This window comes from Aminobacter ciceronei (assembly GCF_014138625.1).
GTDB classification, from domain to species: domain Bacteria; phylum Pseudomonadota; class Alphaproteobacteria; order Rhizobiales; family Rhizobiaceae; genus Aminobacter; species Aminobacter ciceronei.
This window is the reverse complement of the sequence record NZ_JACJHY010000008.1, coordinates 1-52,837: the sequence shown is the minus strand read 5'-3', so window position 1 is coordinate 52,837 and position 52,837 is coordinate 1. Positions and strand designations below refer to the sequence as shown.

Here is a 52,837-nt window from a genome sequence, read left to right as displayed (position 1 = left end):
GCTGCAATCGGCGGGGCTGGTCGAGCCGATGCAGGTGCGCGACTTCTCGCTGCTGTGGCGGGCGATCATTGCACTCACGATCGCCTATTCGTCCTTCATCGCCGAAATTTTCCGCGCCGGCATCCAGGCCGTCGATGTCGGCCAGATCGAGGCGGCAAAGGCGCTGGGATTGTCGCGCACCCAGCGCTTTCGGCTGATTGTCTGGCCGCAGGCATTCAGGACCATCCTGCCGCCCTATGGCAACGACTTTATCGCCATGGTGAAGGATTCCTCGCTGGTGTCGGTGCTTGGCGTCGCCGACATCACCCAGATGGCCAAGGTCTATGCCTCGGGCTCATTCCGCTTCTTCGAGACCTACTCTATCGTAGCCTATGTCTACCTGCTCCTGACCGTCGGGCTGTCGCTCAGCCTGCGGGCGCTGGAGCGGCGGATGCGCCGGGATTTCACGCCATGACCGGAGGTGCCGACAAGACTGCGCTCGACATGGTCTATGCGGCAGAGACAGAAATGCAGCTGGCGGCGGCCTATGCGGCCTGGGCGAACGGCTACGACACCGAGACAGCGGCGCTGGGATACTGCCTGCCCTTCCTGATCGCGGCGTGGGTGGCGCGGCACGTGCCCAAGGGCGAAGGACCGCTGCTCGATGCCGGTTGCGGCACCGGACTGTCGGGGCCGTATCTCCAGGCGCTTGGATATGACGACATCGAAGGGCTCGATTTCTCCGAGGAAATGCTCGAACTGGCGCGGGCACGCGGCGGCCACAGCGCGCTGACGCAGGCGGCACTCGGCGGTCCGTTGCCTTGGGCGGACCGGCATTTCGCCGCCGTCTTCTCGACCGGCGTGTTCACGGCGGGCCATGCGCCGGCATCGAGCCTGGACGAATTGGTCCGGATCACGCGGCCGGGTGGCTTCGTCATCTTCACCGTCCGCGACGTGGTCCTGGAAGCGGGCGGTTTCCAGGATAAGTTCACTGAACTTGTGGCGACCGGAAGATGGCAGGCGGTCGAGGAGAGCCCTGCTTTCCGGGCCTTTGCCGTGGCCGAACCGGATGTGCTGGTCAAGGCGTATATATTCAGGGTTGTCTGAAATGTCGCGCGTCATTCGGCCTCTGCGACCGGATGGACGATTGCGAGCGGCACGGCCGCGGACAAATCTCGCGGCATGGAAACCGTTCGCAAGATCCTCTCCAATCCACTCTCCCGCCTGCGCTTCGCGGGCCTGTTCGAGGGAAGCACGCTGCTTTTCCTCGTGCTGTTTGCTGTCCCGATGAAACATCTGGCCGGCTATCCCGCAATCGTCAGCACGGCCGGGCCGGTCCACGGCCTCGCCTTCGTCTTCTACGTCGTGTGCCTGGTCGACAATTTCTCCGGCGGTGGTTGGTCGCTCAGGGAGATGCTGCGCACCGGCCTCGCCTGCCTCGTGCCCTTCGGCACCTTCATCAATGATCGCTTCCTCGCCGCCAGGGCGGCCAACCAGACGGCAGGGCAATGAGCTATCTCGTCATCAAGTCTCTGCATGTCGTGGCGATGGTGGTCTGGCTGTCAGGCATGATATCAGTGCCGCTGGCATTGTCGCACATGGCCCGGAATGGCGGCATCGATTCGCGGCAGGCGGCGCAGTTGCGCGCCGGCTTCTCGATGCTGTCGACGCCGGCGATGATGATCGTCTGGGCGCTGGGGCTCTATCTCGCTTATGACCTCGGCTCTTTCGGCGACGCCTGGCTGCACGCCAAGCTGGCGCTTGTCGTGGCGATGTCGGGCCTGCATGGCGTGCTGTCGGGCCAGTTGCGGCAGCTCGTAGGCGCCAGGCTGGCGAAGCCTGCCGGCATCGTGCTGAAGCTGCATTGGCTGGTCGGCCTGCTGTTGCTCGGCATTGTCGGGCTGGTGATCATCAAGCCGTTCTGAGCGAAGCGGGCTGTTCCGGGCGAGGAACCACCCTTGCCATGGCGCGTTGGGAGCCGAACCAATCATGAGGCCCCCATGGAACAGCTCGTCGAAGAATTCGGCCATCCGACCTACACCTCGTTTCCCGTCATCGTCGCGCGCATGCTGCTGGCTGCCGTCTTCGGCGCGGCCATCGGCTTCGAGCGCGAATGGCGCAACCGGCCGGCGGGTCTGAGGACACATATCCTCGTCTGTGTGGCGGCGGCGACCTTCGCGCTGCTGACCATCGAGATCGTGCATGCGCCGATGTTCGGACCGGAGGTGCTGAAGGACGGCGCCAAGGTCGATCCGATCCGCGTCGTCGAGGCGGTGACCGCCGGCGTCGCCTTCCTTGCCGCGGGCGTGGTGTTTTTCAGCAGGGGCGAGGTGCAGGGGCTGACGACGGGTGCCGGTATGTGGCTGGCGGGCGCCATCGGCCTCGCCGCAGGCCTTGGGCTCTGGCAGATCGCGGCCTTCGTCACCCTGCTCGCACTGTGCGTTCTCGGCTTGCTGCACCGCTTCGAGGTCAAGTTCGACCTCAGCGAGGACAAACGCGACGAAAAGCCGGGTGCGCATAGCCCGGGCAAGGGCAAGGCCGGCTAGTCAGCCTTCGTCTCATCGCCTGGGCGGGTCGTCACGTCGTCGCGCACCTTTTCGAACAGCAGCCGCAGCGCCTGCCGCAACGCCTCCATCTCTTGCGGGCTGGTCAGTTCGGCCCAGCGCTCGTCAACCTTGCGCCCTGTGGCGGCGGCGATGGGGCGCACGGCCTTGCCGCGTTCCGTGAGGAAGACCAGCCGGCCGCGGCGGTCGTTGGGATCGGGTCGGCGCTCGACATAACCAAGCTTCTCCAGCTCCTCCACCGCCTGGGCCATCGTCTGCTTGCGGACATGGGCGAGCTTGGTCAGTTCGCTGACCTGGATGCCTTGCGATGGGGTGAAGGTGAAGACGTTGGCGTGCGGCGGACGAATGTCGCCGAATCCGGCAGCGTCGAGGGCGGTGTCGACGGCCTGGGTCCAATGCTGGTGGACCAGGCGCAGCAACAGGCCGAGCGGCGGATTTTCCGGGATCGTCTCTTTCAAGATGGACAGGTGCCTGACTAATTGATATTAGACAGGCACCTTACTACTTGAGCGACGGGAAGGAAAGCCAGATGCCTGCAATCAGCGTACTCGACTCGACAATCTCCTATGTGGATGTGGGGCACGGCGTGCCGTTCGTGTTCCTGCACGGCAACCCGACATCGTCCTATCTGTGGCGCAACGTGCTTCCCGGCATGGGCGACGGCGTGCGCCGGCTTGCGCCCGACCTGATCGGCATGGGCGGTTCAGGCAAACCTGACATTGCCTACAGCTTCGACGATCACGCCCGCTATCTCGACGCCTGGTTCGAGGCGATGGGGCTGGAGGAGGTGGTGCTTGTCGGTCACGACTGGGGCGGGGCGCTGGCCTTCGACTGGGCGGCGCGCCATCCCGGGCGGGTGCGCGGCATCGCCGTGATGGAGACGATCGTGCGTCCGATGAGCTGGGCCGACTTCGCCGACAGCGCCCGGCCACGCTATGAGGCACTTCGCGGCGCGGGCACCGGCGAGGCCAAGGTGCTGGACGAGAACTTCTTCATAGAGTTCGCCCTGCGCGCCACCGTGCTCAATGGGCTGAGCGACGGGGATCTCGACGTCTATCGCAAGCCCTATCCGACCCGCGAAAGCCGGCGGCCACTGCTCGCCTGGCCACGCGCCATGCCGATCGACGGCGAGCCAGCCGATGTGATTGCCCGCATCGAGGCCTATGACCGCTGGCTGGCGGCGAGCGGCGGCGTGCCGAAGCTGCTCTTAACCTTCGAAGGTTCGATGGAGACGTTGATGATCGGGGAGGAGATGATCCGGTGGTGCGCCGACAACATTGCCAGCCTCGAGATCGAGAACTGCGGTCCAGCCCGGCATGCGGCGCCGGAAGACCAGCCGGAAGCGATTGCTGCTGCTGTTTCAGGCTGGGCCGACCGGCATGGGCTGCGCCGCGGCGAGGCTGCGCTGGCGCGCATCGTATAGCTGCTTGCGGGCATCCGTGGACGCTCCGCCATCTTGCCGCTTGGGCCAGGCGGAGCTTGCGATTGCCGGAACGTCAAAAGATTGGTATTGAGCCGCTTATGGAAGCACTCTTTGGAGATCCGGCCTACAAGGGTTTCGTGCTGCAGGACCACAAGCGCCTGCCGTCGCGATTCTTTGCCCGGATTTCAGGCGCGTTGACCAGCCGACTTAGCTAGTCGCTTGCGCCGAGCCGACGGGCCTTTGGCGCGCCCTTTAGCCTTCCCAAGTTTCATATCGACGGATCCAAAGCCATGAGCGCACCGCGTACCCTCTACGACAAGATCTTTGACGACCACGTCGTCGACCGCCAGGAAGACGGCACCTGCCTGCTCTACATCGACCGTCACCTCGTGCACGAAGTGACGAGCCCGCAGGCCTTCGAAGGCCTGCGTATGACCGGCCGCAAGGTCCGTCATCCCGAGAAGACGCTCGCCGTGGTCGACCACAACGTGCCGACCTCGCCGGACCGCAAGAACGGCATCAAGAACGAGGAAAGCCGCATCCAGGTCGAGGCGCTGGCCAAGAACTCGGCCGATTTCGGCGTCGAGTATTACTCCGAAAACGACAAGCGCCAGGGCATCGTCCATATCGTCGGCCCCGAGCAGGGCTTCACCCTGCCGGGCATGACCATCGTCTGCGGCGACAGCCACACCTCGACGCATGGTGCTTTTGGTGCATTGGCGCACGGCATCGGCACCTCGGAAGTGGAACACGTCCTGGCGACCCAGACGCTGATCCAGAAGAAGGCCAAGAACATGCTGGTACGTGTCGACGGCCAACTGCCGGAAGGCGTGACCGCCAAGGACATCGTGCTTGCCATCATCGGCGAGATCGGCACCGCCGGCGGCACCGGCTACGTCATCGAATATGCTGGCGAGGCGATCCGTGCCCTGTCGATGGAAGGCCGCATGACGATCTGCAACATGTCGATCGAAGGCGGCGCCCGTGCCGGCCTGATTGCGCCCGACGAGAAGACCTACGCCTACGTCAAGGACAAGCCGCGCGCGCCGAAGGGCAAGGCCTTCGAGATGGCGCTCGACTACTGGAAGACGCTGCATTCGGACGAAGGTGCGCATTTCGACAAGGTCATCGTGCTCGACGCAGCCAAGCTGCCGCCGATCGTTACCTGGGGCTCGTCGCCCGAGGACGTGGTCGCCGTCACCGGCGTGGTGCCGGATGCCGAGGCGATCGAGGACGAGACCAAGCGCAACTCCAAGAAGCGCGCGCTCGACTATATGGGCCTGACCGCCGGCACCAAGATCACCGACATTTCGGTCGACCGCGTCTTCATCGGCTCGTGCACCAATGGCCGCATCGAAGATTTGCGCGCCGTCGCCAAGGTCGTCGAGGGCCGCAAGGTCGCCTCGACTGTCAGCGCGATGATCGTGCCGGGCTCGGGCCTGGTCAAGGAACAGGCGGAAGCCGAAGGCCTCGACAAGATCTTCGTGGCGGCTGGCTTCGACTGGCGCGAGCCGGGCTGCTCGATGTGCCTGGCCATGAATGACGACCGCCTCAAGCCGCATGAGCGCTGCGCCTCGACCTCGAACCGCAACTTCGAGGGCCGCCAGGGCTTCAAGGGCCGCACCCATCTGGTGTCGCCGGCCATGGCTGCGGCCGCTGCCATCGCCGGCCACTTCGTCGACATCCGCGACTGGCACTGACGACGGCGGCCTCAGGGCCGCAGCAGAAACAGACAAGGCGGCGGAGCACATGCTTCGCCGCTTTTTTGTCTCAAGCCTCTGGGATGACCGGTATTTCGGCCCTTGCGTTAACGTCTTTTTCGCCGGGCTGTGGTGTCATCCGCGCGAAGGAGATTGCAGTCGACGATGACCGGCGCCGAGTTCATACTTGCGATCAACGTGTTTGTTGCCGGCCTCCTGGCCGGCGCTTTCATGTCGATCGCCATCTATGACGGGCGTCGCAACTCGGCGCGCTGGTTCGCGCTCTGCTACCTCGCCGGCATCGTCTATATCGGGACCGAGTTCGCGATCCCTATGTTCGAAGACACGCGGTTCATCGTCACCGCCAACTTCGTCGCCTTCCTGGCCACGCTGATGGTCATGAACGTCGGCTTGGCCATCCGCTACGAGGCGCAGCCGGCATGGCGGCTGATGGCAGCGTTTCTCGTTGTGACGACGATAGCCGTCTTTGCCACGCAGGGCTTCGCCCGCGATTCGCTGCTGCGCATGATGACCTACCAGACGCCTTATGCGATCGCCCAAGCCGTCGGTGCCGCTACAATACTGCGCTCGCGCCGGCAGCTCAGCCAGTTCGACTACGTGCTGGCGGGCGTGCTCTTCGCCAGCGCGCTGCAGTTCTTCTCCAAGCCTTATCTAGCGCTCGCCGTCGGCGGCCCGGGAGCCGATCCGCATCACTATCTGCAGAGCACCTATGCGATGATCTCGCAGGCGCTGGGCACGGTGTTCGCGCTGTCGATCGCGCTGATGCTGCTGGTGATTCTGGTGCGCGACATCCTGCTCGACGCGACACAGAAGTCGGAGACCGACGCGTTGTCGGGCCTGCTCAACCGCGGCGGCTTCCAGCGCCGGGCGGCCAGCGCGATGCGCGACGCGGTGCGCCAGGGGCTGCCGATCACGCTTGTCATCTCCGACCTCGATCACTTCAAGTCGATCAACGACAGTTACGGCCACGCCTCGGGCGATCGTGTCATCGAAGCATTTGCCCAGTTCATCCGCGAATCGATGGCCGGTCATCACGTCGCCGGCCGGATCGGCGGCGAGGAATTCGCGATCATCCTGCCGGGCGCGCATCTGGCCTCGGCGCGGCTGTTCGCCGAAGGCGCGCGCTCGGCATTCTCCGGCATGCCGATCGATGGCCTACCGGACGATTGCCGCTTTACCGCAAGCTTCGGTGTCGCCGAACTGGTGGCCGGCGAAAGCATCGACCAGTTGATGGTGCGGGCCGACTCAGCGCTTTACGAAGCCAAGAAGGACGGGCGCGACTGCGTTCGGGTGTGGGGCGCGGTGCAGCTGTTTTCGGACTCGACCGTGGTGCCGTTCGGCCTCAAACCGCCGAGCCGGTAGCCGCGCAGTTTCAGCGGCAGACCAGGCCGGGCTGCGGGATTTCACCTTCGGAGAAACCATACATGTAGCTGCGGCCCTTGAGCAGCATGGGCGGGCGGTAGCAGTGGCGCTGCGCGCTGGGGCCGTCGAGATAGACGACCTTCGGTCCGGTCGAACCGGTGTAGGCTGCGAGCTTGCGGGCCGAAGCGCCCTCGCCGACGATGATGCGCTTGTAGCCAGTGGTGCTCTCGACGATCAGGTTGCCGAACGAATCGGCATAAACGCGGTCGTGGCTGCCTCCTGCGGCGGCCGGAGAGGTCAGCGCGACGCCGGCGGCAAGCATGAAAGACGCAAATGTGGTCAAAGCCAGTGCGGGACGCATCGGGCAAATCTCCCTGTTCGATCGAACCGGAGATTAACCGTTTCTTAATCATTGTTAAGGCTTGGCGTCTGCTTGGACGGAAAAGATTAACAAACATGGTTAATTTTCTGTTGCGCTGATATGCCTGCAGCCTGTCCAAGCCAACGAACGGGTAGCCTGATATCGTCCCGATGGGGGATGCCGTCATTGCCTGTTTCGTCGGCACGTCTGGTGACGACTCACCCACTGGGGTAGTGGCGGCATTTGTTCAATCGATTGAAGCCGTGATGCGACTAAATAGGTGCGCCAGAACGGTTTTCTGACTTTGACGCGGTGCAAAAAGAGCTTTAGAAAGCGCGCAGTCCGACGTCGCAAAACGGTGCGACGGCGCCGTATTCAAACATAGCCACGCTCGGATGCAGACCGGGGGAGCCATGAGCAAATCACAAGCAACCCAAGCCACATCGCGTGCGCGGCCTTTGTCGCCGCACCTGAGCATCTATCGTCCGCCGGTGACGATGACGACCTCGATCCTGCACCGCATCACCGGCTGCGCGCTGTATTTCGGCACGCTGCTGGTCGCCTGGTGGCTGATCGCGGCGGCGACGTCGCAGGAGTATTTCGACTTTGTCAGCTGGGTCTATGGCAGCTGGATCGGCCAGCTGGTGCTGCTCGGCTACACCTGGGCCTTGATGCTGCACATGCTGGGCGGCATTCGTCACCTGGTCTGGGACACCGGTGCTGCGCTCGAAAAGGAAACTGCCTCCAGGTTCGCCTGGGCAACGCTCGTCGGTTCGGTGGTGCTGACGGCGGCGGTCTGGATCGTCGGCTACATGGTGCGGGGAGCGTAGGATGAGCGGCTCGAACAACGACATGCGCACCGCGCTTGGCAAGGTCCGCGGCCTGGGTTCGGCCCGCGAGGGTACCGAACATTTCTGGCGCCAGCGCCTGACGGCGGTCGCCAACATCCCGTTGATGCTGTTCTTCGTCGGCCTCTTGATCGCGCTCAACGGTGCCGATTTCGCCACCGTGCGCGCCTCGTTCGCCAATCCTCTGGTGTCGCTTGTGCTGGCGCTGGTGCTGGTCTCGGGCCTCTACCACATGCGCCTCGGCATGCAGGTGGTGATCGAGGACTACGTGCATGGCGAGCTGCTCAAGGTGACGCTCATCATGCTCAACACTTTCTTTACCGTAGCTGTCGGCGTCGCTTCGCTCTTCGCCCTGCTCAAACTTGCATTTGGAGGCTGAAACGGTGGCCAAGGACGGCAAGACCAGCGGAGCTTCCGCCTATACCTATGTCGATCACAAGTTCGACGTCGTCGTCGTCGGTGCCGGCGGTGCCGGCCTGCGTGCCACGCTCGGCATGGCTGAGCAGGGGCTGAAGACCGCCTGCATCACCAAGGTGTTCCCGACCCGCTCGCACACGGTTGCGGCTCAGGGCGGTATCGCCGCCTCGCTGCAGAACATGGGCCCCGACTCCTGGCAGTGGCACATGTACGACACCGTCAAGGGTTCCGACTGGCTCGGCGATGTCGACGCGATGGAGTATCTGGTGCGCGAAGCGCCGGCTGCGGTCTATGAGCTCGAGCACTATGGCGTGCCGTTCTCGCGTACTGAAGAGGGCAAGATCTACCAGCGGCCGTTCGGCGGCCACATGATGAATTATGGCGACGGCCCGCCCGTGCAGCGCACCTGCGCTGCCGCCGACCGCACCGGCCACGCCATACTGCACACGCTCTACGGCCAGTCGCTGAAGAACAACGCGCAGTTCTTCATCGAGTATTTCGCCCTTGACCTGATCATGGAGCCGGATGGCACCTGCACCGGTGTCGTGGCCTGGAACCTCGACGACGGCACAATCCACCGCTTCTCGGCCAAGATGGTGGTGCTGGCGACCGGAGGCTACGGCCGCGCCTATTTCTCGGCGACCTCGGCCCATACCTGCACCGGCGACGGCGGCGGCATGGCCGCGCGTGCCGGCCTGCCTTTGCAGGACATGGAGTTCGTGCAGTTCCACCCGACCGGCATCTATGGTTCGGGCTGCCTGATCACCGAAGGCGCGCGTGGCGAGGGCGGTTATCTCGTCAACTCCGAAGGCGAGCGCTTCATGGAGCGCTACGCACCATCGGCCAAGGACCTGGCATCGCGCGACGTGGTTTCGCGCTGCATGACGCTGGAGATCCGCGACGGTCGCGGCGTCGGCAAGAACAAGGACCACATCTTCCTGCATCTCGACCACCTCGATCCGGCGGTCCTGCATGAACGCCTGCCCGGCATTTCCGAGTCGGCGAAGATCTTCGCCGGTGTCGACGTGACCCGCGAGCCGATCCCGGTGCTGCCGACGGTGCACTACAACATGGGCGGCATCCCGACCAACTATTGGGGCGAGGTGCTGAACCCGACCAAGGCGAACCCGGACCGCGTGTCGCCCGGCCTGATGGCCGTCGGCGAGGCCGGTTGTGCTTCGGTGCATGGCGCCAACCGTCTCGGCTCCAACTCGCTGATCGACCTCGTGGTGTTCGGTCGCGCCGCCGCCATCCGCGCCGGCCAGGTCGTCGACCGCAACGCGCCGATCCCGTCGCCCAACGCCGCTTCGGTCGAGAAGATCATGGATCGTTTCGACCGCCTGCGCCACGCCAATGGCGGCACGCCGACGGCAGTGCTGCGCGAGAAGATGCAGAAGGCGATGCAGGAGGATGCTGCCGTGTTCCGCACCCAGGAATCGCTGGAGCAGGGCTGCAAGCGCATCTCCGAGATCTGGGGCGAGATGAAGGACATCAAGGTCTTCGACCGCTCGATGATCTGGAACTCGGACCTGGTGGAGACGCTGGAGCTCGAAAACCTGATGTCGAACGCCATCGCAACCGTCTATGGCGCGGAAGCACGCAAGGAAAGCCGTGGCGCGCATGCCCGCGAGGACTTCTCGGCCCGTGACGACGAGAATTGGCGCCAGCACACGCTGGCCCACGTCGCCGAGGACGGCAAGGTGACGCTGACCTACCGGCCGGTGCACACCGAGCCGCTGCTCAAGGAAGAAGACGGCGGCATCTCCCTGGCCAAGATCGCACCCAAGGCGCGGGTGTACTGAGCCATGGTCGAGACGCGGCGCTGCGCAAGACAAGCTGGAGGGCCTGAAACGGCCGTCCTCGCTTGCGCGCGCGCCGACAAGCGCTTGGAGAATTGGCGCTTGGAGAATTGGCGCTGGGAGAACTGGCGCCGGGAGTGCCGGCGATGAGCGAACTCGCTTTCTTCGCCATCAATCTCGACCGATCGCCGCATCGCTGGGCGGAAATCCAGCGGCTGTTCGGCTCGATGCCTTGGCCGCTCGAACGTGTCGCCGCAGTCGATGTGCGCAACCCCGACGAGGTGCTGGCGGTGCGCGGCCAGAAGCTTGATATGCCGCCCAACGGCATCGGCTGGAATCCGCTGCGCAACCGCATGTTTGCGCTGGTCGAGGAAGCATGTTTTGCCAGCCACATGCTGGCGCTGAAGGCGTTCCTGGCATCCGGCCACGACCACGCGGTGATCCTGGAAGACGACGCGGTACCGCTCGACGGTTTCGCCGAGACGATGCGCCGGCTCCTTGCCAGCGGCATCGCCTTCGACATCGTCAAGATGGAAGGCATCGTCCGCAGCGGCGGCAGGCTGTCCGTGCCGGTGGCCGACCTGGGGGCTGCGAAGCTGGTGCGTTCGCTGCGCCCGTCTTCGGGTGGCGCCGGTTATCTGGTGACGCGCAAGGCTGCCGGGCAACTGCTTGCCAGGGCCGGCAAGCTGGCCGTGCCGGTCGACGATTTCATTTCCAATGCCGGGCTGCATGGCTGCGACGTGATGCACACTTCGCCCTGGCTGATCGCACAGGCCGGTGCCGACACGACGATGGGCGAGCTCAGGACGCCGCACCGCCACGTCAAACGGCGTGACCCATTCCATTTCCTTCAGCAGGGGCTGGTGCGCGGCAGGCTCAGGATCCAGCTCTGGCTCAACGCCATGCATGGTTCGCCGCTGTCGCTGTTCGGGCTCTACATGGCGCCATGGTCGCCCGTCGATGTCGGCCAGCAGATGCGTCGGCTGGCGGTGCAGGCATGATGGCCGCGACCTTGCCCGATGCAGGTTATTCGGCTGTGCCGCTTGCGGCCAAGCTCGGCCTCAAGGACGGCCAGAGCGTGGTCTTCGTGAACCTGCCTGGCGATCTCCGGGGGCTGGCAACTGCCTGCGACTTCGCGGCTGTGGCGCAGACCGACTGGGCAGCCCTTGGCGCAACGGGCGAGCGGCATGACATCGTTCATGCCTTCACCGGCAAGCGCGCCGATCTCGAAGGTCATGTCGAGACATTCAAGAAGATGATCGCGCCCGACGGCGCTGTCTGGATCTCCTGGCCCAAGAAGGCAGCGAAGATCGCCACCGACATCACCGAGGATGTCATTCGCGACGTCGTGCTGCCGACTGGGCTGGTGGACGTAAAGGTCTGTGCCGTGGATGCCGTGTGGAGCGGGCTCAAGCTCGTCATCCGCAAGGAACTGCGTGCCAAGCTGTGAGGAACCGATCGTGGTCGAACTAACACTCCCCAAGAACTCGCAGATCAAGCAGGGCAAGACCTGGCCGAAGCCGGAGGGTGCGACCAATCTGCGCGAGTACCGGATCTACCGCTGGTCGCCCGACGACGGCGAGAACCCGAGCATCGATACCTATTTCGTCGATGTCGACGATTGCGGCCCGATGGTGCTGGACGCGCTGCTTTACATCAAGAACAAGATCGACCCGACGCTGACTTTGCGCCGCTCCTGCCGCGAAGGCATCTGCGGCTCCTGCGCGATGAACATCGACGGCTCGAACACGCTGGCCTGCACCAAGGGCTGCGACGACATTTCGGGCGCGGTGAAGATCTACCCGCTGCCGCACATGCCGGTCGTCAAGGATCTGGTGCCCGACCTCACCAACTTCTACGCCCAGCACCGCTCGATCGAGCCGTGGCTGAAGACGGTATCGCCCGAGCCGGCGAAGGAATGGCTGCAAAGCCATGAGGACCGCCAGAAGCTCGACGGCCTCTATGAATGCATCCTGTGCGCCTGCTGCTCGACCTCGTGCCCGAGCTACTGGTGGAACGGCGATCGCTATCTCGGCCCGGCCGTGCTGCTGCAGGCCTATCGCTGGCTGATCGACTCCAGAGACGAAGCCAAGGGCGAGCGCCTCGACAATCTCGAGGATCCGTTCCGGCTCTATCGCTGCCACACGATCATGAACTGTGCCCAGACCTGCCCCAAGGGTCTGAACCCGGCGAAGGCGATCGCCGAGATCAAGAAGATGATGGTGGAGAGGCGCGTTTAGTTTCGTCGATCGGTTTTGGTTGCGCGCCTGTACCGGCGCGGCAGCCGAAATAAGGAAGATGATGGTTGAACGCCGGGTTTGAGGCGATAGCTGATATGACGGACACGGATCTTCCCCATCTCACCCCGGCCGAAGCGCGCGTGCTCGGCTGTCTGATCGAGAAGAAGGAACTGACGCCTGACGTCTATCCGATGACGTCGAATGCGCTGGTTGCTGCGGCCAATCAGAAGACCTCGCGCGAGCCAGTCATGGCCCTTGAGATGGTCGACATCGTCAGGACGCTTGGCACGTTGCAGTCGAAGGGACTGGCGAAGCAGCAGTTCGCTTCGCGCGTTGAGCGCTACGAACACCAGATGGCGCAGAAATTCTCGCTGACGCGCAACCAGAGCGCGCTGATCGGCATGCTTTTGCTGCGCGGTCCCCAGACCGTCTACGAGTTGCTCGCTCGCACCGAGCGCATGGCGAATTTCGCCGATGCCGACGCCGTGCGCAGCGAGCTCGACATGCTGATCGGCCGCAGGCCTGCGCTGGTCAAGGAAATCGGCCGTGCCCCCGGCCAGCGCGAGGATCGCTTCGCCCATCTCTTGTCAGGCGATGTCGAGGCTGCCGCGATCGTCGCGACGAGCCGAGCACCGAGCGCCTCACCTGTTGTCTCGGAACTCGAGGAACGCGTCCGGCTGCTGGAAGAGGAAGTGGCGGCGCTGAAGGCGCGGCTCGACGCGGTCGGCGCATAGGCCAAGGCGGGAACGATCGACCTTGATCCCTGAGACCTGCTATAGCGCTCGGCTATAGTCGGCGCGTGGGGTGGCAGGTTTGATCGATCGGCATTTTCCAACATCGATGGATCGGACAATTGTAGCCGAGATCGACGGCCGTTTGGCCGACATCAAACGTCATCACAACGTATCGATCCCGTTGGCCGTCGAAAGCGGAAGTCGAGCCTGGGGTTTTCCGTCGCCAGACAGCGACTACGACTGCCGATTCGTGTTTGTCCGGGCAGTCAGCGAGACTTTCACGCTGTTCCCCGAACGCGATGTCATCGAAACGCCGCTCACTCCGATCCTTGACGTCAATGGTTGGGAGCTGTCCAAGGCGCTGAAACTCCTTCTCAAAGGCAATGTGGTGGTGGTCGAGTGGCTGACATCGCCCTTGGTCTATCAGTGCAATTCCGATTTTCGTGCGGCCTTCCTGGAGATTGCCGGCGAAGTGGCGGATCGCAGTCTGACAGCTAGGCACTACTACCACCTTGCGGCGAACCACCTCGATCGCTTCCTGTCTTCCGAGGAGGATGTGCCGCTCAAGAAGCTTTTTTACGCCCTGCGTCCGCTCATGGCGCTGAAGTGGCTGGAAGAGAACCCAAATTCCGTGATTGCGCCGATGAACTTCCCGAGTCTGTGCGCGGGCGTGCCGCTGGAGCTATCGGTCTTGGATACCATCAATGAGTTGATGGCGCGCAAAGCGGAAACGCGCGAACTTGGCAACGGCCCAATACCCCTGCCTATACGTGCGTTTCTGACAGCGGAATTCCCACGAATGCAGTTTTGGAAGGATGGGGTGCAGGAGCGTCGTCCTGGCAGTGAACGACTGCTTGATGCGTTTTGGCGCGAATGGACCCACAGGCTCGCCCCGGGCGAATGACCTGACAGTCTGACGTTGTGACGGAGAACGGCCCGGTTGCGGAAGCAGCCGGGCCGTCTTTGCTTTGGGCGGTGCCTGCGAGGGCCAGCCCTCATCCGCCTGCCGACACCTTCTCCCCGCCAACGGGGAGAAGGGAGCTAATGGCCTACTTCCTCGCAGCTTCGACGATCTCCCGGGCCATAGCCTCGGCGACGGCGTCGGTGGTGCGGCCTTCGCTGTCGGCGCGCTGGAAGATGGCCGACAGCGTGTCGGCGATGCGGGCGACGCGCGGGGTGACGGTTGCGACGTCGTAGCCGCCATCGCCCATCTCGGCGGCGACGTTGATGACGCCGCCGGCATTGATGACGTAATCGGGGGCATAGAGGATGCCGCGCGTGACGAGGCGCTGCCCGTCCTCGGCGGTAGCCAGCTGGTTGTTGGCGGCGCCGGCGACGATCTTCGCCTTGAGCAGCGGAATGGTGTCGGCAGACAGGATGCCGCCCAGTGCGCAGGGCGCGAAGATGTCGACGTCGGCTGCGATGATCGCATCGCCTGACACGACGGTTGCGCCGAAGGTCTCGGCGGCGCGGGCGGTTCTGACCGCATCGAGATCGCAGACTGTCAGGACGGCACCTTCGGTGTGGAGCTTCTGGCACAGCGACCAGCCCACCGAGCCAAGGCCCTGGACGGCGACGCGGACGCCAGCAAGATCGTCGCTGCCGGTGCGGTGGCGCAGGGCCGCCTTGAGCCCGACGAAAGTGCCTTCGGCAGTGAAGGGCGAGGGGTTGCCGCTGCCGCCTTTGGTGGTGCCGCTGACATTGGGCGCGCGCTCGGCGAGGAAGTCGGCGTCGGCGAGCGTCATGCCGACGTCCTCGGCGGTGATGTACTGGCCCTGAAGCGTGTTAAGCATCTCGGCATAGGCCTCGAGCATGGCCGGCGTCTTTTCGGTTTTGGCGTCGGCGATGATGACCGCCTTGCCGCCGCCGAGCGGCAGGCCGGCGATGGCCGACTTGAAGGTCATGCCGCGCGACAGGCGCAGCGCGTCGATGATGCCGGATTCGAAGCTTGTGTGCGGCCAGATGCGCGTGCCGCCGAGGGCGGGCCCGAGAACGGTGGTGTGGACCGAGACGATCGCGGTCAGCCCGCGTGCCGTGTCGCGGCCGAGCCAGACCTGCTCGTGATGGTCGAAGCCTTGGAGATGACGAACGTCTGCGGTGATGTCGGTGATTTCGAGCGTCGTCGCGACCGATGGCTGCGGATGACGCGGTTCAAGGACGTTCAGCATGAGGGTTCCTCCCGGGTGCGCTGGTCCCCTCGAAAGCTAAACATTTTTGGCGATTTTTGGTTTCGAAGACGGGGCGCCGCGCGACTGCCCGTTGCGCGGTGCCGCTTTGCCGCGCAACAAACGCAAAACACGGAGTGCGCGGAAGGGGGGTGGCCGGACGCGGGTCTGCCCCCACGCGCCCGGCCTGCCGGCTGGTCGGAATGCCACTGCCCTGGCACTCCTTGCAGCCAGACTCCGTCAGCCGCCGGCGTTGAGCGCCGGCGTTTCAGGACCTGTCCTTGCGGATCAGGCCTCCGGTTCGCTGTTCTCCTTCGGCTGCCGCTTGTCAGCCGGTTCGGGGAGCTTGCCGCCGAGCGCCATGGGGGCGAGGAAAGCGCGCGGGTTGAAGCCAGCCGCGGCAAGAGCCGCGAGCGTCTTCCAGACTTGCAGGCGGTACATGTCCGTTACCTCGTTCGCTGGACTGACCACTTCGATTCGCGAGCGCAAACTAGACGGGCGAGCAGTGCCGTTCTTGGACTGCGCGGCCCATTCTCAGGGTTTCGGCGGTACGGGCTTGACCTATTCATCCGCGCGAAATAGAAGGAGTGTCTGCCCGCCTTGGTTGTGTATCGTTGAGTAGACCAATGACGAATCCTGACGGGCAGAATGCCTCCTTTCGCGTGCTGACAGACGACCTCCCCGCGCAGGAGCGGCTTGCCGTTCTGCGCGAGGTCTATGGCCGCACCATCCTCAATGCCGATCTCGAGCCGTTGGAAGGTGCGCCCGTCCACATGGACATGCGGGTGCGGCTGCTGCCGGGCGTCGGCATCGCCACCGGCTCGGCGTCGCCGATCAAGGTCGGCATCGGCAAGGAGATGATCGACAATGACGATGTGATCCTGCTCGCCGCTCTGTCGGGCGGCAGCCACATGCAGGTCGGCGGCCAGGACGAGAGCATCCGTCCGGGTTGCGCGATGTTCGTGCCCGGTGGGCGGGTCGGCGCCAATATCACGCGGCCGGGCTTTACCTATGTCAACCTGCGCTTCGACAGGAAGGCACTGCAGCCGCTGCTCGGCGACGTCTCCGCAATGATGATGCGGCCGATTCCGATCAGCCAAGGGCCGATGCAGTTGTTGATCACCTATGCCACGGCGCTGCAGAAGCTGGACGAGCCGCTGCCGGGCAACATGGCGCGCATGGTGGCGAGCCATCTGCTCGACCTGACCGCGCTGACGCTTGGAGCCGAGCGCGACGCCGAACAGGTGGCGCTGGGGCGTGGGCTGCGAGCCGCCAGGCTGGCGGCAATCAAGTCGGACATTTCGGCGCGCAGCGACCTGCGCGGACTGTCGGCCGAGGCGATCGCGGCCGAGCACAAGCTGTCGCCGCGCTATGTCAGGAAGCTGTTCGAGAGCGAGGGGCTGTCCTTCACCGAATTCGCGCTCGGCCAGAAGCTGAAGCGAGCGCACCGCATGCTGGCCGACCCGCTGAGGGCGCAGCGCAGCATCACCGACATCGCCTATGAGGCGGGCTTCAACGATTTGTCGTACTTCAACCGGGTGTTTCGCCGCCGCTTCGACGCGACGCCGTCCGAGGTGCGGGCGGGCGGACTGGCCGCCTGAGGCGGGGAGGGCGCCGATGCCTGACCGGCGCCCAGAGTGCCGTTAGGCGAGGCTGGCGGTCAGCGAAACCTTGATCGCACCGAGCGCCTTGGAAACCGGGCAGTTCTCCTTGGCCTTGGTGGCAAGTTCCTGGAACTTGGCATTGTCGATGCCGGGCACGGTGCCGACAAGCGTCAGCGCGCTTTCAGTAATGCCGGTGCCGGGGATCAGCGTCACCACCGCCTTGGCGTCGAGCCTGTCGGCGGGCGTACCGTTTTCGGCGAGGAAGTGCGACAGCTGCATGGCGAAGCAGCCGGCGTGGGCGGCGGCGATCAGCTCCTCGGGGTTGGTACCGGACTTGCCGGTTTCGTCCTCGAAGCGGGCCTTGAACGAATAGGGTTGGCCCTTGATCGCGCCGCTCTGGGTGTCGAGCGTTCCCGAGCCTTCCTTCAGATTGCCTTTCCAGACGGCGTTGGCGCTGTGGTTCATGACGTTCTCCATGATTTCTGACGGGGCCAGGTGCGGCAACCGGGTGAGACTATAGCGCCGCCTCGCGTACCCGCCAGCGTTCCGTCGTCGGGAAAGCAAACATCGCGCGAAAAAAGTCTTGCGCCGAAATGTCTGCTTGTCTTCGCCAGCTGCGTCCTTGTGGCGTAAGGTCAACCCAGGGAGATCAACCGTGAAATATGCCTGCCTTGTCTATCTCGAAGAGGGCCTGTTCGGGACGCTGTCGCCTGAACAGAAAGAGAAGCTCGACACAGACTCGCTGGCCTATGACAGGCATCTCGAAGCCAAAGGCAAGCTGATCGCGGCCGAGGCGCTGCAGTCGGTGAGGGCGGCGAAGACGGTCACGCGACGCGCCGGCAAGCGGCTGGTGACCGACGGGCCGTTCGCGGAGACCAAGGAACAGCTGATCGGCTTCGTGATGATCGAGGCGACCGACCAGGACGAGGCCCTGGAGATCGCCTCGAACATCCCGCTGGCGGCGATGGGCAAGGTCGAGGTCAGGCCGATCTACGACATTCCCGGTGCTTGATGCTGTAGCTGGCTGGATGGCGAACTGCCGCCGTCAGATCGCCTCGCCCTTGAGCAGGCGCGGGGTTTCGCCTGTCAGGCCTGAGGCCTGGCGGATGAAATAGTCCTTGAGCCGGGGCACGCGGTCGACGAGGCCGAGGCCGATGTCGCGGATGGCACGGACGGGCGCGATGTCATTGGAGAACAGCCGGTTGAGCACGTCGGTGGTGATGCCCATGCGCACGGTGTCGAAGCGGCGCCATTGCTCGTAGCGCTCGAGCACGTCGATGGCGCCGATGTCCTGTCCCAGGCGATCGGCCTCGACGATGGTTTCGGCAAGCGCTGCGGCATCCTTGAAGCCGAGATTGAGGCCTTGGCCGGCGATCGGGTGGATACCGTGGGCGGCGTCGCCGGCAAGCGCGAAGCGGGAAGCGACGAAGGCGCGCGCCAGGGTCAGGCCGAGCGGCCAGGCACGCGGCTTGCCCTCGACGCGGATCTCGCCGAGCTTCAGGCCGAAACGCTGTTCGAGCTCTATCTCGAAGACGAACGCGTCGCCCGCAACCAGCTTGTCGGCGTCCTCGGTGCGTTCGGTCCAGACGATGGAGGAGCGGTTGGTGCCGTCCTTGGTCGGCTTGAGCGGCAGCGTGGCGAAGGGGCCGGCCGGCAGGAAATGCTCCTCGGCGCGGCCGCCATGCGGGCGCTCGTGGATTACGGTGCAGACGATGCCGGACTGGCCGTATTCCCAGCGCACGGTCTTGATGCCGGCCATGTCGCGCAGCCTGGAGTTGACGCCGTCGGCAGCGATGAGAAGGCGCGTGTCGATGCTGATACCGTCGGCGAGATGGACCTTGGCCCCGGCGGTGCCGGCCTCGAAGGCCTGGACGGCGACGCCTTCGATGATGTCGATACCGAGCTCGGCGGCGCGGCGGCGCAGGGCGCCGTTGAGCAGCCGGTTCTCGATCATGTGGGCGAAGGGCTCGCCGGCGCCGATCTCGCCGTCGAAGGTGAGGAACACCGGACGGACCGGATCGGCACTCTTCGAATCGGTGATGATCATGTCGGTGATCGCCTGTGCCTCGGGTGCGATCTCTTCCCAGCAGCCGAGCTGGTCGAGCATGCGGCAGGCAGCAGCCGCGATGGCCGAGGCGCGGCCGTCCTTGCGCCAGACCTCGGCGGGAGCCGCGTCGACGATGGCGATGTGCAGATTGGGTCGTGCCTGCTTGATCGAAACGGCGGTGGCGAGGCCGACATAACCGGCACCGGCGACGAGCACGTCGAGCTGTGTCGATTTCTTGTCGTCAGATTCGCGCGTGACCATGGCGGCGTCCTTTACGGCTAGGCTTCCCGCCTTGACTCGACGGGGGCTTCCTGCTGGAAACCGGATATACTTCGTCCCGAAAAGGGGAAAAGCATGCCGGCCGGAATACAAGAGCTTCTCAGCATTCTCAATCTCGAGAAGCTGGAACACAACCTGTTCCGTGGTCGCAGCCCGCAGGTTCAGTGGCAGCGCGTGTTTGGCGGCCAGACCATCGCCCAGGCGCTGGTTGCGGCACAGCGCACCGTCGAGCCGGACCGGCACGTGCATTCGCTGCACGGCTATTTCATGCGCCCCGGCGACATCACCGTGCCGATCATCTACGAGGTCGACCGCATCCGCGACGGCGGCAGCTTCACCACGCGGCGCGTGGTGGCGATCCAGCATGGCCACGCGATCTTTTCGCTCGAAGCGTCGTTCCAGGTCGAGGAGCAGGGCCTGGAGTACCAGATGCCGATGCCGCTCGACGTGCCGCCGCCGGAAGAGCTCAAGTCGCAGCGCGAGCTGCTGGCCGAGGCCACCCATGTGCCCGAGCAGATCAGGCTGTTCTGGGCCAAGGAACGGCCGCTGGAGCTGAGGCCGGTCTATGCCGAGCATTATTCCAGCCGTGACAAGCTGCCGCCGCTGCAGAAGGTGTGGATCCGCCTGACCGGCCCGGTGCCGAACGACCGGGCACTGCGCTGTGCGGTGCTTGCCTATCTTTCCGACATGACGCTGCTCGATACGGCAACCTTTGCCCATGGCCGTGGCATCTTCGATCCCGACATCCAGGCGGCGAGTATCGACCACGCGATGTGGTTCCATCGCGAGCATGCGCTCGACGGCTGGCTGCTTTACACCCAGGACAGCCCTTCGACTTCGGGTTCGCGCGGCTTCACGCGCGGCGCGCTCTATGCCCAGGACGGCACGCTGGTCGCTTCGGTGGCACAAGAGGGGCTGATCCGCCTGCGGACAAAGCCTACGAAATAGGCATTTTGGCTATTTTGCACATTTTGTGAGCAGGTGCTTTGCTGCACCTGCGAAGGATGTCGTCTGCGCGCAGCGCATTTTCATTAAATTTCAAATGGTTGGCTTGTGCTGGGGCAAACTGGCATGGAGCTTGAATAGCCTTGGTCACTCACCGGTGGTCTTCGGGTCCGCTGGCGACGTCTGCAACGCGGGGGACCCGCATCAGAAAGGGGTGAAACCTGATGAAAATCGTGATGGCCATCATCAAGCCGTTCAAGCTCGACGAGGTGCGCGAAGCGCTCACCAATGTCGGCATCCAGGGCCTGACCGTCACCGAAGTAAAAGGCTATGGGCGGCAAAAGGGACATACCGAGATCTACCGCGGCGCCGAATATGCCGTGAGCTTCCTGCCCAAGATCAAGATCGAAGTCGCCGTCTCGACCGACCTCGTCGACAAGGCCGTGGAGGCGATCACCGGGGCCGCCAAGACCGGCCAGATCGGCGACGGCAAGATTTTCGTCTTCGGCATCGACCAGGCCGTGCGCATCCGTACCGGCGAAACCGACACCGACGCGCTCTGAGCAGGCCAACCAATTCTCATGGAGACCTCAATGCAAATTCCAACCTCATTGAAGACGGCGGCGCGGACGGCCCTTGTCGGCACGCTCGCACTGACCGCCCTGGGAACGGTCGCAGCCTTCGCCCAGGAAGCCGCACCTGCGGCGGCAGATGCCGCGGCGGCCGCGCCGGCGCCCGCCGACGTCATGGAAAAGGGCGACGTCGCCTGGATGCTGACCTCGTCACTCTTGGTGCTGTTCATGGCACTGCCGGGCCTGGCGCTGTTCTATGGCGGCCTGGTGCGCGCCAAGAACATGCTGTCGGTGCTGATGCAGTGTACGATGATCGTGGCGCTGGTGATCGTGATCTGGACGTTCTGGGGCTACTCGATGGCCTTCGGCGACGCGCCGAGCCCGTATTGGGGCGGCCTCGGCAAGGCATTTTTGGCCGGCGTGACGCCCGAGAGCATGGCGGCGACCTTCACCAAGGGCATCGTCATCCCCGAATACGTCTTCATCGTCTTCCAGATGACCTTTGCCTGCATCACGCCGGCGCTGATCGTCGGCGCCTTTGCCGAACGCATCAAGTTCTCGGCCGTGCTGCTGTTCGTCGCGCTGTGGGTGACGGTCGTCTATTTCCCGATCGCCCACATGGTCTGGGATTCGGATGGCCTGATCTATGGCTGGGGCGCACTTGATTTCGCCGGCGGTACCGTCGTGCACATCAATGCCGGCATCGCCGCCCTGGTCGGCGCCCTGGTGATCGGCAAGCGCACGGGCTACGGCAAGGACAACATGGCCCCGCACTCGATGACGCTGACCATGGTCGGCGCCTCGATCCTGTGGGTCGGCTGGTTCGGCTTCAATGCCGGCTCGAACCTCGAAGCCAATGGCGGTGCGGCACTTGCGATGATCAACACCTTCACCGCCACTGCCGGCGCGATCCTCGCATGGGTAATCATCGAAGTGGTTGCCCGCGGCAAGGCGTCGATGCTGGGTGCTGCTTCCGGCATGGTTGCCGGCCTCGTCGCGGTGACGCCTGCCGCCGGCTTCGTCGGTCCGGTCGGCGCCATCGCACTCGGCGCCATCGCCTCGGTGATCTGCTACTTCTTCGTGGCGGTGGTGAAGATCAAGCTCGGCTATGACGACTCGCTCGACGTGTTCGGCATCCACGGCGTCGGTGGCATTGTCGGCGCCATCGGCACCGGCGTGTTCAACGCCGAGGCGCTCGGCGGCATCGGCTACGGCGAAATGTCGATCGGCGGCCAGGTCTGGACGCAGTTCCTCGCTGTCTCGGTGACCGTCATCTGGTGCGGCATCGGCTCGCTGGTACTCTACAAGCTGGTCGACCTGCTCGTCGGCCTGCGCCCGACCGTCGAAGCCGAACGCCAGGGCCTCGACCTGACCTCGCATGGTGAAGTGGCCTACCACTCCTGATGCCTGTTGGAGCGCGGTCCTCCCCCTAGGGATCGTGCTCCGGCGCGCGCGGCCGACGCCCTGGCCGCGGAACATCCTCCCTAATCCCGTCGTGGCCGCCCTCAAGGCAGCTGCGCTTTGAGGCCCGGAGCAATCCGGGCCTCCTTTTTTGTCTGGAGTTGTTAGTCGGCCTTGGGCAATGCCGGATCGAGCGGACGCTTGCTCAGGAAATTGCGCAGGTTGCGCGGCGTGCGGGGATAGCTGTCGCCCTCATATTTCGCCGGGTCGCGATAGACGCTCAGTGTCGATGGATCGCGGCGCGTGCCGCGCGGAATGGTGCCCCAGCGGCCGGCGTCGTAGAGGTCGACGAGGAAGGCGTAATCGTAGCGGCAGAAGCGCAGCGCCTTGGCGAGTGCTGCCGGCGACAGGTCGGACGGGCTGGCCTGGCCGCTCGAGACGTGGATGTGCGGCATCGACACATCCTGGCCGACGATCTCGCTGATATAGGCCGCGACCTGGTCGATCTTCTCGAGTTTGAACACCCGGTCGAAGAGGAAAAGGTTGCTGCCGAGAAAGTAGCGCGGCGAGGCGACATGAAAGCGGACGTCGGCGCAGATGCGGCAATAGTCCTCGACCCTGAGGATGAAGGTCTCGAGGTCCGGTTCGAGCGACAGGCCGAGCTCGCGGGCCAGCGGGCTGTCGGCTTCATCTGACGTCAGCAGGCCGGCTTTGACGACGCGATCGGAATAGGCCGACAGCAGCCGCTCGACCGGGTCCCTGACGATGGTGAAGGGCTTGGCGTCGGCATTGTGCATCGGGCGAAACGGATCGACCAGATTGGTGCCGAGGTGGTGGTGGACGTCGTCGTCGGGATTGTCGAGCGCCTGATGCGCGCCGGCGACCTGCATGAGCAGGTACTTGACGCTGCTGCTGCCACTCTTGGGTACGGGATAGTAGGTGGCGTCGAAGAATCTCAATCCTGTCGGCATCTGGCTCCTGGCTTGAATCCGAGGGGGCAAAGCGACGGAGGTACGTCGCGCGATCCGGGTCGTTACCTGGTCAGTCGATTATATGTGTACATGCTAATGTGTCTACCCGATGGCAGCAGGCGTAGCGTCCACCGGGGCCCGAGCCAGCCGGGCCCTTGGCTGGATTCTGGAGTGCCTTGCGCGCCTTCAGGCGAAGAATGCCCGGATGCGCGTCCACATGCTGATCGCTGCCCGGACACGGCGGGCGGCACTTGCACCCCTGACCGCATCGCCGAAATGGCAGTAGCAGACGATGTTGTGCAGCTGCCGGTCGGACAGCTCGAAGAAGCGCTTGGCTGCGCCGTAGCTGTCGTCTTCAAGGCCGGCTGCCCGGAAGGCAGGGTCCTCGAATGCAACGGTAATAGGCGAGCCCGGTACGCGCATGGCGAGCCGTTCGGCGCGCGGCGCGTATTCGGTGCCGGAAAGTGTGCCGAGGCGCCGTTCCGGCTGATCTTCGAGCAGTTGCGCCCAGCGCTCGAGACGCTCGGTACGCGTCATCGGCAGATAGGGGCTGAGCGGCTGGATGTCTGCGAAGGCCTGCAGTTGCTCGATGCTATGGTGCTTCATCGCTGCCTCCATTAGGTTTTCCTAATATGGAAAACTATGGCGCTGCGGTCTCTGCGGCAAGCCTGTTTTGAACCGGAAATGCAAAAACCCCGCCCTGTCTGGACGGGGTTTCTGCGAGCCAGGTCGGGGTCGTTACATCGCCGACGTCATGACGGCGGTCACCTTGGTGGCATCGTCATCGGCAACGGTAATCGACACCTTCATGCCTGCCGCCAGATCGGCGGGAAGTGCCACGTCAGCCGGGACGGTGTAAGTCTTGCCGTCCTCGAGCGTGATCACGCGGGTGTCCTTGTTGAACTCCTTGACCACGCCGTCGGCCGAAGCTGCCCAAGCGGCGCCAGCCATCAAGGCTGCCGCACCCAAAGCCAAAATGAGCTTTCTCATTTCTTTCTCCTCGTTTCTGGTCCCTTCCGGCAGACCCAACGCCACGGAGACAGGATGGTTGCATCAAAAATGCCTATGCCGGGGAGGAGTGACGCGTTGTTTGCCGCCGCTCGCGGAAGCGTCCAAGGGGCTGTTGCGTGAACAATGGCTTAACCTTAATGCCGCCTTAACCTTCGCCCCGATAGTCTGGCAAACGAATCTGCCCGCCATGCGTCCGCATGCGGGCCACGGCATCAATGGACGGGGACGAGGCATGCGTTCTGGGGTTTCCTCACCGCTCGCGCTGACCGAGACGGGGCACGGCATTCAGGCATTCGCGCGACGGCAGGCAGGCCGCGCGGCGGGTCTGGGCCTGTTTGCCTTCGTGGCCTTCGGGCTGGCGGCGCTCGGCACCTGGAATGTCGCCGACCCGAGCTTCAGCCATGCCACCGACAATCCCGTCACCAACGCCATGGGGTATCCGGGTGCGGTGTTCGCCGATCTCGCGATGCAGTTCTTCGGCCTTGCCTCGGTCGCTGCCCTGATGCCGGCGGTGATCTGGGGCGTGCTGTTCGTCACCGCGCGCGGCGTCGACCGCATGCCCAAGCGCGGCCTGGTCTGGTTCGGCTCGGCACTTCTTGGCGCGGCCATTGCCGGCTGTGTCGGCGCACCGCCGACCTGGCCGCTGCCGACCGGCCTCGGTGGCGTGTTCGGCGACATGGTGCTCAAGGTGCCGGGGCTGTTCATCGGCGGCTATCCAACCGGGCTGATCGCCACCGTCATTGGCGTGTTGCTGATTGCGCCGGCGATCTGGCTGTTTGCCTTCGGTGCCGGCCTGCTCAACCGCGAGAACGGCTTTGCAGTGGTCAATCCCAAGCCCAAGCCCGACATGCGCGAGCAGGACTTCGCCAGCTTCGACGACGAGGACGAGGACGAAAACGAGGGCGTGCTGGCGCTTGGCGCCATCGCCCACTGGTGGTTGTCGGCCAGGGCATGGATGCGCCGTCGCGCCGCCAAGCGGCGCGAGCTGGAAGGCTACGACCTGCCGCCGGTCAAGCGCGAGAGCGCCTGGCGGCAGGCGGCCGAGCGCGTCGAATCGGCCGAGCGCGCCGAGCAGCGCGTTACGACAGGCGGCCGCGCCCGCGTCGAACCTGAATTCTTTGCCCAGATGGTGTCGGAGCGGACGGTTTCGATCGACCCCAACGACCAGGATGTCTTCGGTGACGACGACGACATGGACATGCCGCCGGTGTCATCAGAGCGCCGGGGCGCCAATGCCCAGGTGCAGAATTTCCGCTCGCCGGAGGCTGGATCTCCCGCCGTGCGTGTCGCAGCACCTGCCCCCAGGCCGGCACCAGGAGCCCGTGTCCAGCGCGAGGCCCAGACCACGCTGATCGGCACCGAGACATTCGAGATGCCGTCGCTGCATTTCCTGGCCGAGCCCAAGAACGTCGTGCGTGACGCCTCGCTTTCCAAGGATGCGCTGGAACAGAATGCGCGGCTGCTGGAAGGCGTGCTCGAAGATTTCGGCGTCAAGGGCGAGATCATCCATGTCCGTCCCGGCCCCGTCGTCACGCTCTACGAACTGGAGCCGGCGCCCGGTATCAAGTCGAGTCGCGTCATCGGCCTCGCCGACGACATCGCCCGCTCGATGAGCGCGATTGCCGCCCGCGTCGCGGTGGTGCCGGGGCGCAATGCGATCGGCATCGAACTGCCGAACGCCAAGCGCGAAACCGTCTATCTCCGCGAGATTCTGGCGAGCCGCGACTTCGAGACGACCAAGTCGAAGCTGGCGCTGGCACTTGGCAAGACGATCAATGGCGAGGCCGTCATCGTCGACATCGCCAAGATGCCGCACGTGCTGGTCGCCGGTACCACCGGCTCGGGCAAGTCGGTCGCCATCAACACCATGATCCTGTCCTTGCTCTATCGGATGACGCCGCAGGAATGCCGCCTGATCATGATCGATCCGAAGATGCTGGAACTGTCGGTCTATGACGGCATCCCACATCTTCTGACCCCTGTCGTCACCGATCCAAAGAAGGCCGTGGTGGCGCTGAAATGGACGGTGCGGGAGATGGAAGACCGCTACCGCAAGATGTCTAAGGTCGGCGTGCGCAACATCGACGGCTTCAACGCGCGCGTCAGCCAGGCGGAAAAGAAGGGCGAGCAGATCTCGCGCACGGTGCAGACAGGCTTCGACCGTCAGACCGGCGAGGCGATCTACGAAACCGAAAATCTCGATCTGGCGCCGCTGCCCTACATCGTCGTCATCATCGACGAAATGGCCGACCTGATGATGGTCGCCGGCAAGGACATCGAAGGTGCGGTCCAGCGCCTGGCGCAGATGGCGCGCGCGGCCGGCATCCACGTGATCATGGCGACCCAGCGTCCGTCGGTCGACGTCATCACAGGCACCATCAAGGCCAACTTCCCGACCCGCATATCGTTCCAGGTGACGTCGAAGATCGACAGTCGCACCATTCTCGGCGAGCAGGGCGCCGAACAGCTGCTCGGCATGGGCGACATGCTCTATATGGCCGGCGGCGGCCGCATCCAGCGCGTCCATGGCCCGTTCGTCGCCGACGACGAGGTCGAGAAGGTTGTTGCCCATCTCAAGCTGCAGGGCGTGCCGGAATATCTCGACGCCATCACCGAGGATGACGGCGAGGACGAGGACGAGCCGTCGGGCAAGGGCGGCGGTAATGGCGGTGGCGGCAATTTCGAGGATTCGGACGATCCCTACGACCAGGCGGTATCGGTGGTGCTGCGTGACGGCAAGGCGTCGACCAGCTACATCCAGCGCCGCCTCGGCATCGGCTACAACCGCGCGGCGTCGATCATCGAGCGGATGGAGCAGGAGGGCATCGTCGGTCCGGCAAATCATGCCGGCAAGCGCGAGATTCTGGTGCCGACGGAAGACGACAAGATGTAGGATCGGGGAACTGGCGATCACGTTTTCGCGTTCAGTGCGCGAGGCCGTGAACCATGTCAAACTTCAGCCCTACTAAGTGCCGATACAACCGTCGAACTTGAATGAGAGAGTAACCGGCATGAACGATATCCGCACTCCGACCCGCCGACGCCTGCTCGGCTTCGCGGCCGCGATCGCGCTGACCGCGACGCCGCTGGTGGCCTTCAATGGCCCGGTACAGGCACAAGGCTCCGATGCCGCCCAGCGCATCGCCGATCATTTCTCGAGCGTGCGCTCGATGTCGGGCGAGTTCGTGCAGTTTGGTCCGCGCGGCGAACAGACCGGCGGCAAGTTCTTCCTGCAGCGTCCGGGAAAGATCCGCTTCAACTACGAGGCACCGTCGAACTTCAAGGTGATTTCCGACGGCCAGTCGGTGGTCATCCTCAACTCGAAGATGCGCACCTCCGACCTCTATCCGCTGTCGAAAACGCCGCTGAAGCTTTTGCTCGACGAGCGCATCGACCTCAGCGGCAACAAGGTCAAGAGCGTCACCGAAGAGGACGACCTGACCACCATCAAGCTGTCGGACAAGCAGGTCTTCGGCAATTCGACCATCACCATGATGTTCGACCCCAAGACCTACGAACTGCGCCAGTGGACGATCACCGACGCCCAGGGCAAGGACACCACCGTCATGGTGTTCAACGTCAAGCAGGGCGGTTCCTTCCCGGGCGATACGTTCAAGATCGACTACAAGCTCAATCGCGAGCTGAACGCGCAGAAGAAGGGCGACTAACAGGCTGCCCGCCAACTCTACCTTGCCGGCCGTCTGGCGCGGCAAGCTAGGTGCGCGGCCTCATTCGCTGGACTGCCCGGCTTAGTTGTGGACATCGGCGGCACGGGCGCCGCATCGGGCATCGTGCCTTGTCATCGCAGGTCCGTGCTGGCAGGTTCCGCCGCAACCTGTTGCCGGAACCTGCCATGCCCTTTTCCATCGCCACCTGGAACATCAACTCCGTGCGCCTGCGCATGCCGCTGGTCGAGCGGCTGCTGAGCGAGCAGGCGCCTGACGTTTTGTGCCTGCAGGAAACCAAGTGTCCCGACGACCAGTTTCCCTCGGCGGCGTTCCGCAAGGCAGGCTACGAGCACATCGCCTTCCATGGCCAGAAGGGCTACCACGGCGTCGCCACTGTGGCGCGGCGGCCGCTGGAGATCGTGGAGAAGCGGCGGTTCTGCGAGATCGACGACAGTCGGCATTTGTCGGTGCGCTTCGAGGCCGGCGGCAAGACGGTGACGCTGCACAATTTCTACGTTCCGGCCGGCGGCGACGAGCCGGATGTCGAGATCAATCCGAAGTTCCGCCACAAGCTCGGCTTCGTTTCGGAGATGAACGCCATCCGTGCCGACCATGACGAAGGTTCGGCTTCGGTGCTGGTCGGTGACCTCAACATTGCGCCATTGGAGCACGACGTCTGGTCGCACAAGCAACTGCTCAACGTCGTCAGCCACACGCCGGTCGAGACCGAGAGTTTCGAAGCGATGCGCAAGGCCGGCGAATGGGTCGATCTGATGCGGCTCAACGTGCCCGACGACCAGAAGATCTACACTTGGTGGAGCTATCGGGCGAAGGACTGGGAGACCTCCAACCGCGGCCGACGGCTCGATCACGTCTGGTCCTCGGCCAATCTTGCGCCCAAGCTTGCCGGCATCGACATCCTGAGCGCCGCCCGCGGCTGGGAACGGCCGTCGGATCATGTGCCAGTCATAGCGCGCTTCGACCTCGACTGAGGGATTCTGGCGAGGCCGGCCTGCAAATGGCGGCTTTCTGCGCTTCCGGTGCTCACGGACCTGAATGTCCGCTCCGCTCCGGTACTCGGAATCCATCATTTTCGGCTCGGCCTGGCCCGATCCGGCCGTGCCCAGCTGGCCGAATTGAATTGACGGCTGGCCGACTACTTCCCGAATCGCGGCGCCATGCTTTCGATGCGGGCGATCATGTCCTGGAGGTCTTCGAGGATGTGCTGGTGCAGCCGCTCTGCGAGTTCGGGGTATTCCTCGAGGATGCGGTGGAACATTTTGCGGTTGAGCCGGATGATTTCCGAATCGATGGCGGCAGCGGCACTGGTCAGGCGCCTGGTGTCGGCGATGAGGGCGAGCTCGCCAAGCATCGAGCCGGGCCCGGCGGAGCCAAGATCGGCGCGCACGCCGTCGGTCTCGCGGTAAAGCGCAATACGTCCCGATATCACGACATAGGCCGAATCGGCCTCGTCGTCCTCGCGGTAGAGCTTGCGATCGGCGGGGAGGTTCACATTCTCCGCACCGAAGGCCAGCAAACGCAGCTGTTCTTGTGTGAAGCCCTCAAACAGCCTCACGCCGGACAGGATGCGGATGTCGTCATCCAGCGCCATTATGTCCCCGACTTCTCAGACTGGCTCCCCTCCCGTTGTTAGCCGGTTCCCCGTTCCAAACTAACAACATATTCCGCTTATCCCCCCGAAAACCAAAGCTGATTTTGGGGCGATTCAGCAAACCAGTCAGGGGACCAGCTTGTATCCGCCGCTTTCTGTCACAAGAATTTCAGCATTGGAAGGATCGCGCTCGATCTTCTGGCGCAGCCGGTAGACATGGGTTTCCAGCGTGTGGGTCGTGACCCCCGAATTATAGCCCCAGACTTCCTCGAGAAGGACGTCGCGGGTGACCACTTTCTGGTCGGCGCGGTAGAGATACTTGATGATCGAGGCTTCCTTTTCGGTCAGCCTGACCTTGCCGCCGCGGGCGTCGATGAGAAGCTTCTGGCTCGGCTTGAACGTATAAGGCCCGACCGAGAAGGTGGCGTCCTCACTCTGCTCGTGCTGGCGCAGCTGGGCGCGGATGCGGGCGAGCAGGACGGCGAAGCGGAACGGCTTGGTGACATAGTCGTTGGCGCCGGCTTCGAGGCCGAGGATGGTGTCGGAATCGGTGTCGTGGCCGGTCAGCATGATGATCGGCGCCTTGTAGCCGCCCTTGCGCAGGATCTTGACCGCCTCGCGCCCATCCATGTCGGGCAGGCCGACATCCATGATCAGCAGGTCTATGAGGCCGGCGCGCGCCGCGTTGACGCCCTTGGCCGCCGTCGCTTCCTCAAGGACTTCGAACTCCTCGTAGAGCGCCAGCTGTTCGACCAATGTGCTGCGCAGATCGTCGTCATCGTCGACGATGAGGATAGTGCGTGAGGTCATGGATCAATCCGTTGTTTCAAAATCAGTATTCAGTTGACCGCGGCAATCGAATGCGGAAGCTGATCGCCACAACTTTCAGCGGTAGTGATTTGTTCCGCAAGGCGATCATACAAGAAAAATCAAAGGCGTAATTGGGGCGGGTGCATTTTTGCGAAATGGCATTTCGACAATCGTCGTGCGGGCCAAGCCCGGCGACCCGACCAAGGGGCTGATGCAGGTCGGCGGGCTGGTGTTTCCCTGCGCGCTGGGGCGCGGCGGCATCACCGCGAGCAAGCGCGAGGGCGACGGCGGCACGCCGCTGGCGTCGATGCGGCTGTTGTCGGGCTATTTCCGCCGCGACCAGTTCGTGGCGGGGCAGAGCCGCCTGCCTATGAGCCCGATCGGCGCCGATCTCGGCTGGTGCGAGGTGCCGGACGACCGCAACTACAACAGGCCGGTGAAGATACCTTACGGCGCCAGCCATGAGCGGATGAAGCGCGACGACAACCTCTACGATGCTTGCCTGGTGCTCGACTGGAACATCCGGCCCCGCCGGCGCGGGCGCGGGAGCGCTATCTTCTTCCACCTGGCGCGGCCGGGTTTCACGCCGACGCAAGGCTGCGTCGCGGTCACGGCGCAGGTGATGGCGCGGCTTCTGCCGCAACTGTCGCGCCGGACCGTGCTGAAGGTGGTGCGCTAGTCACTGCACAGAAAGCGGCCCGAAGATCGGGAGACATGATCCTCGGGCCGAGCGTGCTCCCAGAGTGAGCTTGGGAGATGGGAATCAGTGACGGTTCAGGCGGCGGGGCTGCTGCCAGCCGATGTCGAGCAGGCCGAGACGGCCGAGATCCGCATCGACGGCCCTGGCGATATCCTTTTGGGCGATACCGGTGTCGCGGCGATAATGCTCCGACAGCTCGGCCGCATCCTGCGGCGCCGGCACGTTGAGTGCTGCCCGCATCTGGCGAAGCCAGTCGAAAACCGGCTGCAGCCGCGAGGGCTGGACAAAGGTGGTTCTCAAGACAGCGGTGGACATGGTCATTTCCGTTTCGTCCGGACATCAAATCCGGTTTGACATTGGTTGAACTGGGCTCATGATGCAGTGCTGAAAGGCAAAAGAGAAACGAGTAGTTCTTTCTCGACCATCAAAACAAATTTGAAGATCCGGCAATGCGCTTCGTACCTGGGACACGTGCTTTGCGAACGCTGGCGGCCGCCGGCAAGCATCTGAATTTCACCCGCGCCGCCGACGAGCTCGGCCTGACGCCGGCTGCGGTCAGCCACCAGATCAAGGAAATCGAGGACCAGCTCGGCGTCACCCTGTTCATCCGTACCAGTCGGAGCATCAGGCTGACCGAGGCAGGATCGGCGCTGGTCGACGCTTCGGTCGATGCGCTCGACGTGCTCAACCGCGCGGTGTCGCGGGCGCGCAAGCTCAGCCGCGGCACGGCGCTGCTCAAGGTGACGCTCGACGCGCAATTCGCCTCGAAATGGCTGATGCGACGCATCGACGGGTTCCGCAAGCTGCATCCCGACATCGAGCTGCGTTTCGACATCAGCTACGAGGTGCGCGACTTCGACCTCGACGATGTCGATGTGGCGATCCGCTTCGGCATGGGCAAGTATCCCGGCCTGCGCGCCGACCGGCTGTTCGACAACATGATCATTCCGGTGTGCAGCCCGCGGCTCCTGGCATCCGGGCCGCCGCTCAAGGTGCCGCGCGACCTGTTCCACCACACACTGGTGCATATCGAGTGGTCGCAGCAGGGCGTGACCTGGCCGAACTGGCGGATGTGGATGGCAGCTGCCGGCGTCGACGATTTCGACGACAGCCGCGCCATCGTCTTCACCACCTCGTCGGACGCGGTACAGGCGGCGATCGACGGCAGCGTCGTGGCGCTTGCCGATTTCGCCATGGTCGCCAACGACCTGTCGGAGGGGCGGCTGGTCCGGCCATTCGACCTGGGCATCCGGGTGTCGCGCGAGTTCGCCTATTTCCTGGTCTATCCCAAGACGTCGGAGGGCGACCCGCGCATCGGGGCATTCCGAGACTGGATCATCGAGGAGGCGGCGAAGACGGAGATTTGAGTGCGTCGATGCACGTCATCCCGGAAACCGGAGCGCAGCGTAGGGTTATCCGGACCCGACCGCCCGGGATGACGATCGCGGGGAGCTCGGTTCAGGCAAATCGCCAGACGGTGGTGCGCTTGACCTCGGCGTCCTCGAGGGCGCGGGTGACCCGCACCTCGTAGGTGGCGAGCTTTTGCAGCCGGTCCTTGGGCAGGTAGGAGCGGCCGGGGTCGCCGACGAGCACGTCGGCGCCGCGGGACCGAAGCGCTTCGAACCACGGCACCAGCCGGTCGGCGAAAGGCTTTTCGTAAAAGACGTCGCCGGCGAGCACGACATCCCAGCCGTCGTCGCGCCCGACCTGGTCGGCGCCGAGGAAGCCGACCTCAACGGCATTGGCCTCGGCATTCAGCCGGATCGCCGTCTCGCAGAACGGGTCGATGTCGGCGCCTGTAAGGTTTGCAGCCCCCGCCTTCATCGCAGCGATGGCGACGAGACCGGAGCCGGAGGCAAAGTCGAGCACGCGCTTGCCGGCCACGGTTTCGGGATGATCGAGCACGTAGCGCGCCAGACCCTGGCCGCCGGCCCAGGCGAAGGCCCAGAAGGGCGGCGGCAGGCCGATCTCGGACAGCTCTTCCTCGGTGCGATGCCAGAGGTCGTGCGCTTCGTCGGCGAGATGGAGTGCGACCTCGGGCACATGCGGCGGCCGCATCAGCGCCGTGTTGGCGCGGATGAAGCTTGCCGCCCCCTCTGATGTCAGCCGTGTCGGGGAAACCGTGGTCACGGCGCCCTGTCGAGGCCTGCCATGCGGCAGACTTCCTGCCATTCGTCAGGCGTCACCGGCTGGACCGACAGGCGCATCGAGGTGACGAGCGCCATCTTTTCGAGCTTCGGATTGGCCTTGACGTCGGCAAGGGTCACCGGCTTGGGGACCGGGCTGTGGTAGCGGATGTCGACGCACTCCCAACGCGGGTCTTCAGTCGTTGTGTCATGATGGGCGAGCGCGCAAACCTCGGCGATGCCGACGACTTCGAGCCCCTCATTGGAGTGGTAGAAAAAGCCGAGGTCACCGATCTGCATGGCGCGCATGTTGTTGCGGGCGAGGTAGTTGCGCACGCCGTCCCACTGCGTGCCTTCCTTGCCCTTGGCCTTCAACATCTCGAAGGAGAATTTGAACGGCTCGGATTTGAACAGCCAGTATTTCTTCTCGCTCATCTCGTCCCCTCTTGGCTTGTGGTCAGGCGCTGGCCGGGTTGTTGAAGACCCAGTTCCACGGCCGGATCTGGACGCTCTCGAACAGGCCGGCCTTGGCGTAGGGGTCGGTGCCGGCGACTGCCTGGGCAGCCTCCGCGTCAGCGGCATCGATGACGACGAGCGAACCATCCGGCTTGCCGTCGGCATCGAGGAAGGGGCCGGCGAATTTCAGCGCGCCCTTGGCGTTGAGGTCGTTGAGGAAGGCGACATGGTCGGGCCGTGCGTCGAGGCGGACCTGGAGATGGTTCGGCTTGTCCTTGCAGATCAGTGCGAAAAGCATGTTGTCCCTCTCGATTTGGACGTTCAGTCGGCTTCGGCGCGCAGCGGGCGGGTCATCAGCCCGGCGACGGCCTCGTTGATGGTAATGGCATTGTCGAGCAGGGCAGCGACCGCCTCGATGATCGGCGCGTCGAGGCCACGTTCACGGGCGATGCGGGCGGCGATGTGGGCAGTGGCGACACCTTCGGCGAGCGGGCGGCCGGCAAGCTCTTCGCCTTTGCCGAGTGCCACGCCATAAGCGAAATTGCGCGATTGCACCGACGAGCAGGTCAGCATCAGGTCGCCGAGGCCGGACAGGCCCATCAGCGTTTCGGGGCGGGCGCCGAAGGCGGCGCCGATGCGGCGCAGTTCGACGAAGCCACGGGTGACAAGCGCTGCCTGGGCCGAGGCGCCGAGACCGGCCCCGGTGACGGCACCGGCGGCGATGGCAAAGACGTTTTTCAGCGCACCGCCGATTTCGACACCGATCAGGTCGTCGCTGGAATAGCAGCGCAGGTTGGCTGCCGAGAAGCGCACCGCCAGAGCCGAGGCCAGCGCCTCGTCTTCGGCAGCGACGACGACGGCGGTGGGGAGTCCACGCGAGACGTCGGTGGCGAAACTCGGGCCGGACAGTGCCGCCACGGGATTGTCGGGCAAGATTGCGCTGGAGATGTCGGACAGCAGGCGGCCGGTGTCGCGCTCGATACCCTTGGCGCAGAGCACCAGCGGAACATCGTCGGCGATATGCGGCTTGACCTCGGTCAGCACGCTGCGCAGGGCCTGTGCCGGGGTGACGACCAGCACGCAATCGGTGCCGGCAAGCGCCTGGGCAAGGTCGGTTGTGGCGGCGATGCCTGTCTCGAAGACGATGCCGGCGAGATAGCGTGGGTTGGTGCCCTTGGCGATCGCCGTGACGCTGTCTGTGTCGCGGGCCCAGAGCGTGACGGCATGGCCGGCGCGCAGCATGGCGAGCGCAAGTGCCGTGCCCCAGGCGCCGCCGCCGAGAACCGTGACCTTGTATGCGCTCATGCCTTGGCTCCCCGCCTGCCGGAACCGACGACCGGGGCTGACACGCTGTCCAGCGGCCAGCGCGAGCGCGGTACAAAATCGAATGCGTTGGGTTCGACGAGATCGGCGCGCAGGCGCTCGATGCCGGCCCAGGCGATCATTGCGGCATTGTCGGTGCACAGCGCCATCGGTGGCGCGATGAAGGCAAAACCGTTTTTGGCGCAGAGCTTTTCCAGCATGGCGCGGATCTGTTTGTTGGCGGCGACCCCGCCGGCGACGACGAGGGCCGGGGCTGCGGTGTCGGGGAACTCGTCACGGAAGCGGGCCAGCGCGCGCTTGACGCGGTCGCCGAGCGTATCAGTGACGGCTGCCTGAAACGAGGCGCAGATGTCGGCGACGTCCTGGTCGCTGAGGGGTGCCACCGATGTTGCTGCCTGGCGCACCGAGGTCTTGAGGCCGGAGAAGGAGAAATCAGGCTGGGCCGAACCCTTCATCGGGCGCGGGAAGACAAAGCGTGAAGCGTCGCCCGACTGGGCTGCATTTTCGACATTGGGGCCACCTGGATAAGGCAGGGCCAGCATCTTGGCGGTCTTGTCGAAGGCTTCGCCGAGCGCGTCGTCGATGGTGGTCGCCCAGCGCTGATAGTCGCCGACGCCCTTGACCAGGACGATCTGGGTGTGGCCGCCGGAGACGAGCAGCAAGAGGTAGGGAAATGCGAGGCCGTCGGTGAGCCGCGCCGTCAGCGCGTGGCCTTCGAGATGGTTGATGGCGATCAGCGGCTTGCCCACTGAAGCGGCAATCGCCTTGGCCGTCATCAGCCCGACGATCAGCCCGCCGACGAGGCCGGGACCGGCCGTGGCGGCAATGGCGTCGATGTCTTCAAGGGCAACGCCGGAATCCTCGAGCGCCGCCTCGACGATGCCGTCGAGAGCCTCGACATGGGCGCGCGCGGCGATCTCCGGCACGACGCCGCCAAAGGCCGCGTGCTCGTCGATCTGGCTGAATACCGTGTTCGACAGGATGCGCGGCGGCTGCCCGGATTCGAGCGCAACGACGCTGGCCGCGGTTTCGTCGCAGCTTGTCTCGATGCCAAGAACACGGATCAATTGGTCGCTACCCTGCATGATTGCCCGGTGGTAATTTCCTAGATAGGAGGTACGGGACCGCCCCGCCAGCGCGGGGTTATCACGGACCAAGCGCTATGCAAACTAGAGCCTTGAGAATCGGAACCCGCGGCAGCCTGCTGGCGCTCGCCCAGGCGCACGAGACGCGTGCGCGGCTGATGGCAGCGCACGGCCTGCCGGAAGAGGCATTCGAGATCGTGACGATTTCGACCAGCGGCGACCGCATCCAGGACCGGCCACTGTCGCTCGCCGGTGGCAAGGGGCTGTTCACCAAGGAACTGGAAGAGGCGATGTATGCCGACGAGATCGACATCGCCGTGCATTCGTCCAAGGACATGCCGACGCAGCTGCCCGACGGGCTCGAATTGTCGGCGTTCCTGCCGCGCGAGGACCCAAGGGATGCGTTCATCGGCCGCGCGGCACCCAGCATCATGGAACTGCCGCAAGGTGCCGTCGTCGGCTCCTCGTCGCTCAGGCGACAGGCGCTGATCCGACGCATGCGGCCCGACCTCGACGTGGTGATGTTCCGCGGCAACGTGCAGACCCGCCTGAGGAAGCTTGACGAGGGGGTGGCCGAGGGCACGATCCTCGCCAATGCCGGTCTGCGCCGGATTGGGCTCGAAGAGGTCATCACCGATCTGATGGCGCTCGACGCCTTCCCGCCGGCCCCCGGGCAGGGTGCCATCTGCATCGAGAGCCGCATTGGCGATACTGCTGTCACCAACATGCTCCAGGCGATTGATCACAAGCCGACCGGGCAGGCTCTGGCCTGCGAAAGGGCGTTTCTGGCCGCACTCGACGGCTCTTGCCGCACGCCGATCGCCGGATATGCCGAGATCGACGGCGACAGGCTGTCTTTCGCCGGGCTTATCCTGACCCCGGATGGTACGCTGTGGCACGAGGCCAAGGCCGACGGCCGGGCGGCGGATGCCGCCGAGATCGGCCGGAATGCCGGCGACGAGGTGCGGGCACGGGCCGGCACCACATTCTTCGAGGGATGGAGCTAGATGGCACAGCGGGTGCTGGTGACGAGGCCGGAACCCGGCGCAACCCGCACCGCGCGGCGCCTCGAGGCGCTCGGCTTCGAGCCTGTAATTTTGCCACTTTCCGAAACGCGACCGCTGCCGGTGGCGCGTGAAAGCGTCCCGTCCGGCGCGACGGCGATCGCGGTGACAAGCGCCAACGCATTGCGACACGCGCCGAGCGGGCTTGTCGAGCGACTGCGGGGCCTGCCCTGTCACGCCGTTGGCGCAAAGACCGCGGAAAGCGCGCGCAAAGCCGGCTTCTACTCCGTCAACGAAGGTCCTGGCGACGCTGCCGCGCTCGCCGACATGATAGCAATCGAACTCGGCAAGGCGACGGTTGCCTATCTGTGCGGCCGGGTACGGATGCCGGACTTCGAACGTCGTCTCGGCATCAACGGGGTGCGGGTGGTGCCGATCGAAACTTATGACACTGTCGCGCTCACTCCGGCCCCTTCCTTCGTGCGCCAGCAGCTTGGCGGGCAACCAATCGACGCCGTGCTCGTTTACTCGGCGCGTGCCGCAGCCGCCTTCGGTTCGCTGATGGAAATGCACGCCGAGGCGGATTTCCTGATGCGCAACGCGCGTTGCCTTTGCCTGTCCGGCCGCATCGCTTCGGCGCTGGTCGGCGGTATCAGGGTCGAGGTCGCGCGCGATCCCAATGAGGATGCGCTGCTGGCGCTTCTCGGCGATCCCGACTGACGGAAAGGCTACTTGCCATCAACCGGCCTTTTTTCGCGGGACGGTGGGTGTTACTGGTTTTTGATCTTCGAACCCGCATCTGCCGCGGGATTTATGCCAACGAAATCGCGGAGCCCCCAGCATGGTCAAGACGCCGAAGACGCGCCATTCGAAGACGCATCGCGATCCGGTGACGATCGAACTGGAGCCGGGCGCGGTGTCGCGCGTCGAAGAGGCCGCCAAGCCTGACGCTGAGACGGAGGCGGTCGCGGCGACGGCCGGCGAAGAAGCCCTGACCTCGGCAGAGACGCCGCCAGAGGAGACGGCGGCGAAGGCAGACAGCGCCTATGCCTCCTATGACTACAGCTTCGAAAACGACAAGCCGGCCGAAACGCCCAAGGCCGAGGCGTTGTCGCGTGCTGCTTCGTCGAGTTCGGCTGGGTCGCGGGCAACAAGTGCTGCAGCCTCGGCTGCATCATCGAATCGTCAATCAGCATCCGGACTGCTGCCGGGCCTGGCCGGCGGCGTGATCGCGCTGTTGGTGGCCGGTGGGCTGCAATATGCCGGCGTGCTGGGTGCCCCCGGTACCGGAACCGGTGACAATGGACAGATGCAGGCCGAAATCGCCTCGTTGAAGTCGCAGCTGGCCGATCTCGGTGCTGCCGCCAATGGCGGTGCGGCGCTGAAGGGTGACGTCGACGGCCTCGCCGCTGCCGTCCAGCAGGTGAAGTCGGACATCGAGGCGCTGAAAGCGACGGCCGGCCAGGCCGGGTCGAATGAGGCCCTTGCCACGCTCGACGGCCGCATCGCGCAGGTTGAAACTGCCGTGGCCTCGCTCAGCCAGAACAACGGCGCTTCGAGCGAGATCGCAGCACTCACCGAGCGCGTCAGCGGCCTTGACGCGGCGCTGAAGTCGGCGGGCGAGGCGGCGACGGTCGATGACGGCAAGATCGCGACGCTGGAGCAGTCCATCTCCGCGCTCACTTCGAAGGTCGACGCACAGGCGTCGCAGCCCAAGATCGCGCTGGCGATCGCCGCTTCGGCGTTGAAGGCGGCTGTCGACCGGGGCGCGGGCTTCGGCGCCGAGCTCGAAACTTTCGCCGCGATTTCCCCGGAGGCGCCGGAACTGGCGGCCCTGAGGGCTCATGCCGAAAAGGGCGTGCCGACACGCGCCGATATCGTGACCGAAACCGATGCGGCGGCGAATGCGATGATCGCTGCAGCCAAGCCGGTCAACGAGGATGCCGGCATCCTCGAACGGCTGGTGTCGAGCGCCGAGCAACTGGTTCAGGTGCGGCCGATCGGGGCGGTCGAGGGCACCGGCGTGCCGGAGACGGTGGCGCGCATGGAGGTGGCGGTCAACCAGGGCGATTTCGCCAAGGCGCTGGCCGAATATGACACGCTGCCCGAGACGGCGAAGGCTGCGGGCGCCGACTTCGTTGCCAAGCTTAAGGCGCGGCTAGATGTCGAAACGCTGGTCGACAAGCTTGTCGCCGGCGCGATGAAGGCATGAGGGACGCCAGATGATCCGTATCCTGTTCTATCTGGCCATCGTTTTTGCGCTCGGGCTGGGCTTTGCCTGGCTGGCCGACCGTCCCGGCGACATGGTCGTGACCTTCAGCGGCTACCAGTACAAGGTCAGCCTGATGGTGGCAGCGGTGGCGATCACCGCGATCGTTGCGGCAACGATGTTGACCTGGTGGCTCACCAAAGCGGTTTGGAATAGCCCTTTCACCATCGCCCGGCATTTTCGCGCCCGCCGGCGCGACCGCGGCTATCAGGCGCTGTCGACCGGCATGATCGCCGCCGGAGCGGGCGACGCCGCACTTGCGCGCAAGAAGAACAAGGAAGCCGCCAAGCTGATCAACTCCGACCAGGAGCCGCTGATCCTGCTGCTTGATGCCCAGGCGTCGCTGCTGGAGGGCGACCACGACACGGCGCGGCAGAAGTTCGAGGCGATGCTGGACGATCCCGAGATGCGGCTGCTCGGCCTGCGCGGGCTCTATCTCGAAGCCGAACGGCTCGGCGACCGGGCCGCTGCACGCCACTATGCCGGCCGCGCCGCCGGCCTTGCGCCGCAGCTCGGCTGGGCGGCGGATTCGACGCTCGAGGAAAAGTGCGAACGCGGCGACTGGGACGGCGCGCTGGCGCTGATCGACGCGCAGAAGTCGACGCGCCAGATCGAGCGCGACGTTGCCAACAACAAGCGCGCGGTGCTTTTGACCGCCAAGGCGATGTCGCTGTTCGAAGGCGATTTCAATGCGGCGCGGACCGCAGCGCTTGAGGCCAATCGGCTGCGGCCCGGTTTCGGTCCGGCGGCTGCAATTGCCGCAAAGGCGCTGTTCCGCCAGAACGACGTGCGCAAGGGCTCGAAGGTGCTGGAGACGGCGTGGAAGGCGGAACCGCTGCCCGACATCGCCGAGCTCTACGTCCATGGTCGCCCAGGCGATGCCGTGCTCGACCGGCTGGCGCGGGCAAAGAAATTGCAATCGCTGAAGCAGAACCATCCGGAATCCTCGCTCGCCGTGGCGCGGGCGGCACTGGAAGCACAGGATTACAAGCTGGCGCGCTCCGAGGCCGAGGCCGCCGCACGGATGCAGCCGCGCGAGGGTGCCTATCTTTTGCTCGCCGACATCGAGGAAGCCCAAGGTGGCGACCAGGGCAAGGTGCGACAGTGGCTGTCGCGGGCCGTGCGCGCGCCGCGCGACCCGGCCTGGGTGGCGGACGGCGTGGTCTCCGAACGCTGGGCGCCGTTCTCACCCGTCACCGGCCGGCTCGACGCTTTCGAATGGAAGGCGCCGGAAGAGCGGCTCGGCCACCTGATCGAGCAGGACGACGAGCCGAACGAGCGGGTGTCGATCCCTAGCATTCCGGCAGCGCAGCCCGCCGGCGACGACATCGTCGACGTGATCGTCGAGGACGAGGTGGCGCAGGAGACTGCGGCAGTGCAGCCCGTGCCCCCGCGCGCGGTGCCGCCGGCGACCGACGGCGCGACCCTGACCGACGAGGATGACATGGCCGAACCGATCCGCTTGCCCGACGACCCCGGCGTCGATCCGGAAGTGGAGCGGGAAAACGCCCAGAAGCGGTTCCGTTTGTTTTGATTTCAGCTCGACCCTAGATCTAGGCTTGGCCCAAACAGGAACCGACGATGTTCGAACGCATGATTTCGTTTCTGAAGGACCTGCCGGCGGCAGGGTCCAAGGCGAGCTGCGAGGACGATCCGCGCGTTGCCGCGGCGGCGCTGATGTACCATGTCATGGACGCCGACGGCGACCGGCAGGACGTCGAATGGGAGCGGGTCAAGCAGTTGCTGAGCCAGAGCTACGGCATTTCGGGCGCCGAGCTCGACCGGCTGGTCAAGGCCGGCGAACAGGCCGACAACGAAGCGATCGATCTCTATGCCTTCACCAGCGTGCTCAAGCGCAACCTCGACGACCAGGCGCGCAAGGACTTCATCGGCATGATGTGGGAAATCGTCTATGCCGACGGCGAGCTGCATGAGATGGAGGACAACACCATCTGGCGCATCGCCGAACTGATCGGCGTGGAAAGCCGCGACCGCGTCGAGGCCAAGCGTAAGGCGGCTCAGAAGGCGCAGCGCCAGATCGGACCCGAAGCGGACGAGTAGCTGTAAATGCCGGGCAAGGCGCGACCCAAGATACTGGTGGTGCTGCATCAGGAGCATTCGAGTGCCGGCCGCGTCGGCCATGTGCTGATCGAGAACGGCTTCGAACTCGACATCCGCCGGCCGCCGCTCGGCGATCCCTTGCCCGACACGCTCGACGGGCATGCCGGCGCCGTGGTCTTCGGCGGCCCGATGAGCGCCAACGACCAGGATGAGTTCGTTCGACGCGAGACCGACTGGCTGGCGGTGCCGCTCAAGGAAAACCGTCCGTTCCTCGGCATCTGCCTCGGCGCCCAGATGCTGGTCAATCATCTCGGCGGCAAGGTCGAAGGGCATGGCGAGGGGCTTGTCGAGATCGGCTGGTATCCGATCAAGGCGACCGAGGAAGGCCGCAAGCTGATGCACTGGCCCGAGATGGTCTACCAGTTCCACCGCGAGGGCTTTTCGCTGCCTGGGGATGCCGTGCTGCTGGCGTCGTCGGAGAGTTATCCCAATCAGGCCTTCCGTTATGGCGACAATGCCTGGGGCATCCAGTTCCATGCCGAACTGACGCGGGTGATGATGCAGCGCTGGGTGGTGCGCGGCGCCGAACGCTTCGTCTTGCCAGGCGCCCAGCCCGGCCGCGACCATCTCGGCGGCCGGCTGATCTGGGACATGCATCTCAAGCGCTGGCTCGACGAATTCCTGGTCAGGATCTTCGGCGAACCGGCCAAGGGCTGAGGCTTACTTCTTGCCCTCGCGGGCGTCGATTTCGCTCTGCTGGGTGTCGATTGCCGCTGCCTGTACCTTGGTGTTCTGTCCGGCGCCGACCATCCAGCGTCCGTTCTCCTTGACCAGCACATAGAGCGGCGAACCTTCGAGTTCGCCTTCGATAGGCGTGCCGTCCTTGTGGATCGGGCGCTGGCGGACATTCACCGCGGCCACGTCGGGGCTCAGCATCGTGACATGAGCGACGTCGTAGCGGGCATACTGGTCGCCCAGGTCAGGGGTCAACACCTTGCGGGCGAAGTCGGAAATCTCGGCCTTGCTGCTGAACCGCCGACCAAAGGCGGTGACCCAGACGGCGTCGGGACGGAACAGGGCGAGGAAATCGTCCGCCGAGCGTTCGTTCTGCGAGCGCTCGACTTCGGTGATCAGCTTGTTGATCAAGGCGAGGTCGTTGTCATTCACATTGGACATGGTCATTCCGAACTATTCTGAGGGCTCGCGCAGTGTTCTTCTTGCGGTGATCAGGCGGGGCAAGCATCGCGATCCCCTGACCGATGTAGAAGAATGTATGAATACGTTGCGACGTTTGCAACGCCGGCAAAGCAACCGGGCAATGGAAAGGTCAGACGTGCCGGTCGAGGTGCCTGACCTTGCGCAAGGCAGGGAACGTCCAGGCCCAGATGCCGGCAACGGCAATGGCGCCGATGCCGCCGAAGACGACGGCGGGCGCGGTGCCGATCAGAGCGGCCATGGTGCCGGCGCGGAATTCGCCGAGTTCGTTGGAGGCGCCGACGAAGACGCCGTTGACCGCGTTGACGCGACCACGGACATGGTCGGGCGTCCACAGCTGGATCAGCGTTTCCCTGATGTAGACGCTGACCATGTCCGTGGCGCCGAGCAGCGCAAGTGCCGATATGGAGACCCAGGGGATCGTCGAGATGCCGAAGACCGCCGTGGCGACGCCGAACAGCGCCACGAAGACGAACATGACCTTGCCGGCATGGTCGCGGATCGGGTGCCCGGCGAGCCAGACGGCGACGATGATGGCGCCGACGCCGGGGGCGGCGCGGAGCAGGCCGAGGCCCCACGGCCCGAGGTCGAGAATGTCGCGCGCATAGACCGGCAGCAACGCCACGGCGCCGGACAGGAGCACGGCGAAGAGGTCGAGCGAGATGGCGCCGAGCACGACCTTTTCGCCCCAGATATAGCGGAAGCCGGCGAACAGCGTCTCGACCGACGGCTTGTCGGTCTCGCTGCGCTGGACCGGCCTGGGGATGGAGAAGATCAACGCCGTCGATGCCAGCATCAGGACGGCGGCCGCACCATAGGCGATCTCGGGCGACAGGCCGTAGAGCAGGCCGCCGGCGACCGGGCCGACGATCGTCGCGGTCTGCCAGGCCGACGAGTTCCAGGCGACCGCGTTGGCGAAGTCCTCTGATGGCACGAGGTTGGCGACCAACGACGCCGAGGCCGGACCGAAGAAGGCACGCGCAATGCCGAAAACGACGAGCACGGCGAAGATCGGCAACGGGCTTGCAAGGCCGTGGTAGGTCAGCGCCAGCAGTGCCGCCGCACAGGCGGCCTCGACCAGGGCGGACAGGCCCATGATCAGCCTGCGGCCGAAACGGTCGGCCACGACGCCGGTGACAAGCACGAGCAGCAACGCTGGGGCAAACTGGATGATGCCGACGAGGCCGAGGTCGAAAGGGTCGCGTGTCAGGTCATAGACCTGCCAGCCGACGCCGACCGAGATGATCTGCGTCGAAAAGGTACCCAGGAAGCGAGCCACCCAGTAGCGCGAGAACGCGCCATGGCGGAAGGCGGCGAAACGCTGTTCAGGTGCCGTGGCGGTCTGGGATGTCATCGGGGCGGGCGAATGCACCTGTTGCGGCGCCGGTCCGGATCGCGCCAGCCGACACGCGCTGCATAGCGCAGTTTGCGGACGGGCGGGCGGACAAAATCAGCTGGATCAAGATTTTCCGGGTCGGCTGGCCAGCGTGGCCCGGCACATCACGCCACCGGGCCAACGCCGCATGGTCCCGGCCAGCTTTGCTACCTGACGAAGACCGTCACCGCGCCATCTTCGGCGATTCTGGCGGCCAAGATGGCCGAGGTGTCGACCGTGTTGGCGTCGATCTGCTTTTTCAGCGCGCTGTTGGCCATGATCGCGGCCTGCACGCCGGTGATATCGGCCTCGTTGTCCGACACGGCCTTGTCCAGTGCCTGCTTGTCGCCGGGGCTGACGATGTCGGAAACCTTGACGACACGGACGCTGCCGACGGTCGTCATGGCCTGGATCGCGGTTGCAGTGCTCCGGCTGGCTTCGATGGCCGACATGACGGTTGCGAGATCGGCCATTGCGCCGGTACTGGCCGTCGTGGACCTATCCAGCTGCGCAGCCGGCTTGGCGGCGTCCTCGGCGGCGGCGGGTACCGCCAGCGTTGCCGACGCGATCAGGATCGCGATAGCATGTGCATGTTTCATCTCTTTCCTCTCGAATTCCTGGCCTCTCAAATTTCTGGCCGCCGCCCAGGTGACAAACCGACCGGGCCGGTTTCGGTTCCGCGAAAATGCCGTTTCGGGTGACGTCGGACGGCAGGTGCTGGCAGAGAGTAAAGCCGGGTGTCGCCGATCAGGCGCCCATCATCCACAGCACTGCGCTCGACGCCCCGAACACCACGGCAAGATAGAACCAGTCTGTCCAATCCATCGATGACTCCTGAGATCAGGGCGTGCCACGCAACGACCGCGTCCGCCGATACTGCCTGTTGGGCGGCAGTTGCATTGCAAGGCCGGTTCGGTGCCTGGACGCCGACAACTGGGGACGCTGGTCACTGCAACAGATGCAGCACCAGGACAAAAGCAGTGGCGTTGGTGTGGAGCATCGTTGTTGCCATCGCCAGCATCGTGGCCGCGACGAAATAAAGTTCTATGCGCTGTTCGCCTTTTTCGGGGCGTTGCGGTTGAAGTGGTGTCGGCATGATGTCGGCTCCAGCGATATCAGCTGATTCAATTCCCGAAACGACCGACAGTTCCATGACGTCGACCAGGATTTGACAGAAGGCTGGTGCGGGCAGGCTGCGTTACGCCTGGATGCCTGGACCGATGCCGTTCGACGGCATCGAAGGCGACGGCGGGCGCCAGTCCGCTGCCGAAGCGGGCCGTCGCAGCGCCGCCGGCTCCTTGGCGCGGGCCCAGCAGTAGTAGAGCAGGAACGAGCCGATGACGTAGGGCTGGAGGATATCCACCTCGAAGAACGAGCGAATGACCAAGAGCGCGAGCAGGCCGGTCTGCAGCAGGGCTTCGGTCCAGTCGCCGTCGGACAAAAGGCGCGCGATGCAGAGCCTGAGGATGGCGAGCAGCGGCAGCACGATCATGACCGCGCCAACATAGCCTGTTTCTACCAGCGTCTCGATATAGGTGTTGTGGAAGTGGAAGCCGGTGCGGGCGGGGATGTAGAACTCGTTCCACAGCCGCTCGGCCTCGGAAAAGCCCTGCACCCAGTAGGCGGCATAGCCGACGCCGAGCAGCGGCGTGTTGGCCGCCGCATCGATGCCCTGCTGCCAGAGATAGGTGCGGCCAGTCAGCGTCGAATCCTTGCCGAAGGCGCCGAGCACCATGTCGGCCGCGCCGAAATTGAGGGCGGCCAGCACTGCCGTGCCGGCAAGCGCGAGGCCGGCGGCGAAGAAGATCCGGCGATGTATCGGCGAGAATGCCTCCAGTCCGGCGATGGCGACGACCATGGCTATGGCCGCGGGCGTGGCGAGCATCGATGTCGCCGATTGCGACAGCACCAGCGACGCGGCCGAAAGGGCGACGACGCCGAGCGCAAGGAGGCGAGCGATGCGGCTGCGGGTCAGGAACAGCGCGAAATAGCAGCCCAGCAGCACGCCCAGCGAGGCGTAGAAGCCGAGCTGGTTCTTGGAGCCGAAGGCGCCGACGAAGCTGTAGCTGCCGTCGAGCGCGTCGTAGACATAGCCGCCCTGCAGCATCGAATAACCGAGAATGACGGCGATGCCTGCGATGGCGCCGATGCACAAGGTGCGCGCATCGATGACACGGGCGGCGATAACGGCGCAGACGACATGTGTGAGGTACTGGAGGGCTGCGCGCAAGGTGACGTCAGGCGCGTCTGACCAAAAATAGGACAGGCATGCCAAGAACGCGAAGGCCAGGAGTTGCGGCGACCGGGCAAGGCGGCCGAGCGTGAAACGGTAGTCGACCAGCACCAGCGGCAGCCACACCGCGTAATACATCAGGATCGAGATCTGGCCGATGCGGAAGGAATAGGCGAAGACGAAGAACGAGACGGCGACCGCGAACGCGCCGTAGAGCGTGTTGCGGCCGGGTTCGACCAGTGACGACTTGCTGATCCGCATCGCGTCTGACCCGATCAACTACTGGACGAGCGGGCTACCCGACCGCACGACCTTGATCACGTCGCCGGGCAGGATGGACGTGTCCTCGGCAGCCGTGATTTCCTTGCTCTTGCCATCGCTGCCCTTGCGGACGAGGACAAAGGACGTCGGCTGCTCGATGCCGGCTGCCGCGGACGCCGTGCCGCCGGCTTCGGCGATCAGTCCCTTCTGCATGCCGAGCTTGAGCGTCACCGCATTGAGCTCGCCGACAGTCTTCTGGCGCTCGACGGCGAGTTCGGATTCGGCGTTGTTCCTGAGATCGATCGCTTCCTGCTCGGCCTTGCTGACGTCCTGCTTGGCACGCAGCGTGGCGGTCTCGAGGTCGAGGATCTTGCCTTCCATCTCGGCGATCGAACGTTCGGTCGACAGCACGCGTGTGTTCACGACGAGCCCCTTCTGCGCCAGCGTGTCGATGCCGCTGAGTTCCTTTCTGGCGAGTTCGACCTGGCGTTTCTGCGTCTCGGCCTTCTGGCCGAGCGAGACGATCTCGCTTTCGAGCAGGCCCTTGAGGTTGTCGAGCGCCTGCAGCCGGAGCGTGAGCTTCTTCTGGCGCGAGGCCATGATGGCGGTCTCGTTGGCGACCATGCCGTCCACCCCAGGCAAGGAGGCGATGTCCTTTGGGGCGGCGAATTCGGTCTTGCCGGTGAGTTCGGCGTCGATGCGCGCCTGCGTCACAATCAGGCGGAGCTGCTCGTCGGACAGCACGGCGTGGCTGCCTTCGGCGTTGATGAGGTCGCGCTCGGTGCGGGCGCCGTCGGCGCCGCGACGCATGCCGCCGGCGATGCTGACCGCCTTGAGCACGGTGAGGTCGGGCGCATAGGCATATTGACCGGGGCTCTGGATGTCGCCGGAGATGTAGAACGGGCGAAACTGCGCGACCTCGACCGAAGCCTCGGGGCGATCGGACAGGCCGAACTTGTCCTGCAGGGTCTTGCCGATGGTCTCGGCGATCTCGGCCGTCGTCTTGCCCGCGGCTTCGGTCTCACCGACGAACGGCAGCGACAGCTTGCCGGAGGGGCCGACCGTGTAGTCGCCGCTGACCGAGGACCAGTCGCGGAAGGCGCCTTCGACGGTCTGCCATTCGACGACGCGGATTGTCAGCTTGTCCTGGGTGCCGAGCTTGTAGTCCTCGGCTGCGGCCAGGGTTGTCGCGAAAGCGAGGGCAAGACAGAGCGCGGCGCCCATGCCGAGCAGGCGCTTTGCGCGCTTGGGAGTGCTGATGGTGTTCAACGGTATCGTCCATTCCTGTGCCGCGACATCTCCGGGGATGCGCGGCTGGGAGTGGCCGCGCGCGCCGGCGCAGCCCGATTGCGGCAGGATCAGTAGCTGCCGCGCGACATGCAGACGGCCGGAACCGTCTTCAGGATGATGCGGATATCTTCGACGAGCGACCAGTTCTCGACATAGTGACGATCGAAGGCCACGCGGCTGTCGTAAGAGACGTCGTTGCGGCCGCTGACCTGCCACAGTCCTGTGAGACCCGGCCGGGACTTGAGGTAGAAGACGACGGCCTTGCCGTAGTATTCGAGCTCGTCGCGGACCACCGGGCGCGGGCCGACGATGCTCATGTCGCCGAGCAGGATGTTGATGATCTGCGGCAGCTCGTCGAGGCTGAGCTTGCGCAGCACGGTGCCGACGCGGGTCACGCGCGGATCGTCCTTGAGTTTGCGCGTTGCCTCCCACTCGGCCCGCGCCTCAGGATCGTTGCGCAGATGAGCGGCCAGAACTGCATCGCCGTCTCGAACCATGGTGCGAAACTTGAGGCACTGGAAGATACGGCCGCCGCGGCCGATGCGGCGATGGCCGTAGAAGACCGAGCCGCCGTCGGAGACTTTCACCAGTAGTGCGATGAGCAGGAACAACGGGCTCAGCGCGACGATGCCGAGACCGGCACCGACGATGTCGAATCCGCGCTTGGCCACGCCACCGAGCGGAGGAAGGTCGGCGGCCATATGTGGAAACTCCAAGCTGCTCGACTTGGCTAGATCCCTCATGCTGCAACTCCAATTGGTCGATAAATCGCCCCAGAATCGCCCCGTGTCAGGATAGGATTGGTATGCTGCGCCGCAACACACGTTTTTTTGACGCGTGAAATATTTGCGCCAGTAGATGTCCAAGAACCGTGCATGGCCTGCACAAAAAGAGTCCATTGCGACAGTTTTGTGTCCTCAAGATTAATGCGTATGCAGAATCAATCCAGTCCATCAGGTGGAAATGCCTGGAATTATATCTTCGTCATGCTGCTGTTTAGTCGAACAAAGTGCGTCAAGAGATACGAGCATATTGTTACAGGCGGCTGATATCGCAGAAATTTCTGAAATAACGCCATCAAAGGCAAAAATCGTTTCGACTTGGGGCATCGCCGGACGGTGCAATGCAGCATTCATCTTTGCCGTCTAGACTCGCTCTCCAAGAGGCTCCGCTTGCTGACAGTTGGGCGGGTCAATATAGTGGAATGACGTTCTTCGCGCCGACCGGCTGGGGCCGCGCCGGCATCAAAATAAAACGAAGGAACGGACACGGGCGGAAGCTTTCAGGGCAAGGGGAGTTGCAAGCAACATGGCGACGAAATCAGTGCCGATGCCTCCGGCCTGACGATCAGCTGACATGACTTTACCCAAATTCGTGTTCGGCATGGCGATGGTCATCGCTGTCGTGGCGTTGTGGTCCTACATGGATGCTGCCGGCTGGGGCACGATCTTGCTGCGCGCGGTGATATGCGCGGTTGTTCTTCAGGTCGGATACTTTCTCGTCGTGCTGGCAATGGTGGCGCGCGCCGGGCCGAAACCGGTGGAAACCGGCAAGTCGAAGACCGCGGCTGAAGGTACCGCCACTGTTCCAGCCGACGACCTGACCCCGAAAGGCAGCGCTCACTAGACCGACAAGATCGGCGTGAGCGGCCGCCTGTTCCGGCAGAATCGCTGCCGTCCTGCCCGTATATGTAAGCAAGACGCGACGCTGCCAATCCGAAGGCGGCCTTGGCGGTCTCGGTGTGATGAAACCGTCATATGTGATCGGACGAAGCTGCCTGCAGCCCTTGGAAAGCCGCGGCTTGCCGATGGCGGTTGCCGGTGCCCGTAGCGCCTCCCGTGAATCGCCGTAACAAAAGTTGGGGTTCCCTTGTTAGCAGGTGCAATATAGCTCTTGCGTCGGCGGGCTATGACGAAAGGCAACCGACGTGAGCGGAACCGACGTCTGTGTCATCATTGCTGCGCGCAACGCAGCCGAAACGATCACGACGGCCATTGCCTCCGCTCTGCTGGAGCCGGAGGTGGCCGAGGTGGTCGTCGTGGACGACGCTTCGACCGATGCGACCGAGGCGGTGGCGCGCGCCGCCGATGACGGCAGCGGCAGGCTTCTGGTGCTGCGGCTCGACGTCAATCGCGGCCCGTCCTTTGCCCGTAACATGGCAATACGCCACTCCAGGGCGCCGCTGATCAGCATTCTCGACGCCGACGACTTCTTCCTGCCGGGACGGTTCGCGAAGCTCGTGGACGGCGATGACTGGGATCTCGTCGCCGACAACATCGTCTTTGCCGAACACGCCTCGGTGCGCGACGTGCTGTCGGGCAGCATCGAGCAGTTCGCAGCCGATCCGACCGAGCTCGACCTTGTCGGCTTCGTCGCCGGCAACATTTCCCGGCGCGGCGCCCGGCGCGGCGAGCTGGGTTTTCTCAAGCCGGTGATGCGGCGCGCCATGCTCACAGAGCACGGCCTGCATTATGACGAGCAGCTGCGCCTCGGCGAGGATTATGCGCTCTATGCCCGGGCCCTGGCTTTCGGTGCCTGCTTCAAGCTGATCCGCTCCTGCGGCTATTGCGCGGTGGTCCGGTCCAATTCGCTGAGCGGCCAGCATCGTACCGAGGACCTGAGGCGGCTGGCCGATGCCGATCTCGATCTTCTGGCGCTTGCCGGTCTGACAGCCGGACAGCGACGTGTCCTGCGCCGCCATGAGCGGCATGTGCGCGACAAATATCGGCTGCGACATTTCCTCGATCTCAAGGCCAGTGGCGGGCTTTCCGGTGCGATGGGCTTTGCCTTCGCCTCGCCGACGAACCTGTCGGCCGTGACCAAAGGGGCGGCATTCGACAAGCTCGAGCTGCTGCGCCGTCGCAATCCGTCGGCGATGGAAAGTGGCGCTGCACGTCCACGCTACCTGATGGCCGGCTCGGCCGCGAAGGCGGGGTAGGGCGCATGGCATCGATCTTTGCATTCCGCACCCGCAGCCCCGACCGCGACCGGCAGACCGACGAGGCGCGCTTCGGCCAGCTGTCGCGGGCGCTGGACGAACTCGCCGCCGGCATCGAGGCGGAACGAACCGGCATCCGCAACCGCTACGAGGCGGTCTCGGCCAATGCTGCTTTCCTTGTCGAAGCCATGGAAAATTCAGCGGTTTCCGTGCTGCGGGCGCGTGAGATGGACCAGATGACAGAATCGCTCAAGGCCTGTCTGAGACGGATCGAGGCGCTCGGACGGCAAAAGGATTTCGTCGCTGGGCTTCGTCATTCGCTGGACATTTTTGCCGATGAAGGTCGCGAGACCGACGAGGAATCATCGGCACGTTTGGCGCAAGGGGAGGCCCTGCGCCAGTTCTAGGCCCGAGGCGACAGGGCCTGACATCAGGGAGGATGGGAGGATTTCGTCCGGCTGGGGGCATCTCCGGCCGGTGTGGCAATGCGGTTTCCGGGCGGGAGGCGCGAAGACACAAGGATGACCTATGAACGCGAACGTTAGGGACTACAGCGCGTGCCGACCTCTCGGCAGTACCGCTGCGTTGGCAGTGTCGGTCACACTTGCCGGCCTGCTGGGTATGTCGGGTGGTGCCGTGGCGCAGGAGGCCACCGGCAAGTCCTTCGTTGAGACCTTCGACACGCTGACCGCTTCGCGCTGGTTCATCTCGGACGGCTGGAACAACGGCAAGCACCAGAACTGCACCTGGTCGAAGGACCAGGTCAAGGTTGCCGACGGCAATCTGGTCCTGAGCTTCGAGAAGAAGCCATTGAAGAACCGCGACTATTCCTGCGGCGAGGTGCAGACCAAGGAACGTTTCGGCTACGGCACCTATGAGGCGCGGATGAAGACAGGTACCGGCTCGGGCCTGAATGCCGCCTTTTTCACCTATATCGGCCCGGTGCACAAAAAGCCGCATGACGAGATCGACTTCGAGGTCCTGACCAAGGATCCCTCGAAGGTGCAGGTCAACGCCTATGTCGGCGGCAAGTCCAATGACGAGAAGCTTGTCGACGTGCCCGGCGGCGCCGACCAGGGTTTCAACGACTATGCCTTCGTCTGGGAGAAGGAGCGGCTGCGCTGGTATGTCAACGGCCAGCTGGTGCATGAGGTGACCGATCCTACCCAGCTGCCGAGCAACCCGCAGAAGATATTCTTCAGCTTGTGGGGCACCGGCACGCTGCGCGAATGGATGGGCGAGTTCACCGATCCCGGCAAGCCGGTGAGCATGGCGGTCGATCGCGTCGCCTTCACCGCCCCGGGCGAAGCTTGCCAGTTCGAGGGCTCGGTCGCGTGCACCCTGAAATGACGGGCAGATACCCAGGCGCGGTTCAGCCGCGCTTCGACATCATCAACAGACAGGAACGGACTGGATGAACCTCACGGTATTTGGGATTGGCTATGTCGGTCTTGTTCAGGCGGCTGTTCTGGCCGAGGTCGGTCATGATGTCGTCTGTGTCGACGTCGATGCGGCCAAGGTCGAGCGGCTGAACCAGGGTTTCATCCCGATCTTCGAGCCGGGGCTGGAGGCGCTGGTGCGCGAGAACCACGCGGCGGGGCGTATCGTCTTCACGACGGACGCTTCGATGGCCGTGCGCCATGGCGCGATCCAGATGATTGCGGTCGGCACGCCGCAGGGCGAGGACGGCTCGGCCGACCTCAAATATGTGCTGTCGGTGGCCGATGCCATCGGCCGCGAGATGGCGGGTGCCAAGATCGTGGTGACCAAGTCGACGGTGCCGGTCGGCACCGCCGACAAGGTGCGCGAGACGATTGCGGTGGCCTTGAAACAGAGAGGCCGGGAGGAGCTAAGCTTCGACGTCGTCTCCAATCCGGAGTTTTTGAAGGAAGGTTCGGCGGTTGCCGACTGCATGAAGCCCGACCGCATCATCGTCGGCACCGACAGCGAAGCGGCCGAGGAGGTGAT

General features: G+C 64.5%; 62 protein-coding genes (1 of these 62 cut by a window edge). 37 read left to right on the top strand and 25 right to left on the bottom strand.

Annotated features, from left to right (window positions below):
- The 5 genes from HNQ95_RS10265 to HNQ95_RS10245 form a co-directional block, all read left to right on the top strand.
- Positions 1-454 carry the 3' portion of an amino acid ABC transporter permease gene (locus HNQ95_RS10265; protein WP_067956103.1) on the top strand. It extends 356 nt beyond the left edge of the window, so only the last 454 of its 810 coding nucleotides appear in the window; its start codon lies off the left edge, out of view; it ends in the stop codon at positions 452-454.
- A complete protein-coding gene (locus HNQ95_RS10260) occupies positions 451-1,086 on the top strand; it encodes a class I SAM-dependent DNA methyltransferase (protein WP_067956105.1) in 636 nt (211 codons plus the stop codon). The genes HNQ95_RS10265 and HNQ95_RS10260 overlap by 4 nt, the downstream gene beginning before the upstream one ends.
- 75 nt (positions 1,087-1,161) lie before the next feature.
- Positions 1,162-1,491, top strand: a complete 330-nt coding sequence (locus HNQ95_RS10255) for a DUF3817 domain-containing protein (RefSeq protein WP_067956107.1) — start codon at positions 1,162-1,164, stop codon at positions 1,489-1,491.
- Positions 1,488-1,904, top strand: coding sequence for a CopD family protein (locus HNQ95_RS10250; RefSeq protein WP_182574001.1), 417 nt, complete (start codon positions 1,488-1,490; stop codon positions 1,902-1,904). Before HNQ95_RS10255 ends, HNQ95_RS10250 begins: the two co-directional genes overlap by 4 nt.
- Positions 1,905-1,979: 75 nt before the next feature.
- Positions 1,980-2,525, top strand: coding sequence for an MgtC/SapB family protein (locus HNQ95_RS10245; RefSeq protein ID WP_067956109.1), 546 nt, complete (start codon positions 1,980-1,982; stop codon positions 2,523-2,525).
- Here the strand turns inward: HNQ95_RS10245 and HNQ95_RS10240 are convergent.
- Entirely contained in the window at positions 2,522-3,001 is a 480-nt protein-coding gene (locus HNQ95_RS10240) for a MarR family winged helix-turn-helix transcriptional regulator (protein ID WP_154386734.1), read from the bottom strand. The two genes, HNQ95_RS10245 and HNQ95_RS10240, sit on opposite strands and share 4 nt — an antisense overlap.
- A gap of 71 nt (positions 3,002-3,072) precedes the next feature.
- Here HNQ95_RS10240 and HNQ95_RS10235 point away from each other — a divergent pair, with 71 nt between their 5' ends.
- The 3 genes from HNQ95_RS10235 (at position 3,073) to HNQ95_RS10225 (ending at position 7,049) form a co-directional block, all read left to right on the top strand.
- On the top strand, positions 3,073-3,966 hold the full coding sequence (locus HNQ95_RS10235) for a haloalkane dehalogenase (protein WP_182574000.1): 894 nt from the start codon (positions 3,073-3,075) through the stop codon (positions 3,964-3,966).
- A 290-nt stretch (positions 3,967-4,256) separates the two neighbouring features.
- Positions 4,257-5,666 (top strand): 3-isopropylmalate dehydratase large subunit, encoded by a 1,410-nt coding sequence (gene leuC / locus HNQ95_RS10230; RefSeq protein WP_067956110.1) that lies wholly within the window; start codon positions 4,257-4,259, stop codon positions 5,664-5,666.
- Positions 5,667-5,831: 165 nt separating this feature from the next.
- Complete coding sequence (locus HNQ95_RS10225; protein WP_067956112.1) at positions 5,832-7,049, top strand: GGDEF domain-containing protein; 1,218 nt, start codon at positions 5,832-5,834, stop codon at positions 7,047-7,049.
- Positions 7,050-7,059: 10 nt separating this feature from the next.
- On the opposite strand, the gene HNQ95_RS10220 is transcribed toward HNQ95_RS10225, so the two are convergent.
- Positions 7,060-7,410, bottom strand: a complete 351-nt coding sequence (locus HNQ95_RS10220) for a hypothetical protein (RefSeq protein ID WP_067956114.1) — start codon at positions 7,408-7,410, stop codon at positions 7,060-7,062.
- A 413-nt stretch (positions 7,411-7,823) separates the two neighbouring features.
- On the opposite strand from HNQ95_RS10220, the gene sdhC reads away from it, so the two are divergent.
- The 8 genes from sdhC to HNQ95_RS10180 all read left to right on the top strand — a co-directional run bounded on the left by sdhC (position 7,824) and on the right by HNQ95_RS10180 (position 14,352).
- Positions 7,824-8,240 carry a succinate dehydrogenase, cytochrome b556 subunit gene (sdhC, locus tag HNQ95_RS10215; RefSeq protein ID WP_067956116.1) on the top strand — a complete coding sequence of 139 codons (417 nt, stop codon included), beginning with the start codon at positions 7,824-7,826 and terminating at the stop codon, positions 8,238-8,240.
- A 1-nt stretch (position 8,241) separates the two neighbouring features.
- The gene (gene sdhD, locus HNQ95_RS10210) at positions 8,242-8,637 is read left to right on the top strand and encodes a succinate dehydrogenase, hydrophobic membrane anchor protein (RefSeq protein ID WP_067956118.1); all 396 of its coding nucleotides are present in this window, start codon (positions 8,242-8,244) and stop codon (positions 8,635-8,637) included.
- Between the two features lie 4 nt (positions 8,638-8,641).
- The gene (gene sdhA, locus HNQ95_RS10205) at positions 8,642-10,477 is read left to right on the top strand and encodes a succinate dehydrogenase flavoprotein subunit (protein WP_115733587.1); all 1,836 of its coding nucleotides are present in this window, start codon (positions 8,642-8,644) and stop codon (positions 10,475-10,477) included.
- A gap of 143 nt (positions 10,478-10,620) precedes the next feature.
- On the top strand, positions 10,621-11,475 hold the full coding sequence (locus HNQ95_RS10200; protein ID WP_182573999.1) for a glycosyltransferase family 25 protein: 855 nt from the start codon (positions 10,621-10,623) through the stop codon (positions 11,473-11,475).
- On the top strand, positions 11,475-11,924 hold the full coding sequence (locus HNQ95_RS10195) for a DUF3052 family protein (protein WP_067956121.1): 450 nt from the start codon (positions 11,475-11,477) through the stop codon (positions 11,922-11,924). The genes HNQ95_RS10200 and HNQ95_RS10195 overlap by 1 nt, the downstream gene beginning before the upstream one ends.
- Positions 11,925-11,934: 10 nt before the next feature.
- The gene (locus HNQ95_RS10190) at positions 11,935-12,714 is read left to right on the top strand and encodes a succinate dehydrogenase iron-sulfur subunit (RefSeq protein WP_067956123.1); all 780 of its coding nucleotides are present in this window, start codon (positions 11,935-11,937) and stop codon (positions 12,712-12,714) included.
- A gap of 95 nt (positions 12,715-12,809) precedes the next feature.
- Positions 12,810-13,448 carry a YceH family protein gene (locus HNQ95_RS10185; RefSeq protein ID WP_067956125.1) on the top strand — a complete coding sequence of 213 codons (639 nt, stop codon included), beginning with the start codon at positions 12,810-12,812 and terminating at the stop codon, positions 13,446-13,448.
- Between the two features lie 70 nt (positions 13,449-13,518).
- A complete protein-coding gene (locus HNQ95_RS10180) occupies positions 13,519-14,352 on the top strand; it encodes a nucleotidyltransferase domain-containing protein (RefSeq protein ID WP_182573998.1) in 834 nt (277 codons plus the stop codon).
- Between the two features lie 145 nt (positions 14,353-14,497).
- Here the strand turns inward: HNQ95_RS10180 and HNQ95_RS10175 are convergent, their stop codons facing one another.
- Positions 14,498-15,616 (bottom strand): Glu/Leu/Phe/Val family dehydrogenase, encoded by a 1,119-nt coding sequence (locus tag HNQ95_RS10175; protein ID WP_154386730.1) that lies wholly within the window; start codon positions 15,614-15,616, stop codon positions 14,498-14,500.
- A gap of 285 nt (positions 15,617-15,901) precedes the next feature.
- Positions 15,902-16,054 (bottom strand): hypothetical protein, encoded by a 153-nt coding sequence (locus HNQ95_RS10170; protein ID WP_169808298.1) that lies wholly within the window; start codon positions 16,052-16,054, stop codon positions 15,902-15,904.
- A gap of 185 nt (positions 16,055-16,239) precedes the next feature.
- On the opposite strand from HNQ95_RS10170, the gene HNQ95_RS10165 reads away from it, so the two are divergent.
- On the top strand, positions 16,240-17,214 hold the full coding sequence (locus tag HNQ95_RS10165; protein WP_182573997.1) for an AraC family transcriptional regulator: 975 nt from the start codon (positions 16,240-16,242) through the stop codon (positions 17,212-17,214).
- 42 nt (positions 17,215-17,256) lie between these two features.
- Here the strand turns inward: HNQ95_RS10165 and HNQ95_RS10160 are convergent, their stop codons facing one another.
- Entirely contained in the window at positions 17,257-17,682 is a 426-nt protein-coding gene (locus HNQ95_RS10160) for an OsmC family protein (RefSeq protein ID WP_067965946.1), read from the bottom strand.
- A 190-nt stretch (positions 17,683-17,872) separates the two neighbouring features.
- On the opposite strand from HNQ95_RS10160, the gene HNQ95_RS10155 reads away from it, so the two are divergent.
- On the top strand, positions 17,873-18,229 hold the full coding sequence (locus HNQ95_RS10155) for a YciI family protein (protein WP_067956131.1): 357 nt from the start codon (positions 17,873-17,875) through the stop codon (positions 18,227-18,229).
- Positions 18,230-18,262: 33 nt separating this feature from the next.
- On the opposite strand, the gene HNQ95_RS10150 is transcribed toward HNQ95_RS10155, so the two are convergent.
- Positions 18,263-19,525: a ubiquinone biosynthesis hydroxylase gene (locus tag HNQ95_RS10150; protein WP_067956135.1), complete on the bottom strand. Its 1,263-nt coding sequence runs from the start codon at positions 19,523-19,525 to the stop codon at positions 18,263-18,265.
- A gap of 93 nt (positions 19,526-19,618) precedes the next feature.
- On the opposite strand from HNQ95_RS10150, the gene HNQ95_RS10145 reads away from it, so the two are divergent.
- From HNQ95_RS10145 to HNQ95_RS10135, 3 genes are all read left to right on the top strand, one after another.
- The gene (locus HNQ95_RS10145; RefSeq protein WP_067956138.1) at positions 19,619-20,491 is read left to right on the top strand and encodes an acyl-CoA thioesterase; all 873 of its coding nucleotides are present in this window, start codon (positions 19,619-19,621) and stop codon (positions 20,489-20,491) included.
- 221 nt (positions 20,492-20,712) lie between these two features.
- Positions 20,713-21,051: a P-II family nitrogen regulator gene (locus HNQ95_RS10140; RefSeq protein ID WP_055975214.1), complete on the top strand. Its 339-nt coding sequence runs from the start codon at positions 20,713-20,715 to the stop codon at positions 21,049-21,051.
- A gap of 30 nt (positions 21,052-21,081) precedes the next feature.
- Positions 21,082-22,464: an ammonium transporter gene (locus tag HNQ95_RS10135; protein WP_067965948.1), complete on the top strand. Its 1,383-nt coding sequence runs from the start codon at positions 21,082-21,084 to the stop codon at positions 22,462-22,464.
- A 161-nt stretch (positions 22,465-22,625) separates the two neighbouring features.
- Here the strand turns inward: HNQ95_RS10135 and HNQ95_RS10130 are convergent, their stop codons facing one another.
- The 3 genes from HNQ95_RS10130 to HNQ95_RS10120 form a co-directional block, all read right to left on the bottom strand.
- A complete protein-coding gene (locus HNQ95_RS10130; protein WP_067956139.1) occupies positions 22,626-23,432 on the bottom strand; it encodes a sulfotransferase family 2 domain-containing protein in 807 nt (268 codons plus the stop codon).
- Positions 23,433-23,618: 186 nt separating this feature from the next.
- Positions 23,619-24,038, bottom strand: coding sequence for a hypothetical protein (locus tag HNQ95_RS10125; protein ID WP_067965950.1), 420 nt, complete (start codon positions 24,036-24,038; stop codon positions 23,619-23,621).
- Positions 24,039-24,170: 132 nt separating this feature from the next.
- Positions 24,171-24,422 (bottom strand): DUF1344 domain-containing protein, encoded by a 252-nt coding sequence (locus tag HNQ95_RS10120; RefSeq protein WP_083948380.1) that lies wholly within the window; start codon positions 24,420-24,422, stop codon positions 24,171-24,173.
- A gap of 253 nt (positions 24,423-24,675) precedes the next feature.
- On the opposite strand from HNQ95_RS10120, the gene HNQ95_RS10115 reads away from it, so the two are divergent.
- From HNQ95_RS10115 to HNQ95_RS10105, 3 genes are all read left to right on the top strand, one after another.
- Entirely contained in the window at positions 24,676-27,336 is a 2,661-nt protein-coding gene (locus tag HNQ95_RS10115) for a DNA translocase FtsK (protein ID WP_067956141.1), read from the top strand.
- A 118-nt stretch (positions 27,337-27,454) separates the two neighbouring features.
- Positions 27,455-28,111: an outer membrane lipoprotein carrier protein LolA gene (locus HNQ95_RS10110; protein ID WP_067956142.1), complete on the top strand. Its 657-nt coding sequence runs from the start codon at positions 27,455-27,457 to the stop codon at positions 28,109-28,111.
- Positions 28,112-28,296: 185 nt separating this feature from the next.
- Positions 28,297-29,103 (top strand): exodeoxyribonuclease III, encoded by an 807-nt coding sequence (locus HNQ95_RS10105; protein ID WP_182573996.1) that lies wholly within the window; start codon positions 28,297-28,299, stop codon positions 29,101-29,103.
- Between the two features lie 164 nt (positions 29,104-29,267).
- Here HNQ95_RS10105 and HNQ95_RS10100 read toward each other — a convergent pair whose 3' ends face one another.
- Both HNQ95_RS10100 and HNQ95_RS10095 read right to left on the bottom strand, forming a co-directional pair.
- Complete coding sequence (locus HNQ95_RS10100) at positions 29,268-29,723, bottom strand: cyclic nucleotide-binding domain-containing protein (protein ID WP_067956143.1); 456 nt, start codon at positions 29,721-29,723, stop codon at positions 29,268-29,270.
- Between the two features lie 126 nt (positions 29,724-29,849).
- Positions 29,850-30,533 carry a response regulator transcription factor gene (locus tag HNQ95_RS10095; protein WP_067956144.1) on the bottom strand — a complete coding sequence of 228 codons (684 nt, stop codon included), beginning with the start codon at positions 30,531-30,533 and terminating at the stop codon, positions 29,850-29,852.
- Between the two features lie 211 nt (positions 30,534-30,744).
- Here HNQ95_RS10095 and HNQ95_RS10090 point away from each other — a divergent pair, with 211 nt between their 5' ends.
- On the top strand, positions 30,745-31,212 hold the full coding sequence (locus HNQ95_RS10090) for a L,D-transpeptidase family protein (protein WP_067965955.1): 468 nt from the start codon (positions 30,745-30,747) through the stop codon (positions 31,210-31,212).
- Between the two features lie 84 nt (positions 31,213-31,296).
- On the opposite strand, the gene HNQ95_RS10085 is transcribed toward HNQ95_RS10090, so the two are convergent.
- The gene (locus tag HNQ95_RS10085) at positions 31,297-31,548 is read right to left on the bottom strand and encodes a hypothetical protein (RefSeq protein ID WP_246340651.1); all 252 of its coding nucleotides are present in this window, start codon (positions 31,546-31,548) and stop codon (positions 31,297-31,299) included.
- A gap of 134 nt (positions 31,549-31,682) precedes the next feature.
- Here HNQ95_RS10085 and gcvA point away from each other — a divergent pair, with 134 nt between their 5' ends.
- Positions 31,683-32,600, top strand: coding sequence for a transcriptional regulator GcvA (gene gcvA, locus HNQ95_RS10080; RefSeq protein WP_182573994.1), 918 nt, complete (start codon positions 31,683-31,685; stop codon positions 32,598-32,600).
- A gap of 91 nt (positions 32,601-32,691) precedes the next feature.
- On the opposite strand, the gene HNQ95_RS10075 is transcribed toward gcvA, so the two are convergent.
- The 5 genes from HNQ95_RS10075 to tsaD form a co-directional block, all read right to left on the bottom strand.
- On the bottom strand, positions 32,692-33,291 hold the full coding sequence (locus HNQ95_RS10075) for a class I SAM-dependent methyltransferase (protein ID WP_246340661.1): 600 nt from the start codon (positions 33,289-33,291) through the stop codon (positions 32,692-32,694).
- 68 nt (positions 33,292-33,359) lie between these two features.
- The gene (locus HNQ95_RS10070; protein ID WP_067956147.1) at positions 33,360-33,794 is read right to left on the bottom strand and encodes an EVE domain-containing protein; all 435 of its coding nucleotides are present in this window, start codon (positions 33,792-33,794) and stop codon (positions 33,360-33,362) included.
- A 22-nt stretch (positions 33,795-33,816) separates the two neighbouring features.
- A complete protein-coding gene (locus HNQ95_RS10065) occupies positions 33,817-34,113 on the bottom strand; it encodes a YciI-like protein (RefSeq protein WP_067956152.1) in 297 nt (98 codons plus the stop codon).
- A 23-nt stretch (positions 34,114-34,136) separates the two neighbouring features.
- Positions 34,137-35,120, bottom strand: coding sequence for an NAD(P)H-dependent glycerol-3-phosphate dehydrogenase (locus HNQ95_RS10060; RefSeq protein ID WP_154386723.1), 984 nt, complete (start codon positions 35,118-35,120; stop codon positions 34,137-34,139).
- Positions 35,117-36,202: a tRNA (adenosine(37)-N6)-threonylcarbamoyltransferase complex transferase subunit TsaD gene (gene tsaD, locus HNQ95_RS10055; protein WP_182574061.1), complete on the bottom strand. Its 1,086-nt coding sequence runs from the start codon at positions 36,200-36,202 to the stop codon at positions 35,117-35,119. Before tsaD ends, HNQ95_RS10060 begins: the two co-directional genes overlap by 4 nt.
- A 98-nt stretch (positions 36,203-36,300) precedes the next feature.
- Here tsaD and hemC point away from each other — a divergent pair, with 98 nt between their 5' ends.
- The 6 genes from hemC to HNQ95_RS10025 all read left to right on the top strand — a co-directional run bounded on the left by hemC (position 36,301) and on the right by HNQ95_RS10025 (position 42,274).
- The gene (gene hemC, locus HNQ95_RS10050) at positions 36,301-37,230 is read left to right on the top strand and encodes a hydroxymethylbilane synthase (protein ID WP_182573992.1); all 930 of its coding nucleotides are present in this window, start codon (positions 36,301-36,303) and stop codon (positions 37,228-37,230) included.
- A complete protein-coding gene (locus tag HNQ95_RS10045) occupies positions 37,231-37,947 on the top strand; it encodes a uroporphyrinogen-III synthase (RefSeq protein WP_182573991.1) in 717 nt (238 codons plus the stop codon).
- Positions 37,948-38,068: 121 nt separating this feature from the next.
- Positions 38,069-39,439, top strand: a complete 1,371-nt coding sequence (locus tag HNQ95_RS10040; protein ID WP_182573990.1) for a COG4223 family protein — start codon at positions 38,069-38,071, stop codon at positions 39,437-39,439.
- Positions 39,440-39,449: 10 nt separating this feature from the next.
- Positions 39,450-41,030 (top strand): heme biosynthesis protein HemY, encoded by a 1,581-nt coding sequence (locus HNQ95_RS10035; protein ID WP_067956168.1) that lies wholly within the window; start codon positions 39,450-39,452, stop codon positions 41,028-41,030.
- Between the two features lie 47 nt (positions 41,031-41,077).
- Positions 41,078-41,557 carry a tellurite resistance TerB family protein gene (locus HNQ95_RS10030; protein ID WP_154386718.1) on the top strand — a complete coding sequence of 160 codons (480 nt, stop codon included), beginning with the start codon at positions 41,078-41,080 and terminating at the stop codon, positions 41,555-41,557.
- Between the two features lie 6 nt (positions 41,558-41,563).
- Entirely contained in the window at positions 41,564-42,274 is a 711-nt protein-coding gene (locus HNQ95_RS10025; RefSeq protein WP_067956171.1) for a glutamine amidotransferase, read from the top strand.
- Between the two features lie 3 nt (positions 42,275-42,277).
- Here HNQ95_RS10025 and HNQ95_RS10020 read toward each other — a convergent pair whose 3' ends face one another.
- The 8 genes from HNQ95_RS10020 to HNQ95_RS09985 form a co-directional block, all read right to left on the bottom strand.
- Positions 42,278-42,733: an SgcJ/EcaC family oxidoreductase gene (locus HNQ95_RS10020; protein ID WP_067956174.1), complete on the bottom strand. Its 456-nt coding sequence runs from the start codon at positions 42,731-42,733 to the stop codon at positions 42,278-42,280.
- Between the two features lie 151 nt (positions 42,734-42,884).
- Positions 42,885-44,126: an MFS transporter gene (locus HNQ95_RS10015; RefSeq protein ID WP_154386716.1), complete on the bottom strand. Its 1,242-nt coding sequence runs from the start codon at positions 44,124-44,126 to the stop codon at positions 42,885-42,887.
- A 188-nt stretch (positions 44,127-44,314) separates the two neighbouring features.
- Positions 44,315-44,746 (bottom strand): hypothetical protein, encoded by a 432-nt coding sequence (locus HNQ95_RS10010; protein WP_067956177.1) that lies wholly within the window; start codon positions 44,744-44,746, stop codon positions 44,315-44,317.
- Positions 44,747-45,093: 347 nt separating this feature from the next.
- The gene (locus tag HNQ95_RS10005; protein WP_067956179.1) at positions 45,094-45,300 is read right to left on the bottom strand and encodes a hypothetical protein; all 207 of its coding nucleotides are present in this window, start codon (positions 45,298-45,300) and stop codon (positions 45,094-45,096) included.
- 45 nt (positions 45,301-45,345) lie between these two features.
- A complete protein-coding gene (locus HNQ95_RS10000) occupies positions 45,346-46,641 on the bottom strand; it encodes an O-antigen ligase family protein (protein ID WP_182573989.1) in 1,296 nt (431 codons plus the stop codon).
- An 18-nt stretch (positions 46,642-46,659) separates the two neighbouring features.
- The gene (locus tag HNQ95_RS09995) at positions 46,660-47,910 is read right to left on the bottom strand and encodes a polysaccharide biosynthesis/export family protein (protein WP_312870922.1); all 1,251 of its coding nucleotides are present in this window, start codon (positions 47,908-47,910) and stop codon (positions 46,660-46,662) included.
- A gap of 89 nt (positions 47,911-47,999) precedes the next feature.
- A complete protein-coding gene (locus HNQ95_RS09990; protein WP_154386714.1) occupies positions 48,000-48,674 on the bottom strand; it encodes a sugar transferase in 675 nt (224 codons plus the stop codon).
- 210 nt (positions 48,675-48,884) lie between these two features.
- Positions 48,885-49,067, bottom strand: a complete 183-nt coding sequence (locus HNQ95_RS09985) for a hypothetical protein (RefSeq protein ID WP_154386713.1) — start codon at positions 49,065-49,067, stop codon at positions 48,885-48,887.
- A 220-nt stretch (positions 49,068-49,287) separates the two neighbouring features.
- Here HNQ95_RS09985 and HNQ95_RS09980 point away from each other — a divergent pair, with 220 nt between their 5' ends.
- The 5 genes from HNQ95_RS09980 to HNQ95_RS09960 form a co-directional block, all read left to right on the top strand.
- Entirely contained in the window at positions 49,288-49,557 is a 270-nt protein-coding gene (locus tag HNQ95_RS09980) for an exopolysaccharide production repressor protein (protein ID WP_067956186.1), read from the top strand.
- Positions 49,558-49,858: 301 nt separating this feature from the next.
- Positions 49,859-50,869 (top strand): glycosyltransferase family 2 protein, encoded by a 1,011-nt coding sequence (locus HNQ95_RS09975; protein ID WP_067956187.1) that lies wholly within the window; start codon positions 49,859-49,861, stop codon positions 50,867-50,869.
- A 5-nt stretch (positions 50,870-50,874) separates the two neighbouring features.
- Positions 50,875-51,276 carry a hypothetical protein gene (locus tag HNQ95_RS09970; RefSeq protein WP_067956188.1) on the top strand — a complete coding sequence of 134 codons (402 nt, stop codon included), beginning with the start codon at positions 50,875-50,877 and terminating at the stop codon, positions 51,274-51,276.
- A 121-nt stretch (positions 51,277-51,397) separates the two neighbouring features.
- Positions 51,398-52,219: an endo-1,3-1,4-beta-glycanase ExoK gene (exoK, locus tag HNQ95_RS09965; protein ID WP_067956189.1), complete on the top strand. Its 822-nt coding sequence runs from the start codon at positions 51,398-51,400 to the stop codon at positions 52,217-52,219.
- 64 nt (positions 52,220-52,283) lie between these two features.
- Positions 52,284-52,837: nucleotide sugar dehydrogenase (locus HNQ95_RS09960; protein WP_182573988.1), on the top strand; the 554-nt coding region annotated here is incomplete at its 3' end.

What these genes read in the sequence shown, in the direction of transcription:
- HNQ95_RS10110 (WP_067956142.1), top strand. Translation starts at nt 27,455, where the DNA reads ATGAACGATATCCGCACTCCGACCCGCCGACGCCTGCTCGGCTTCGCG.
- HNQ95_RS10100 (WP_067956143.1), bottom strand. Translation starts at nt 29,723, where the DNA reads ATGGCGCTGGATGACGACATCCGCATCCTGTCCGGCGTGAGGCTGTTT.
- HNQ95_RS10085 (WP_246340651.1), bottom strand. Translation starts at nt 31,548, where the DNA reads ATGTCCACCGCTGTCTTGAGAACCACCTTTGTCCAGCCCTCGCGGCTG.
- gcvA (WP_182573994.1), top strand. Translation starts at nt 31,683, where the DNA reads ATGCGCTTCGTACCTGGGACACGTGCTTTGCGAACGCTGGCGGCCGCC.
- HNQ95_RS10005 (WP_067956179.1), bottom strand. Translation starts at nt 45,300, where the DNA reads ATGGAACTGTCGGTCGTTTCGGGAATTGAATCAGCTGATATCGCTGGA.
- HNQ95_RS10135 (WP_067965948.1), top strand. Translation starts at nt 21,082, where the DNA reads ATGCAAATTCCAACCTCATTGAAGACGGCGGCGCGGACGGCCCTTGTC.
- HNQ95_RS09970 (WP_067956188.1), top strand. Translation starts at nt 50,875, where the DNA reads ATGGCATCGATCTTTGCATTCCGCACCCGCAGCCCCGACCGCGACCGG.
- HNQ95_RS09990 (WP_154386714.1), bottom strand. Translation starts at nt 48,674, where the DNA reads ATGAGGGATCTAGCCAAGTCGAGCAGCTTGGAGTTTCCACATATGGCC.
- sdhD (WP_067956118.1), top strand. Translation starts at nt 8,242, where the DNA reads ATGAGCGGCTCGAACAACGACATGCGCACCGCGCTTGGCAAGGTCCGC.
- HNQ95_RS10255 (WP_067956107.1), top strand. Translation starts at nt 1,162, where the DNA reads ATGGAAACCGTTCGCAAGATCCTCTCCAATCCACTCTCCCGCCTGCGC.
- HNQ95_RS10150 (WP_067956135.1), bottom strand. Translation starts at nt 19,525, where the DNA reads ATGGTCACGCGCGAATCTGACGACAAGAAATCGACACAGCTCGACGTG.
- HNQ95_RS10220 (WP_067956114.1), bottom strand. Translation starts at nt 7,410, where the DNA reads ATGCGTCCCGCACTGGCTTTGACCACATTTGCGTCTTTCATGCTTGCC.
- HNQ95_RS10175 (WP_154386730.1), bottom strand. Translation starts at nt 15,616, where the DNA reads ATGCTGAACGTCCTTGAACCGCGTCATCCGCAGCCATCGGTCGCGACG.
- leuC (WP_067956110.1), top strand. Translation starts at nt 4,257, where the DNA reads ATGAGCGCACCGCGTACCCTCTACGACAAGATCTTTGACGACCACGTC.
- sdhC (WP_067956116.1), top strand. Translation starts at nt 7,824, where the DNA reads ATGAGCAAATCACAAGCAACCCAAGCCACATCGCGTGCGCGGCCTTTG.
- hemC (WP_182573992.1), top strand. Translation starts at nt 36,301, where the DNA reads ATGCAAACTAGAGCCTTGAGAATCGGAACCCGCGGCAGCCTGCTGGCG.
- HNQ95_RS10170 (WP_169808298.1), bottom strand. Translation starts at nt 16,054, where the DNA reads ATGTACCGCCTGCAAGTCTGGAAGACGCTCGCGGCTCTTGCCGCGGCT.
- HNQ95_RS10160 (WP_067965946.1), bottom strand. Translation starts at nt 17,682, where the DNA reads ATGAACCACAGCGCCAACGCCGTCTGGAAAGGCAATCTGAAGGAAGGC.
- HNQ95_RS10015 (WP_154386716.1), bottom strand. Translation starts at nt 44,126, where the DNA reads ATGACATCCCAGACCGCCACGGCACCTGAACAGCGTTTCGCCGCCTTC.
- HNQ95_RS10195 (WP_067956121.1), top strand. Translation starts at nt 11,475, where the DNA reads ATGGCCGCGACCTTGCCCGATGCAGGTTATTCGGCTGTGCCGCTTGCG.
- HNQ95_RS10105 (WP_182573996.1), top strand. Translation starts at nt 28,297, where the DNA reads ATGCCCTTTTCCATCGCCACCTGGAACATCAACTCCGTGCGCCTGCGC.
- HNQ95_RS10035 (WP_067956168.1), top strand. Translation starts at nt 39,450, where the DNA reads ATGATCCGTATCCTGTTCTATCTGGCCATCGTTTTTGCGCTCGGGCTG.
- HNQ95_RS10030 (WP_154386718.1), top strand. Translation starts at nt 41,078, where the DNA reads ATGTTCGAACGCATGATTTCGTTTCTGAAGGACCTGCCGGCGGCAGGG.
- HNQ95_RS10245 (WP_067956109.1), top strand. Translation starts at nt 1,980, where the DNA reads ATGGAACAGCTCGTCGAAGAATTCGGCCATCCGACCTACACCTCGTTT.
- HNQ95_RS10115 (WP_067956141.1), top strand. Translation starts at nt 24,676, where the DNA reads ATGCGTTCTGGGGTTTCCTCACCGCTCGCGCTGACCGAGACGGGGCAC.
- HNQ95_RS10025 (WP_067956171.1), top strand. Translation starts at nt 41,564, where the DNA reads ATGCCGGGCAAGGCGCGACCCAAGATACTGGTGGTGCTGCATCAGGAG.
- HNQ95_RS10200 (WP_182573999.1), top strand. Translation starts at nt 10,621, where the DNA reads ATGAGCGAACTCGCTTTCTTCGCCATCAATCTCGACCGATCGCCGCAT.
- HNQ95_RS10145 (WP_067956138.1), top strand. Translation starts at nt 19,619, where the DNA reads ATGCCGGCCGGAATACAAGAGCTTCTCAGCATTCTCAATCTCGAGAAG.
- HNQ95_RS10040 (WP_182573990.1), top strand. Translation starts at nt 38,069, where the DNA reads ATGGTCAAGACGCCGAAGACGCGCCATTCGAAGACGCATCGCGATCCG.
- HNQ95_RS10045 (WP_182573991.1), top strand. Translation starts at nt 37,231, where the DNA reads ATGGCACAGCGGGTGCTGGTGACGAGGCCGGAACCCGGCGCAACCCGC.
- HNQ95_RS10090 (WP_067965955.1), top strand. Translation starts at nt 30,745, where the DNA reads ATGCAGGTCGGCGGGCTGGTGTTTCCCTGCGCGCTGGGGCGCGGCGGC.
- HNQ95_RS10140 (WP_055975214.1), top strand. Translation starts at nt 20,713, where the DNA reads ATGAAAATCGTGATGGCCATCATCAAGCCGTTCAAGCTCGACGAGGTG.
- HNQ95_RS10060 (WP_154386723.1), bottom strand. Translation starts at nt 35,120, where the DNA reads ATGAGCGCATACAAGGTCACGGTTCTCGGCGGCGGCGCCTGGGGCACG.
- HNQ95_RS10070 (WP_067956147.1), bottom strand. Translation starts at nt 33,794, where the DNA reads ATGAGCGAGAAGAAATACTGGCTGTTCAAATCCGAGCCGTTCAAATTC.
- HNQ95_RS10185 (WP_067956125.1), top strand. Translation starts at nt 12,810, where the DNA reads ATGACGGACACGGATCTTCCCCATCTCACCCCGGCCGAAGCGCGCGTG.
- HNQ95_RS10165 (WP_182573997.1), top strand. Translation starts at nt 16,240, where the DNA reads ATGACGAATCCTGACGGGCAGAATGCCTCCTTTCGCGTGCTGACAGAC.
- HNQ95_RS10010 (WP_067956177.1), bottom strand. Translation starts at nt 44,746, where the DNA reads ATGAAACATGCACATGCTATCGCGATCCTGATCGCGTCGGCAACGCTG.
- HNQ95_RS10065 (WP_067956152.1), bottom strand. Translation starts at nt 34,113, where the DNA reads ATGCTTTTCGCACTGATCTGCAAGGACAAGCCGAACCATCTCCAGGTC.
- HNQ95_RS10000 (WP_182573989.1), bottom strand. Translation starts at nt 46,641, where the DNA reads ATGCGGATCAGCAAGTCGTCACTGGTCGAACCCGGCCGCAACACGCTC.
- HNQ95_RS10020 (WP_067956174.1), bottom strand. Translation starts at nt 42,733, where the DNA reads ATGTCCAATGTGAATGACAACGACCTCGCCTTGATCAACAAGCTGATC.
- exoK (WP_067956189.1), top strand. Translation starts at nt 51,398, where the DNA reads ATGAACGCGAACGTTAGGGACTACAGCGCGTGCCGACCTCTCGGCAGT.
- HNQ95_RS10130 (WP_067956139.1), bottom strand. Translation starts at nt 23,432, where the DNA reads ATGCCGACAGGATTGAGATTCTTCGACGCCACCTACTATCCCGTACCC.
- HNQ95_RS10095 (WP_067956144.1), bottom strand. Translation starts at nt 30,533, where the DNA reads ATGACCTCACGCACTATCCTCATCGTCGACGATGACGACGATCTGCGC.
- HNQ95_RS10260 (WP_067956105.1), top strand. Translation starts at nt 451, where the DNA reads ATGACCGGAGGTGCCGACAAGACTGCGCTCGACATGGTCTATGCGGCA.
- HNQ95_RS10120 (WP_083948380.1), bottom strand. Translation starts at nt 24,422, where the DNA reads ATGAGAAAGCTCATTTTGGCTTTGGGTGCGGCAGCCTTGATGGCTGGC.
- HNQ95_RS10075 (WP_246340661.1), bottom strand. Translation starts at nt 33,291, where the DNA reads ATGCGGCCGCCGCATGTGCCCGAGGTCGCACTCCATCTCGCCGACGAA.
- HNQ95_RS09985 (WP_154386713.1), bottom strand. Translation starts at nt 49,067, where the DNA reads ATGAATGCTGCATTGCACCGTCCGGCGATGCCCCAAGTCGAAACGATT.
- HNQ95_RS10235 (WP_182574000.1), top strand. Translation starts at nt 3,073, where the DNA reads ATGCCTGCAATCAGCGTACTCGACTCGACAATCTCCTATGTGGATGTG.
- HNQ95_RS10225 (WP_067956112.1), top strand. Translation starts at nt 5,832, where the DNA reads ATGACCGGCGCCGAGTTCATACTTGCGATCAACGTGTTTGTTGCCGGC.
- HNQ95_RS09980 (WP_067956186.1), top strand. Translation starts at nt 49,288, where the DNA reads ATGACTTTACCCAAATTCGTGTTCGGCATGGCGATGGTCATCGCTGTC.
- HNQ95_RS10250 (WP_182574001.1), top strand. Translation starts at nt 1,488, where the DNA reads ATGAGCTATCTCGTCATCAAGTCTCTGCATGTCGTGGCGATGGTGGTC.
- HNQ95_RS10125 (WP_067965950.1), bottom strand. Translation starts at nt 24,038, where the DNA reads ATGAAGCACCATAGCATCGAGCAACTGCAGGCCTTCGCAGACATCCAG.